General features: G+C 74.5%; 61 protein-coding genes (1 of these 61 only partly in view). 20 read left to right on the plus strand and 41 right to left on the minus strand.

Going from position 1 to position 56031, the window contains the following annotated elements:
• Positions 1–135 precede the first annotated feature (135 nt).
• The 5 genes from ACI79C_RS03595 (at position 136) to ACI79C_RS03615 (ending at position 5944) form a co-directional block, all read left to right on the plus strand.
• Entirely contained in the window at positions 136–924 is a 789-nt protein-coding gene (locus ACI79C_RS03595; protein ID WP_456944243.1) for a GolD/DthD family dehydrogenase, read from the plus strand.
• 316 nt (positions 925–1240) lie between these two features.
• Positions 1241–3238, plus strand: coding sequence for a thioredoxin domain-containing protein (locus ACI79C_RS03600; protein WP_456944244.1), 1998 nt, complete (start codon positions 1241–1243; stop codon positions 3236–3238).
• Between the two features lie 57 nt (positions 3239–3295).
• The gene (locus tag ACI79C_RS03605; RefSeq protein WP_456944245.1) at positions 3296–3922 is read left to right on the plus strand and encodes a hypothetical protein; all 627 of its coding nucleotides are present in this window, start codon (positions 3296–3298) and stop codon (positions 3920–3922) included.
• A 45-nt stretch (positions 3923–3967) separates the two neighbouring features.
• Entirely contained in the window at positions 3968–4633 is a 666-nt protein-coding gene (locus ACI79C_RS03610; RefSeq protein ID WP_456944246.1) for a maleylpyruvate isomerase N-terminal domain-containing protein, read from the plus strand.
• A gap of 63 nt (positions 4634–4696) precedes the next feature.
• A complete protein-coding gene (locus tag ACI79C_RS03615) occupies positions 4697–5944 on the plus strand; it encodes a geranylgeranyl reductase family protein (RefSeq protein WP_456944247.1) in 1248 nt (415 codons plus the stop codon).
• Between the two features lie 72 nt (positions 5945–6016).
• Here the strand turns inward: ACI79C_RS03615 and trhA are convergent, their stop codons facing one another.
• The gene (gene trhA / locus ACI79C_RS03620) at positions 6017–6829 is read right to left on the minus strand and encodes a PAQR family membrane homeostasis protein TrhA (RefSeq protein ID WP_456944248.1); all 813 of its coding nucleotides are present in this window, start codon (positions 6827–6829) and stop codon (positions 6017–6019) included.
• Positions 6830–6964: 135 nt separating this feature from the next.
• On the opposite strand from trhA, the gene ACI79C_RS03625 reads away from it, so the two are divergent.
• The 4 genes from ACI79C_RS03625 (at position 6965) to ACI79C_RS03640 (ending at position 10695) form a co-directional block, all read left to right on the plus strand.
• Positions 6965–7744: an isoprenyl transferase gene (locus tag ACI79C_RS03625; protein ID WP_456944249.1), complete on the plus strand. Its 780-nt coding sequence runs from the start codon at positions 6965–6967 to the stop codon at positions 7742–7744.
• A gap of 12 nt (positions 7745–7756) precedes the next feature.
• Positions 7757–8974 (plus strand): DUF885 domain-containing protein, encoded by a 1218-nt coding sequence (locus tag ACI79C_RS03630; RefSeq protein ID WP_456944250.1) that lies wholly within the window; start codon positions 7757–7759, stop codon positions 8972–8974.
• A gap of 4 nt (positions 8975–8978) precedes the next feature.
• The gene (locus ACI79C_RS03635; RefSeq protein WP_456944251.1) at positions 8979–9155 is read left to right on the plus strand and encodes a hypothetical protein; all 177 of its coding nucleotides are present in this window, start codon (positions 8979–8981) and stop codon (positions 9153–9155) included.
• Between the two features lie 244 nt (positions 9156–9399).
• Entirely contained in the window at positions 9400–10695 is a 1296-nt protein-coding gene (locus ACI79C_RS03640; protein WP_456944252.1) for a PhoH family protein, read from the plus strand.
• 93 nt (positions 10696–10788) lie between these two features.
• On the opposite strand, the gene ACI79C_RS03645 is transcribed toward ACI79C_RS03640, so the two are convergent.
• The 32 genes from ACI79C_RS03645 to ACI79C_RS03800 all read right to left on the minus strand — a co-directional run bounded on the left by ACI79C_RS03645 (position 10789) and on the right by ACI79C_RS03800 (position 38477).
• Positions 10789–11070, minus strand: coding sequence for a hypothetical protein (locus ACI79C_RS03645; RefSeq protein ID WP_456944253.1), 282 nt, complete (start codon positions 11068–11070; stop codon positions 10789–10791).
• Between the two features lie 283 nt (positions 11071–11353).
• Positions 11354–11716, minus strand: coding sequence for a type IV toxin-antitoxin system AbiEi family antitoxin domain-containing protein (locus ACI79C_RS03650; RefSeq protein WP_456944254.1), 363 nt, complete (start codon positions 11714–11716; stop codon positions 11354–11356).
• 145 nt (positions 11717–11861) lie between these two features.
• Positions 11862–12089 (minus strand): hypothetical protein, encoded by a 228-nt coding sequence (locus tag ACI79C_RS03655; protein ID WP_456944255.1) that lies wholly within the window; start codon positions 12087–12089, stop codon positions 11862–11864.
• Positions 12086–14428: a hypothetical protein gene (locus tag ACI79C_RS03660; protein WP_456944256.1), complete on the minus strand. Its 2343-nt coding sequence runs from the start codon at positions 14426–14428 to the stop codon at positions 12086–12088. Before ACI79C_RS03660 ends, ACI79C_RS03655 begins: the two co-directional genes overlap by 4 nt.
• Positions 14409–16448, minus strand: coding sequence for a flagellar biosynthesis protein FlhA (gene flhA, locus ACI79C_RS03665; RefSeq protein WP_456944257.1), 2040 nt, complete (start codon positions 16446–16448; stop codon positions 14409–14411). Before flhA ends, ACI79C_RS03660 begins: the two co-directional genes overlap by 20 nt.
• An 81-nt stretch (positions 16449–16529) precedes the next feature.
• The gene (locus ACI79C_RS03670) at positions 16530–17663 is read right to left on the minus strand and encodes an EscU/YscU/HrcU family type III secretion system export apparatus switch protein (RefSeq protein WP_456944258.1); all 1134 of its coding nucleotides are present in this window, start codon (positions 17661–17663) and stop codon (positions 16530–16532) included.
• Between the two features lie 26 nt (positions 17664–17689).
• Complete coding sequence (fliR, locus tag ACI79C_RS03675) at positions 17690–18454, minus strand: flagellar biosynthetic protein FliR (protein WP_456944259.1); 765 nt, start codon at positions 18452–18454, stop codon at positions 17690–17692.
• A gap of 5 nt (positions 18455–18459) precedes the next feature.
• A complete protein-coding gene (gene fliQ / locus ACI79C_RS03680; RefSeq protein ID WP_456944260.1) occupies positions 18460–18735 on the minus strand; it encodes a flagellar biosynthesis protein FliQ in 276 nt (91 codons plus the stop codon).
• 157 nt (positions 18736–18892) lie between these two features.
• The gene (gene fliP, locus ACI79C_RS03685) at positions 18893–19729 is read right to left on the minus strand and encodes a flagellar type III secretion system pore protein FliP (RefSeq protein WP_456944261.1); all 837 of its coding nucleotides are present in this window, start codon (positions 19727–19729) and stop codon (positions 18893–18895) included.
• On the minus strand, positions 19729–20124 hold the full coding sequence (locus tag ACI79C_RS03690; RefSeq protein WP_456944262.1) for a FliO/MopB family protein: 396 nt from the start codon (positions 20122–20124) through the stop codon (positions 19729–19731). Before ACI79C_RS03690 ends, fliP begins: the two co-directional genes overlap by 1 nt.
• Positions 20121–20855 carry a flagellar motor switch protein FliN gene (gene fliN / locus ACI79C_RS03695; RefSeq protein ID WP_456944263.1) on the minus strand — a complete coding sequence of 245 codons (735 nt, stop codon included), beginning with the start codon at positions 20853–20855 and terminating at the stop codon, positions 20121–20123. The genes ACI79C_RS03690 and fliN overlap by 4 nt, the downstream gene beginning before the upstream one ends.
• Complete coding sequence (locus tag ACI79C_RS03700) at positions 20852–21805, minus strand: flagellar motor switch protein FliM (protein WP_456944264.1); 954 nt, start codon at positions 21803–21805, stop codon at positions 20852–20854. The genes fliN and ACI79C_RS03700 overlap by 4 nt, the downstream gene beginning before the upstream one ends.
• A 112-nt stretch (positions 21806–21917) precedes the next feature.
• Positions 21918–22394, minus strand: a complete 477-nt coding sequence (locus ACI79C_RS03705; RefSeq protein ID WP_456944265.1) for a flagellar basal body-associated FliL family protein — start codon at positions 22392–22394, stop codon at positions 21918–21920.
• A complete protein-coding gene (locus ACI79C_RS03710) occupies positions 22387–23292 on the minus strand; it encodes a flagellar motor protein MotB (protein ID WP_456944266.1) in 906 nt (301 codons plus the stop codon). The genes ACI79C_RS03705 and ACI79C_RS03710 overlap by 8 nt, the downstream gene beginning before the upstream one ends.
• Before the next feature lie 31 nt (positions 23293–23323).
• The gene (locus tag ACI79C_RS03715; protein WP_456944267.1) at positions 23324–24094 is read right to left on the minus strand and encodes a flagellar motor protein; all 771 of its coding nucleotides are present in this window, start codon (positions 24092–24094) and stop codon (positions 23324–23326) included.
• 3 nt (positions 24095–24097) lie between these two features.
• Positions 24098–24382, minus strand: coding sequence for a flagellar FlbD family protein (locus ACI79C_RS03720; protein WP_456944268.1), 285 nt, complete (start codon positions 24380–24382; stop codon positions 24098–24100).
• Positions 24383–24688: 306 nt separating this feature from the next.
• Positions 24689–25924 (minus strand): flagellar hook protein FlgE, encoded by a 1236-nt coding sequence (locus ACI79C_RS03725; protein WP_456944269.1) that lies wholly within the window; start codon positions 25922–25924, stop codon positions 24689–24691.
• Positions 25925–26000: 76 nt separating this feature from the next.
• Entirely contained in the window at positions 26001–26426 is a 426-nt protein-coding gene (locus tag ACI79C_RS03730; protein ID WP_456944270.1) for a flagellar hook capping FlgD N-terminal domain-containing protein, read from the minus strand.
• Between the two features lie 16 nt (positions 26427–26442).
• Entirely contained in the window at positions 26443–27702 is a 1260-nt protein-coding gene (locus tag ACI79C_RS03735) for a flagellar hook-length control protein FliK (protein ID WP_456944271.1), read from the minus strand.
• On the minus strand, positions 27699–28646 hold the full coding sequence (locus ACI79C_RS03740; protein ID WP_456944272.1) for a transglycosylase SLT domain-containing protein: 948 nt from the start codon (positions 28644–28646) through the stop codon (positions 27699–27701). The genes ACI79C_RS03735 and ACI79C_RS03740 overlap by 4 nt, the downstream gene beginning before the upstream one ends.
• Complete coding sequence (locus tag ACI79C_RS03745; RefSeq protein WP_456944273.1) at positions 28634–29086, minus strand: flagellar export protein FliJ; 453 nt, start codon at positions 29084–29086, stop codon at positions 28634–28636. The genes ACI79C_RS03740 and ACI79C_RS03745 overlap by 13 nt, the downstream gene beginning before the upstream one ends.
• Before the next feature lie 22 nt (positions 29087–29108).
• Positions 29109–30413 carry a FliI/YscN family ATPase gene (locus ACI79C_RS03750; protein WP_456944274.1) on the minus strand — a complete coding sequence of 435 codons (1305 nt, stop codon included), beginning with the start codon at positions 30411–30413 and terminating at the stop codon, positions 29109–29111.
• Positions 30410–31189 (minus strand): FliH/SctL family protein, encoded by a 780-nt coding sequence (locus ACI79C_RS03755; RefSeq protein WP_456944275.1) that lies wholly within the window; start codon positions 31187–31189, stop codon positions 30410–30412. Before ACI79C_RS03755 ends, ACI79C_RS03750 begins: the two co-directional genes overlap by 4 nt.
• A 91-nt stretch (positions 31190–31280) precedes the next feature.
• On the minus strand, positions 31281–32366 hold the full coding sequence (gene fliG / locus ACI79C_RS03760; RefSeq protein ID WP_456944276.1) for a flagellar motor switch protein FliG: 1086 nt from the start codon (positions 32364–32366) through the stop codon (positions 31281–31283).
• Positions 32363–33949, minus strand: coding sequence for a flagellar basal-body MS-ring/collar protein FliF (gene fliF, locus ACI79C_RS03765; protein WP_456944277.1), 1587 nt, complete (start codon positions 33947–33949; stop codon positions 32363–32365). Before fliF ends, fliG begins: the two co-directional genes overlap by 4 nt.
• Positions 33949–34275: a flagellar hook-basal body complex protein FliE gene (gene fliE, locus ACI79C_RS03770; RefSeq protein ID WP_456944278.1), complete on the minus strand. Its 327-nt coding sequence runs from the start codon at positions 34273–34275 to the stop codon at positions 33949–33951. The genes fliF and fliE overlap by 1 nt, the downstream gene beginning before the upstream one ends.
• Positions 34272–34673 carry a flagellar basal body rod protein FlgC gene (flgC, locus tag ACI79C_RS03775; RefSeq protein WP_456944279.1) on the minus strand — a complete coding sequence of 134 codons (402 nt, stop codon included), beginning with the start codon at positions 34671–34673 and terminating at the stop codon, positions 34272–34274. Before flgC ends, fliE begins: the two co-directional genes overlap by 4 nt.
• A 4-nt stretch (positions 34674–34677) precedes the next feature.
• The gene (locus ACI79C_RS03780; RefSeq protein WP_456944280.1) at positions 34678–35025 is read right to left on the minus strand and encodes a flagellar basal body rod protein FlgB; all 348 of its coding nucleotides are present in this window, start codon (positions 35023–35025) and stop codon (positions 34678–34680) included.
• A 310-nt stretch (positions 35026–35335) separates the two neighbouring features.
• Positions 35336–35722, minus strand: coding sequence for a hypothetical protein (locus ACI79C_RS03785; protein ID WP_456944281.1), 387 nt, complete (start codon positions 35720–35722; stop codon positions 35336–35338).
• A complete protein-coding gene (fliS, locus tag ACI79C_RS03790) occupies positions 35719–36108 on the minus strand; it encodes a flagellar export chaperone FliS (RefSeq protein ID WP_456944282.1) in 390 nt (129 codons plus the stop codon). The genes ACI79C_RS03785 and fliS overlap by 4 nt, the downstream gene beginning before the upstream one ends.
• A 42-nt stretch (positions 36109–36150) precedes the next feature.
• Positions 36151–37545 carry a flagellar filament capping protein FliD gene (gene fliD, locus ACI79C_RS03795; RefSeq protein WP_456944283.1) on the minus strand — a complete coding sequence of 465 codons (1395 nt, stop codon included), beginning with the start codon at positions 37543–37545 and terminating at the stop codon, positions 36151–36153.
• Positions 37546–37640: 95 nt separating this feature from the next.
• Positions 37641–38477 (minus strand): flagellin N-terminal helical domain-containing protein, encoded by an 837-nt coding sequence (locus ACI79C_RS03800; protein ID WP_456944284.1) that lies wholly within the window; start codon positions 38475–38477, stop codon positions 37641–37643.
• A 344-nt stretch (positions 38478–38821) separates the two neighbouring features.
• On the opposite strand from ACI79C_RS03800, the gene ACI79C_RS03805 reads away from it, so the two are divergent.
• Positions 38822–39895, plus strand: coding sequence for a glycosyltransferase family protein (locus tag ACI79C_RS03805; RefSeq protein WP_456944285.1), 1074 nt, complete (start codon positions 38822–38824; stop codon positions 39893–39895).
• A gap of 106 nt (positions 39896–40001) precedes the next feature.
• Here the strand turns inward: ACI79C_RS03805 and ACI79C_RS03810 are convergent, their stop codons facing one another.
• The gene (locus tag ACI79C_RS03810) at positions 40002–41015 is read right to left on the minus strand and encodes a sigma-70 family RNA polymerase sigma factor (protein ID WP_456944286.1); all 1014 of its coding nucleotides are present in this window, start codon (positions 41013–41015) and stop codon (positions 40002–40004) included.
• Positions 41016–41191: 176 nt separating this feature from the next.
• Between ACI79C_RS03810 and ACI79C_RS03815 the strand changes: the two genes are divergently transcribed.
• The 9 genes from ACI79C_RS03815 to ACI79C_RS03855 all read left to right on the plus strand — a co-directional run bounded on the left by ACI79C_RS03815 (position 41192) and on the right by ACI79C_RS03855 (position 47939).
• Positions 41192–41677 carry a flagellar protein FlgN gene (locus tag ACI79C_RS03815; protein ID WP_456944287.1) on the plus strand — a complete coding sequence of 162 codons (486 nt, stop codon included), beginning with the start codon at positions 41192–41194 and terminating at the stop codon, positions 41675–41677.
• Positions 41674–43110, plus strand: coding sequence for a flagellar hook-associated protein FlgK (gene flgK, locus ACI79C_RS03820; RefSeq protein ID WP_456944288.1), 1437 nt, complete (start codon positions 41674–41676; stop codon positions 43108–43110). The genes ACI79C_RS03815 and flgK overlap by 4 nt, the downstream gene beginning before the upstream one ends.
• Before the next feature lie 4 nt (positions 43111–43114).
• Positions 43115–44020: a flagellar hook-associated protein FlgL gene (gene flgL, locus ACI79C_RS03825; protein WP_456944289.1), complete on the plus strand. Its 906-nt coding sequence runs from the start codon at positions 43115–43117 to the stop codon at positions 44018–44020.
• The gene (fliW, locus tag ACI79C_RS03830) at positions 44017–44421 is read left to right on the plus strand and encodes a flagellar assembly protein FliW (protein ID WP_456944290.1); all 405 of its coding nucleotides are present in this window, start codon (positions 44017–44019) and stop codon (positions 44419–44421) included. The genes flgL and fliW overlap by 4 nt, the downstream gene beginning before the upstream one ends.
• A gap of 69 nt (positions 44422–44490) precedes the next feature.
• A complete protein-coding gene (gene csrA / locus ACI79C_RS03835; protein WP_456944291.1) occupies positions 44491–44796 on the plus strand; it encodes a carbon storage regulator CsrA in 306 nt (101 codons plus the stop codon).
• A 202-nt stretch (positions 44797–44998) separates the two neighbouring features.
• On the plus strand, positions 44999–45466 hold the full coding sequence (locus tag ACI79C_RS03840; protein ID WP_456944292.1) for a hypothetical protein: 468 nt from the start codon (positions 44999–45001) through the stop codon (positions 45464–45466).
• 138 nt (positions 45467–45604) lie between these two features.
• Positions 45605–46708, plus strand: a complete 1104-nt coding sequence (locus ACI79C_RS03845; protein ID WP_456944293.1) for a flagellar biosynthesis protein FliA — start codon at positions 45605–45607, stop codon at positions 46706–46708.
• A gap of 158 nt (positions 46709–46866) precedes the next feature.
• A complete protein-coding gene (locus tag ACI79C_RS03850; RefSeq protein WP_456944294.1) occupies positions 46867–47184 on the plus strand; it encodes a hypothetical protein in 318 nt (105 codons plus the stop codon).
• Between the two features lie 53 nt (positions 47185–47237).
• Positions 47238–47939 (plus strand): hypothetical protein, encoded by a 702-nt coding sequence (locus ACI79C_RS03855; protein ID WP_456944295.1) that lies wholly within the window; start codon positions 47238–47240, stop codon positions 47937–47939.
• Positions 47940–48010: 71 nt separating this feature from the next.
• On the opposite strand, the gene ACI79C_RS03860 is transcribed toward ACI79C_RS03855, so the two are convergent.
• The 6 genes from ACI79C_RS03860 to ACI79C_RS03885 form a co-directional block, all read right to left on the minus strand.
• Positions 48011–50086, minus strand: a complete 2076-nt coding sequence (locus tag ACI79C_RS03860) for an NlpC/P60 family protein (RefSeq protein ID WP_456944296.1) — start codon at positions 50084–50086, stop codon at positions 48011–48013.
• 166 nt (positions 50087–50252) lie between these two features.
• Entirely contained in the window at positions 50253–50462 is a 210-nt protein-coding gene (locus tag ACI79C_RS03865) for a hypothetical protein (protein WP_456944297.1), read from the minus strand.
• A 139-nt stretch (positions 50463–50601) separates the two neighbouring features.
• Entirely contained in the window at positions 50602–51915 is a 1314-nt protein-coding gene (locus tag ACI79C_RS03870; RefSeq protein ID WP_456944298.1) for a citrate synthase, read from the minus strand.
• A 103-nt stretch (positions 51916–52018) separates the two neighbouring features.
• A complete protein-coding gene (locus tag ACI79C_RS03875; protein WP_456944299.1) occupies positions 52019–53335 on the minus strand; it encodes a glycosyltransferase family 2 protein in 1317 nt (438 codons plus the stop codon).
• Complete coding sequence (locus ACI79C_RS03880) at positions 53332–54453, minus strand: DegT/DnrJ/EryC1/StrS family aminotransferase (protein ID WP_456944300.1); 1122 nt, start codon at positions 54451–54453, stop codon at positions 53332–53334. The genes ACI79C_RS03875 and ACI79C_RS03880 overlap by 4 nt, the downstream gene beginning before the upstream one ends.
• On the minus strand, positions 54450–54959 hold the full coding sequence (locus ACI79C_RS03885) for a sugar 3,4-ketoisomerase (protein ID WP_456944301.1): 510 nt from the start codon (positions 54957–54959) through the stop codon (positions 54450–54452). The genes ACI79C_RS03880 and ACI79C_RS03885 overlap by 4 nt, the downstream gene beginning before the upstream one ends.
• Positions 54960–55025: 66 nt before the next feature.
• On the opposite strand from ACI79C_RS03885, the gene ACI79C_RS03890 reads away from it, so the two are divergent.
• Positions 55026–55466, plus strand: coding sequence for a VOC family protein (locus ACI79C_RS03890; protein WP_456944302.1), 441 nt, complete (start codon positions 55026–55028; stop codon positions 55464–55466).
• Positions 55467–55478: 12 nt separating this feature from the next.
• On the opposite strand, the gene ACI79C_RS03895 is transcribed toward ACI79C_RS03890, so the two are convergent.
• Positions 55479–56031, minus strand: partial view of a GNAT family N-acetyltransferase gene (locus ACI79C_RS03895; protein WP_456944303.1) — the 3' portion only. Its footprint extends 41 nt past the window's final position; 553 of the gene's 594 nt are visible here — the last part of the coding sequence; the start codon falls outside the window, past its right edge — the gene reads right to left on this strand; its stop codon occupies positions 55479–55481.

Genomic DNA, 56031 nt, shown 5'->3' on the forward strand with positions numbered 1-56031 from the left:
CCGGCCGCCCCCCCCCCCCGACCGCCGGCGCCCGCCGCCGCCCCCCCCCCCCCCCCCCCGGACCGGTCCCGACCGCCGTCACCGGCGGACCCAGTGCCCGACCGCACTCCCCACCCCGACCCGAGGAGAAGACCCGTGGCTGCCCCTGCTCCCCTGACCGACGAGGACGTGGACCTGTCCTTCCGCCTCGACGGGCGTGTCGCCCTGATCACCGGAGGCGCCTCGGGCATCGGCGGCGCCATCGCCGAGGTCTTCGCCGAACGGGGAGCCCGTCCGGTGGTGCTCGACCTGTCGCTGGACGGGGCCCGGCGACGCGTGGAGTCCCTGGACGCGACCGCCGACGCCCTCGCGCTGGCCGTCGACGTCACCGACGAGGCGTCCGTGGAGGCGGCGGTGGAGCAGGCGATGGCCGCGGCCGGCCGCATCGACGTCCTGGTGAACTCCGCGGGGATCGCGGACCTGGCTCCCGCCGAGGAGCTCAGCACGGCCACCTGGCAGCGCACCATGGCCGTGAACCTCACCGGCACCTTCCTGGTCAGCCGGGCCGTGGGCCGGCACATGCTGGCAGCCGGCCGCGGGAAGATCATCAACATGGCGTCCCAGGCGGCGTCCGTCGCGCTGCCCGAGCACGCTGCCTACTGTGCGTCCAAGGCGGGCGTGGTGGGGCTGACCAAGGTCCTGGCCATGGAGTGGGCCGGTCGGGGCGTCACGGTGAACACCATCTCCCCGACCGTGGTGCTCACCGACATGGGCCGCACCGTGTGGTCCGGCGAGAAGGGTGAAGCGGCCAAGCGGGAGATCCCGACGGGGCGGTTCGCCCTGCCCCGTGAGATCGCAGCAGCCGCCGTGTTCCTGGCCTCCGGCGCGTCGGACATGGTCAACGGCGCCGACCTGGTCGTCGACGGCGGCTACACGATCCGCTGAGTCCGCCCGCGCACCCGCCTCCCGGTCGGGGCGCCGGACCCCCACGCGTCATCGTCCCCGTGCCGCACCAGGTCCACCGGTGGGCCTGGTGCGGCACCGCCGGTCCCGCTCGCGCGGCTGACGGAGGAGCGGCGGTCGTGACCCGCTGCGCTGCCCGGAGGAAACGAGAGCCCGGTCCGGTGATGCGGCGAGCGCCCGCCGGGGTACCGCCAGGGCCAGGCCCCGCTGGACGACGAGCGGCCGGCGAGGTGTGACCCCCGGGGTCCAGCGGTAGCTGGCAGTGCGCACCCGGTCGACGTGAGAAGGAGGGCGGCCCGTGCCCAACCGCCTCGCCGGGGCCACGAGCCCGTACCTGCTGCAGCACGCCGACAACCCCGTCGACTGGCGGGAGTGGGGACCGGAGGCGTTCGCCGAGGCCCGCGAGCGCGACGTGCCGGTGCTGGTCTCCGTCGGCTACGCCGCGTGCCACTGGTGCCACGTCATGGCGCACGAGTCCTTCGAGGACGAGGCCACCGCCGCGCAGATGAACGCCGACTTCGTCTGCGTGAAGGTCGACCGCGAGGAGCGGCCGGACGTCGACAGCGTCTACATGACCGCCACCCAGGCGCTCACCGGCTCCGGCGGCTGGCCCATGACGGTGTTCACCACCCCGGACGGGCGGCCCTTCTACTGCGGCACCTACTACCCGCCACGGCCGGCGCGCGGCATGCCCGCGTTCCACCAGGTGCTCGCCGCGGTCACCGACGCCTGGCAGAACCGCCGGGAGGACCTGGAGTCGGCCAGCACCCGGATCGTGCAGGGGATCTCCGCCCGCCTGGAGCTCGGGCCGCCGACCCCGTTGTCGGCCGCCGACCTCGACGCCGCGGTCGCCGCCGTGGCCGGTACCTACGACGAGCGGTGGGGCGGCTTCGGCGGGGCACCGAAGTTCCCGCCGTCGATGCTGCTGGAGTTCCTGCTCCGCGCGCACGCCCGCACCGGGGACGCCGAGACGCTGCGCATGGCCCGGGGCACGCTGGAGGCGATGGCCCGCGGCGGCATCCACGACCAGCTCGCCGGCGGCTTCGCCCGGTACGCCGTCGACGGCCGGTGGGTGGTGCCGCACTTCGAGAAGATGCTCTACGACAACGCCCTGCTGCTGCGCGTCTACCTGCACCTGTGGCGGACGACGGGGGAGGGGTGGGCCCGCCGGGTCGCCGACGAGACCGCCGCCTTCCTCGTCCGGGACCTCGGCACGCCCGAGGGCGGCTTCGCCTCCGCCCTCGACGCGGACACCGAGGGCGAGGAGGGGCTCACGTACGTCTGGACGCAGGCGCAGCTGGTCGAGGTCCTCGGGGAGGACGACGGCCGGTGGGCCGCCGAGCTGTTCGGCGTGACCGAGCGCGGCACCTTCGAGCACGGGACCTCGACGCTGCAGCTGCTCGGCGTCCCCGACGACGCCGCGCGGTTCGCCTCGGTGCGGGAGCGGCTGGCCGCGGCCCGCGCCCGCCGCCCGCAGCCGGCCCGCGACGACAAGGTCGTGACCGCGTGGAACGGGCTGGCCGTGGCCGCGCTGGCCGAGCACGGCATCCTCACGGGGGACGGCGACTCGCTCGCGGCGGCCCGCCGGGCGGCCGCGCTGCTGGCCGACGTCCACTGGGTGGACGGGCGGCTGCGCCGCGCCTCGCGCGACGGCGTCGCCGGGGCACCGGCCGGGGTCCTCGAGGACTACGGCGACCTCGCCGAGGGGCTGCTCGCCCTGCACCAGGCCACGGCCGAGGGGCGGTGGCTGGAACTGGCCGGGGACCTGCTCGACGTCGTCGCCGAGCAGTTCATCGACGCCGACGGCTGGCACGACACCGCGGCCGACGCCGAGGCGCTGGTGCACCGCCCGTTCGACCCCACCGACGGTCCGACCCCCGCCGGGATCGCGGCGGCCGCGGGGGCCGCGGTCGCCTACGCGGCGCTGGCCGGGTCCCCGCGCCACCGGGAGCTCGGCGAGGCCGCCGTGGGCTCGCTGGCCCCGCTGGTGCGGCAGGCGCCGCGGGCGGCCGGGTGGGCCGCGGCCGTGGGGGAGGCGCTGCTGGCCGGGCCGCTGGAGGTCGCGGTGAGCGGCCCGGCCGGCCCCGGGCGCGACGACCTCGCGGCGGCCGCCCGGTCATCGACCAGCCCGGGGGCGGTGGTGGTGGCCGGGGAACCGGACGCCCCGGGGGTGCCGCTGCTGGCCGGACGGCCGCTGGTCGGCGGCGAGCCGGCGGCCTACGTCTGCCGGGGGTTCGTCTGCTCGGCCCCGGTGACCGACGTGTCCGCTCTGAGCGCAGCGATGGCCCCTTCCTGAGGAGCACGGTCGGACTTACCGTGTAAGCGTGTAATCACACGCTCTGAGGAGGCCGTCGTGCACGGACACCACCACCGTTTCTCCGACTCACCCTTCGGCGGCATGCGCGGCGGGTTCCGCGGAGCCGGCTTCCGCGGGCGCGGACCCGGCGGCCGCGGGCGCGGCCCCGAGGCACCGCCGCCCGTGGAACGCGCGGAGGTCGCCGGCTGGCTCTCCGGGCGGCTGCCCGACGGCTGGTTCACCGGGCCGGTGGAGCTGACCATCGACCGCGACGAGATCACCGTCGTCGGCGCGCTGCCCGAGCCGGCGGCGGGCGAGGGGGACCCGGCCGCCGCCCGTGCCGGGCGGATCGCCCGCTTCCGCGAGGAGACCCGCGAGCAGCGCATGGCGATCGCCGACGCCGCCCAGGAGCGCTACGGCCGCTCGGTCGCGTGGGGTGCGGCCTGCGGCGACGTCCGCGAGCTGTTCACCAACCTCTCGGTCCCGGTCATGACGCGGCTCCGGCAGCCGGAGCGGCTGGTGCTCGACACCCTCGTCGACGCCGGCGTGGCCCGGTCCCGGTCCGAGGCGCTGGTCTGGGCGGTCCGGCTGGTCGGGCAGCACGCCGAGGCGTGGCTGACCGAGCTGCGCGAGGCCATGGCCTCGGTCGAGGAGGTGCGCGGGCGAGGGCCGCAGGTGGGCTGACGCTCCGGGCTGACGAGGGAGGGCGGCGCCTGCCAGGCTGCGGTCGTGCCCGAGCCGCTGGACCTGCTGCGCACCGCCTACACCGACCTCGTCGAGACCCTCCAGGAGGTGACCGCGGCCGGTCGGGCGTGGGCGCCGACCGGGTGCACGGGGTGGACGGTCGTCGACCTCTCCTGGCACCTGATGGGTGACGCCCGCCGCGCGCTCGTCGCGCTCAACACCCCCGCTGCCGGGCCCGCCGACACCGACGCCGTCGACTACTGGCGGGCCTGGCGGCCGGCGGAGCCCGGGGACGACGAGGCGCTGCGGCGCACCCGCGCGGTCGCGAGCGTCGCCGCCGACCCGGCCGACCTCGCCGAGTGGTACGCCGAGACCAGCGCCGCGGTGCTCGTCGCGGCCGGGCGGGTGGACCCGCGCGACCTGGTGCGCACGCAGGGCCGGGTGCTCCCGGTGGCCGACCTGCTCTCGACGCTGGCGGTCGAGGCCGCCGTCCACCACCTGGACCTGGTCCGGTACCTGGACCGGCCGGGACCGTCCGCGGGGCCACTGGCCGAGGCGCGCCGCGTGCTCGAGGGCCTGCTCGGCGCTCCGCTGCCCGCGGGGTGGGACGACGCCACCGCGGCCCGGCGTGGCACCGGCCGGGAGCCGCTCGACGACGTCGACCGCGCGCTGCTGGGCCCGGCCGCGGAGCGGTTCCCCCTGTTCGGCTGAGTGCGGCCCCGCTGCTCCTGGGACCGGACCGCCGCGGGGCCGCCACCTGGGACACTCGTCGTCGTGCCGACCGACGCCGTCCCCGCCGCCACCGACGTCCTGGTCGTCGGCGCCGGCCCGGCCGGTGCGGCGGCCGCCGCCTGGGCCGCGCGCGCCGGGCACGACGTGGTGCTCGCCGACGCCGCCTCCTTCCCCCGGGACAAGGCCTGCGGCGACGGCCTGACCCCGCGGGCGGTCGCCGAGCTGGACCGGCTGGACCTGGGCGGCTGGGTGCGGGCGCGGGCCCGCAACCGGGGCCTGCGCGCCGCCGGGTTCGGGCGGGAGTGGCAGCTGCCCTGGCCCGGCGGCGAGTTCCCCGACCACGGCAGCGCCGTGCCGCGCACCGAGCTCGACGCCCGCATCCGCGAGGTGGCCCTCGCGGCCGGCGCCACGCCGCTGGAGGGTGCCCGGGCGGTCGACGTGGAGCGGGACGGCGACCGGGTGACCGGGGTCGTGTTCGAGGTCGGCGAGGAGACGGTCACCGTCGGGTGCCGGCGCCTGGTCGTGGCGGACGGTGCCCGCTCACCGCTCGGGCGGGTGCTCGGCCGCGAGTGGCACCGCGACACCGCCTACGGGGTCGCCGCCCGGGGGTACGTGCGCTCCGGCCGGGCGGACGACGAGTGGATCTCCTCGCACCTGGAGCTGCGCGGCGGGGAGGGCGAGCTGCTCTCCGGTTACGGGTGGGTGTTCCCGCTCGGCGCGGCGTCCGGGCAGGTGAACATCGGTGTCGGCACGCTGGCCACCGCCCGCCGTCCGGCCGGGGTGCAGCTCAAGGCGCTGCTGGAGACCTACGCCGACGCCCGCCGCGAGGACTGGCGGCTCGACGGGCCGGTGGAGGCGCCGGCCTCGGCGCTGCTGCCTATGGGCGGGGCGGTCTCCGGTGTGGCGGGCCGCAACTGGGCGCTGGTCGGCGATGCCGCGGCGTGCGTCAACCCGCTCAACGGAGAGGGCATCGACTACGGCCTGGAGACCGGCCGCACCGTCGTCGAGCTGTTCGCCGAGGACGACCTGACACACGCCTGGCCGGCCACCCTGCGGCGGCACTACGGGGAGGCGTTCTCCATCGCTCGCCGCCTGGCCGGACTGCTCACGGTGCCGCGGTTCCTGCCCGCGGCCGGCCCGGTCGGCATGCGCTCGCACGCGCTGATGACCGTCGCCCTGCGGGTGATGGGCAACCTGGTCACCGAGGAGGACCGCGACCTCGTCGGCCGCGCCTGGCGCGCGGCGGGGCGGCTGTCCGTGCGAGTGGACGACCGCCCGCCGTTCTCCTGACACCGGTCGGGGAGGGCTCAGCGCAGCAGGAGCACGGCACCTGGCCGCGGTGTCGGCCGGTAGGCCGACAGATCACACGAAGGGCGAGTTGTACATCGCGAAGTAGACGGCGATGTAGTGGCAGATCGCGGCCACGACGGTCAGGGCGTGGAAGACCTCGTGGTACCCGAAGACGCCGGGCACCGGGTTGGGCTTCTTCACGGCGTAGGCCACGCCGCCGAGGGTGTAGAGCACGCCGCCCACCGCGAGCAGCACCAGCGAGGTCACCCCCGCGATGTGCAGGATGTCGGTGAGGATGAAGACGGCGACCCAGCCCAGGCCGATGTAGAGCGGCACCCCGATCCAGCGCGGCGCGGTCGGCCAGGTGAGCTTGAGCGAGACGCCGGCCAGGGCACCGGCCCAGACGCCGCCCAGGACCCAGTAGCCCAACGGCTGGTCGACGGCCAGCAGCGAGAAGGGCGTGTACGTGCCGGCGATGAACAGGAAGATCATCGAGTGGTCGAGCCGCTTCATGATCTTCCAGCCGCGCGGTGACCACCGGCGCCGGTGGTAGAGCGCGCTGATGCCGAACAGGCCGCAGATGGTCACGCAGTAGACGGCCACCGAGAAGCCGGCGCGGGCACCCAGCACGGAGCCGAGCGGGATGAGCACGGCCCCGGCGACGATGGCGCCGAAGAACGCGAACAGGTGCAGCCAGCCGCGCAGCCGCGGCCGGGTGTCGGGGTGGTCCCAGTCGGCGTCGGCGAAGTCCTCGGCGGTCCAGGTCCGCTCGACCCGCTCGCCCTCCTCGAGGACGGTGGTGACCGCCTGAGTGCGAGGGGCTTCCAACTCGGCGTGGTCCGCCTCGACCCGCACGCGTTCACGGCCGTCGGGGGGAGGGTTCATGAACCGAGGTTACGAGGCCGGGGTTGGGGGCGCAGTGGCACGCAGCTGTGTGCTGCCTGTCATCGCAGGACGCCTTCGCGCAGGTCGGGAACGGGTACGCGGAGCCGCGCTGCGGGGGGCCTATGGTGACCCCCCGTGGGGGTTCGGCAGTGGGTCCGTGACGTCCTCACCGAGGTCTACGAGCGGCGTCTCGCCCGTGCCCTGGTGGGCGCCGACACCCCCTGCCACGTCGGGGTGATCGTCGACGGCAACCGTCGCTGGGCCCGCGCGATCGGGCTCGAGGACCCCAACGCCGGCCACCGCCGCGGCGCGGACAAGATCGCCGCCTTCCTGGGCTGGTGCGACGAGGCCGGGGTCGAGGTGGTCACCCTCTTCCTGCTCTCGACCGACAACCTGTCGCGGCCCGAGCCCGAGCTGGTCCCCCTGCTGCGGATCATCGAGGGCGTCGCGGAGGACCTCGCCGGACCCGGCCGCCGCTGGCAGCTGCGCCCCGTCGGTGCGCTGGAGCTGCTGCCGGCCGAGACGGTCGCCGTCCTCAAGTCCGCCGAGGAGACCACCCGCGACCGGCCCGGGGCGATGGTGAACCTGGCCGTCGGCTACGGCGGACGGCGGGAGATCGCCGACGCCGTCCGGTCGCTGCTGGCCGAGCACGCCGAGCGCGGGACGTCGCTCGACGAGCTGATCGGCCTGCTGGACGTCGAGCACATCGCCGAGCACCTCTACACCCGCGGGCAGCCCGACCCCGACCTGGTGATCCGCACCAGCGGCGAGCAGCGGCTGTCGGGGTTCCTGCTCTGGCAGACCGCGCACTCGGAGTTCCACTTCACCGACGTGTACTGGCCCGACTTCCGCCGCGTGGACTTCCTCCGCGCGCTGCGGGCCTACGCCGCCCGGCACCGTCGCTTCGGCAGCTGAGAAACTGCGGTCATGGCGGCCTCCTCCCTCGACGTCCCCCTGGAGTACGTGAAGCTGGGGCTGCGGTTCGACCGCCTGGAGTCCGGCTTCGTCGACGCCTACACCGGCGACAAGCGGATCCGCGCCGAGGTGGAGGCCGAGCCGGCGCCGACCCCGCAGCAGCTGCGTGACCAGGCCCGGGCCCTGCTGCGCGAGCTCGACGTCGCCGACCTGCCGGCAGACCGCGCCGAGTTCATCCGCGGTCAGCTCACCGGACTGGAGTGCAGCGCCCGGAAGATGAGCGGCGAGCCGGTGGCCTTCCTCGACGAGGTCTCCAGCTACTTCCAGGTCGACGTCGCCCTCGGCGACCCGGCCGCGTACGGCGCGGCCCACGCCGAGCTCGACGCACTGCTGCCCGGCAGCGGCCCGCTGGCCGAGCGGTACGCCGCCCACCGCCGCCGGGAGGAGTGCCCGCCGGGGCGCCTGGCCGAGGCGGTGCACGCGCTGTCCAGCGCGCTGCGGGACCGGGTCCGCGCCGAGTACGGGCTCCCCGAGGCCGAGACGGTGCACTACGAGGTGGTCACCGACCAGCCGTGGTCGGGCTTCAACTACTACGAGGGCGACTACCACTCCCGGGTCGCGATCAACGCCGACCTGCCGCACCGGCTCGGCCAGCTGCCGCACCTCGTGGCGCACGAGGCCTACCCCGGGCACCACACCGAGCACTGCCGCAAGGAGCTGGGCCTGGTCGAGCGGGCCGCGCGGCTCGAGCACACCGTCTTCCTGGTCAACACCCCCGAGTGCCTGATGGCCGAGGGGCTGGCCGACCTCGGCGTCCAGGCGGCGATCGGGCCCGGCTGGGGCCCCTGGGCGGCCGAGGTGCTCGGCGACCTGGGGCTGCACTTCGACGGCCACCTGGCCGAGCGGGTCGCGGCCGCGGCGGCGCCGCTCAACCGGGTCCGCCAGGACGCCGCCGTCCTGCTGCACGACCGGCGCGCGGACGCCGACGAGGTCGCGGCCTACGTGCAGCGGTGGTCGATGGTCAGCGCCGAGCGCGCCCGCCAGCAGCTGCGCTTCCTCACCCACCCGCTGTGGAGGGCCTACATCACCACCTACGTCGAGGGTCTCGACCTGCTGTCGGCCTGGCTGGACGCCCGGCCCGACGGCCAGCGCGTCGCCGACCGGTTCGTGCGGCTGCTGGACGAGCCGCTGACCCCGGCCGCCGTCACCCGCGAGCTGCGGCCCGCCTGACTCGATGGTGCAGCGCGACCCGGAGGAGGCCCGCGACCTGGGCCTGTGGACGGCGGGCTGGCTGGCCGTGCTCCTGGTCGGCGGCATCTGGTGGATCGGCGACCTCGCGCTGCAGTGGCCGGTGCTGCTCGTGCCGCTGGTGTGGGCGCTGGTCGCCGCCCGACCCCGGGGACGTGGCTGAGGCGGCTGGGACCAGTGGTGCCCCGACAGGGTGACACGCCGCCTCTCGGACATGTTCCTGTCACCTCCCGGGCCTACCGTCCGCGGTGGAGGACGAGCTCACCTCGCCCTCCACGGGAGGCCCGGTTGGTGCTGACGATCTCGTCGACCAGGGGGGCCGGCACCCGGCCCCTGCGCCGGGGCCCGGCCACCTTCGAGCCGGGGCGCGCCTTGTGCGCAGGGTGGCGCCCCACGGGAGTCGACTCGTGAACCCTCGTCGCACGTTCGTCCTCGACACCTCGGTCCTGCTCTCCGACCCCGCCGCGCTGCTGCGCCTGGGTGACAACGACGTGGTGCTCCCGCTCGTCGTGATCGGGGAGCTGGAGGACAAGCGCAACCACCCGGAGCTGGGCTGGTTCGCCCGCCAGGCGCTGCGCCTGCTCGACGACCTCCGGGTGCAGCACGGCCGGCTCGACGCGCCGGTGCCCGTGGGGGAGGACGGCGGCACCCTGCACGTCGAGCTCAACCACAGCGACCCCGCGGTGCTGCCGGCCGGGTTCCGCAACGACAGCAACGACAGCCGGATCATGGTGGTGGCGCTCAACCTGCGCGCCGAGGGCCGCGACGTCTGCCTGGTCACCAAGGACGTCCCGCTGCGGGTCAAGGCGGCGGCCGTGGGCCTGGACACCGACGAGTACCGGGCGCTGGACGCCGTCGACGCCGGCTGGACCGGGATGGCCGAGCTGTCGCTGGACGACGCGGAGCTCTCGGCGCTCTACGACGACGGCGAGGTGTACGTGCCGGCCGCGGCCGAACTCCCGCCGCACACCGGGCTGGTGCTGCTGTCCTCCCGCGGGTCGGCGCTGGGCCGGGTGACCCCCGACAAGCAGGTGCGGCTGGTGCGCGGTGACCGCGAGGCGTTCGGCCTGCACGGCCGGTCGGCCGAGCAGCGGGTGGCGCTGGACCTCCTCCTCGACCCCGAGATCGGGATCGTCTCGCTGGGCGGGCGGGCCGGCACGGGCAAGTCGGCGCTGGCGCTGTGCGCGGGCCTGGAGTCGGTGATGGAGCGCCGGGCGCACAAGAAGGTCGTGATCTTCCGCCCGCTGTACGCCGTCGGCGGCCAGGAGCTGGGCTACCTGCCCGGCAGCGAGGGCGAGAAGATGTCGCCCTGGGCGCAGGCCGTGTACGACACGCTCGGGGCGCTGGTGTCCACCGACGTGCTCGACGAGATCGCCTCCCGCGAGCTGATCGAGGTGCTGCCGCTGACCCACATCCGTGGGCGCTCGCTGCACGACTCGTTCGTGATCGTCGACGAGGCACAGTCGCTCGAGCGCGGGGTGCTGCTCACCGTGCTGTCGCGGCTGGGCTCGGGGTCGCGGGTGGTGCTGACCCACGACGTCGCCCAGCGGGACAACCTGCGGGTCGGCCGGCACGACGGCATCACCGCGGTGATCGAGGCGCTCAAGGGGCACCCGCTGTTCGCGCACGTGACCCTGACCCGCTCGGAGCGCTCGCCGATCGCGGCGCTGGTCACCGAGATGCTGGAGGACCTCCCGCTCTGACCCGCAGCGCCCGGCGCCGCCGCTCTTGCGGTGTCTCATCGGCTCCTGCGGTGGTGTACGGCCGCAGGACATGAGGAGACACCGCAAGAGCGGTCAGCGAGTTCGCCGTGCCCGGGTGAACGCACGACGAAGCCGGTCGCCGACGACCGCGGGTCGGCTCAGGTCGGCCCGGGTCCAGCGCGCCACCTGCCAGCCCAGGTCCCGCAGCGCGTCCTCGCGGAGCTCCTCCTCGATGACGACGTCCTCGGGGGAGCGGGCCCGACGGGCGTTGGCGCCGGACGTGACCCGACCATCGAACTCGCCGAGCGTGCCGTGTTCTTCCCAGGCGAAGTCGCAGCGGCCGACGAGACCGCCGTCGGTGCGTCGTCCTCGCACTTGGAGGTCAGGTCTGGGTGTCCCGAGCCGGGCCAGGAGCACGCGGCTACGGCTCTCGCCGACGGTCTCGCTGCGCCCGTCGGCGAAGGCCAACACCCGACCGGCTCACCGGACGCCCGGGACCGCACCCATGCCGGCCAGGCAGGCGGCCAGCGCTTCGGACGAGGTGGCCTGCGATGCCAGGGCGGCGTCCGCGGTCACCACGGCGCTCTCGACCCGACGGTGCGGGCCACGTCGACCACCGTCCGGGTCATGTCCGTGACCGGCAGCCCATCGACGACGGTCACCTGATCGTCCGGCAGCCGAGCGACGTGGAGGTGCACGCGCGCGCTGCCGCTGCCCGCCGCTGGGGGCGGCGCGTCACGTGCACGCGGTGCGGGGACGTTCCCCAGACAGGCAGGCCGTGCACCGGGGCAGCTGAGACGTGGCTGACCACAACCGGCCGTCGGAGGCCCGCCACGGTGGCGGACACGACGGCCCGGTGGAGGGCGACAGCCGTACCCGCCGGGAGGAACGCGCCCCGCTGGATGCGCTGCAGGTCGCCGCGGCGCACCATCCTCGACAGATCGGCGTCCGACAAGCCGGCGGCGGGGGCGTCGACTCGACGGATCACGTCGCCTGCGACACCGGAGGAGTCGTCGCTCATGGGTCGACCCTGTCCCGCCCGTGCTCGTCCTGCCCCGGGCGGACCGGAGCTGTGGACAGCCGGCGGGAGCAGGTGCGGTGTCCCCTCGACTCCTGCGTCCGTGCAAGACAGCGGAAGCTGATGGAACACCGCGAGAGTGGGCCGGTCAGGGGGCCGGGTCAGGGCCCTGGTCGGCAGGGGACTCGGGGCGCGAGGGACGGCGCGGGGTGCTGGCCCAGTGCAGCAGCGCCACGGCACCCCAGCCGGCCGCGAGGCACCACGGCAGCCGGATGGCCACCTCGTCCACCGTGAGGTCACCGCGCAGGCCGAGCGCGAGGACCGGCAGGGCGAGGACGAACCCCACTGCGAGGACCTCCCACCGCAGCGGGCTCATGTCCCGGAGTTCTCCAGCCGCTCGCACAGCAGGGAGGCCCACCGGTGCGCGGTCGCGCGGGAGCCGTCGAGGAGGGCCACGGGCGTGCGCGTGCGGCCCAGGACGGCGGCCGGGTCGGCGGTGAGGTCGGTGTCCTGCACCGCGAGCGCGTCGACCCGGGGCAGCCCGTCCAGCCAGGGGAGGACGTCCTCCGGCTTCCGGGTCGCCTCGACCACGGCCCACACCCCCGCGGGGGCGAACACCGCGATCACCTGCTCGAGCCAGGTGGCGCCGGCGGCGCGCAGCGGGGCGTCGACGGCGACGATGGTCAGCGTCCCCGACCGGTCGGCCTCCTGCTTGCGCTCGAGCGCGGCGTCGATGCTGCTGATCCGGTTGCCCTCCGGGGCGAGGGCGGCCAGGTCGCCGCGGGAGGCCCACTGCAGCCGTTCGGCGTCCAGCCTCAGGGATGCGGCCAGCGAGCGGGCCGCGGCGAGGGTCTCCACGCCCGGGCCCACCAGGAGCAGCACCTCACCGGGGCCGCTGGGCAGGCCGGGCGCCGTCGGGAGCCCGGCCGCCAGGGCGCGGGTGAGCGCCGCGTAGGTGCCGCGACGCGCGACCTCGAGGGCGAAGTCGTCGCCGAGCAGGTGGTCCGGCACGCCCAGGGCCAGCAACTGGCGGACGACGGCGTCCTCCGCCGGACCCGCGATCGGACCGCTCGGCGTGCTCGGCGCCGGGCGCTCACGCACCGACGTCACGACGACCGGGTTGCCGCGCCAGGCAGCAGCGCGCTTGTCCACGGGCAGGCGGGTGACCGTGGCCAGCCCGGCGGCACCGCGGGCACCGGTGGTCCGCGCCACCTGCTGACCCGGCGCGCCCGGACGGCGGATCGTCGGCGGGACCGGAGGCCGCGACAGCAGCGGCGGGATGGCCAGGTCGGTCCCGGGCGCGGGCGGGGGCAGCAGCGACAGCGGGGGGAGGACGGTCGTGGCGTCCAGCGGCAGGGGTGCGGGGTCGCTCGCGGTCGGGGCGAGCACCTCCTCGGTGATCTCCCACTCGTCGGCCTCCGCCGTGGCGTCGACCCACATCGGGATCTCGGCGGTGTGCGCCTCGGCGAACGCGGTCTCGGCGTCGAGGTCGTCGGCGGGCGCGTCGAACGGGTCGGCCTGGGAGGCCGAGCCCGCGAGCACGCCCCGCAGCAGCTGGGTCAGCGCCGCGTCGGACGTGTCGTGCGCGAGCGCGGCGCGCAGCACCTCGGCGATCGCCTCCTCGCGGGAGGTGATCGGGCCGGTGGAGAAGTCCGGCTCACTGGCCCAGGCGGGCATCGGTGCCGGCTCCAGCTCGGTGGCGAGCGGCACCGGCGGCGCGACCGGCACCGGCGGGACGGCCGGACCCGCCGCGACGGGAACCGCCGGGGGGACCGGCACGGTCGACGGGACGTCGACCATCGGCGGGGCGACGGGCGGGGGGACGGCGGCGGCCACCGGGGGAGCGACGGGCGGGGCCGGGGGGACCGCGGCGGCGACCGGCGGGGCGGCGGGCGCGGGTGCCGGGACGGCGGTGGTGACCGGCGGGACCGGGGGAGCCACCGGCGCCGGGGGGACCTCGGCCACCAGGGGAGCCACGGGCGGAGCCGGGGGGAGGTCGACCACGGGAGGAGCCGCCGCGACCACCGGCTGCTCCCACGCGGGAGCGGCAGCCGGAGCGGCGGAGGACGCCGCCGCAGCGGGAGCGGGAGAGGAGGACGCCGCCGCGGCGACGGCCTGGTCCACCGCGTCCCACACGTCGGCGTCGCCGGCCACCATCGCGGCCAGCGCCGCGGTGAACGGCGACGGCGCCAGCGGGGCGTCGTCCACCACCGGAGCCGGAGCGGCAGCAGGAGCAGGGGCGGGAGCCGCCGCCGCGGCCGCCGGAGGACGACCGGCAGAGGGAGCCGTCACCGGACGAGCGGCAGCCGCGGTCGCCGCCGGACGGCCGGCAGCCGCACCGGCGCGCGCGGCACGGCCGGCGGCCGGGCGGGCCGCCGTCGCGGAGGTGCGCGAGTACAGGTCGACGCCGGGGGAGTCGTTGTCCGCCAGCAGCCCGGCGACCTCGTCGACCGGGTCGGGCAGCACCGGGGCGCGGCGCAGCGCGGCCTCGATGCGGGCGGCGGACTCCGCGCGCGAGGCCGGCCGGCGCTCGACGGGGGACGGCGCGGCGACCTCCTCCACCTCGGCGACGAAGCGCTCGGTGGTGAAGAAGCCCATCACCCCGCCGGTGCGGACGCGGCGGATCCCGACGATCCGGACCGACGAGCCGTACTTCTCCCGCGCCGCGGCGATCGCGCCCTCGCGCGTGGCGGCCTCAACGGATGGCAACGGCACCGTTCACCACTCCCAGTGACTCGATCTGGGCCGTCCGGGAGACCTCCGTGTAGGAGATCACCGGCAGGCGGGGGAGGATCTGACGCATCAGGCGGGACAGGGCGGCCCGGACCTGCGGGGAACACACGAGCACCGGCGAGAGCCCCAGCCGCTCGGCGTCGCCGAGCAGGCCGGTACAGCCGTTGACCAGCGCGTCGACCGTGCCGGCGTCCAGCGCCAGCACCTGGTGGCCGTCGCTGTGCCGCACCGCCTCCAGCAGCCGCTGCTCGAAGGCGGGGTCGAGGGTGAGCACGTGCAGGCGCTCGTCCTCGCTGACATAGGGCTGGCTGATCGCCGAGCCCAGCGCCGAGCGGGCCGCCTCGACCAGGCCGTCGACGTCGGTGGAGACCTTCGCCCGGACCGAGAGCGCCTCGAAGATGCGCACCAGGTCGCGGATGGAGACGTTCTCCTCCAGCAGCCCGTGCAGCACCCGCTGGACCTCGCCCAGCGTGAGCAGCGTCGGGGTGAGCTCCTCCACCACGACCGGGTGGGTGCGGCGGACCATCTCCACCAGCAGTCGCACGTCCTCCCGGCCGAGCAGCTGCGCGGCGTTCTGCCGCACCACCTCGGCCAGGTGCGTGGTGATGACCGAGGAGCGGTCGACGACGGTGGCGCCGGCCATCTCCGCCTGCCGCTGCAGCTCGGCCGGCACCCACTTGGCCGGGAGCCCGAACACCGGCTCGCGGGTGGCCTTGCCGGGCAGCCCGTCGAGCGCGTCGCCGATGGCCAGCACGGTCCCGGCCGGCGAGATCCCCTTGGCCGCGGGGACGCCGTTGAGCCAGATCACGTACTGCGACGAGGGCAGGTCCAGGTTGTCGCGGGTGCGCACCAGCGGGATCACCAGGCCGGTGTCCATGGCGACCTTCCGGCGCAGCGCCTTGACCCGGTCGAGCAGGTCGCCGCCGCGAGCGGAGTCGACCAGGTCGACGAGGTCGAACGCCACCTCGAGCTCGAGCGGGTCGACCCGCATCTTCTCGGCGATCGCCTCGGGGGAGTCGGGCTTGGGCTCGTCGTCGGCGGCGGCCGGCGCGGCCGACGGGTCCTCGTCCGGGGCCTCGGTCATGCGCGCGGCCATGAGCAGGAACAGGCCGCCGATGAGGAGGAACGGCAGCTTGGGCAGCCCGGGGATCAGGCACAGCGCGAGGGCGGCGCCGCCGGCGATGCGCACCGGCTGCTTGAACCGGCCCAGCTGGGCGAGCAGGTCGCTGCCCATGTCCCCGTCGGAGGCCGAGCGGGTGACGATGATGCCGGTCGCGGTCGACAGCAGCAGTGCCGGGATCATCGAGACCAGGCCGTCGCCGACGGTCAGCAGCGAGAAGGTCGACACGGCCTCGGCGGGGGCCATGCCGCGCTGCATGACGCCGACGGCGAACCCGCCGATCAGGTTGACCAGCGTGATGATGATGCCGGCGATGGCGTCGCCCTTGACGAACTTCGAGGCACCGTCCATCGAGCCGTAGAAGTCGGCCTCGGCGGTGACCTCGGTGCGCCGCTTGCGGGCCGTGGCCTCGTCGATCAGCCCGGCGTTGAGGTCGGCGTCGATCGCCATCTGCTTGCCGGGCATCGCGTCGAGGGTGAACCGGGCACCGACCTCGGCCACGCGGCCGGCACCGTTGGTGATCACCACGAACTGGACGATGGTCAGGATCACGAAGACCACGAGGCCGACGACCAGCGAGCCGCCGATCACGAAGTGCCCGAACGCCTCGATGACCTTGCCGGCGTAGCCGTCGGTGAGCACCAGCCGCGTCGAGGAGACGTTGAGCGCGAGGCGGAACAGCGTCGCGATGAGGAGCAGCGACGGGAAGACGGCGAAGTCCAGCGGCCGCCTGATCTGCATGGACACCAGCAGGATCAGCAGCGCCGCGGTGATGTTGAAGCCCAGCAGCAGGTCCAGCACCGCCGCGGGCAGCGGGACGACCAGCATGAGGACGATGGCCACCACGCCGATCGGGACGGCAGCCTTCGTCAGCTTCTGCACGAGGGGACTCATCGGCAGTCCGGTTCGAGCGGGATACCGGCGCGGACGCCGTCCGCCCCACCCGTCACACGCGCCCCGGGCTCAGCGCCGGCGGCCGGCCCTCGGCAGCCCCTCGACGTCCGGTGCCTCGAACCCGGGACGGTGCAGGCCGCCCCGGACGCCCCGGGCCGACAGTTGCATGACGAAGGCGAGCACGCGCGCGACCGCCGTGAACAGCTGCGCGGGCACCTCCTGGCCGAGCTCGCAGGAGGCGTGCAGCGCCCGGGCGAGCGGGATGTCCTGCACCATCGGCACCCGCGCCTCCTCGGCGCGCTCCCGGAGCTTGGCGGCGAGCTCGTCGGCGCCCTTGGCGACCACCCGCGGGGCACCGCGCTCCGGCTCGTACTTGAGGGCGACCGCGACGTGCGTCGGGTTGACCAGCAGGACGTCGGCGGTGGCGACCTCGCTCATCATGCGGTTGCGCGACATGGCCAGCTGCGCCGACCGGCGCTGGCCCTTGAGGTGCGGGTCTCCCTCGGACTGCTTGTGCTCCTGCTGGACCTCGTACTTGCTCATCTTGAGCTTCTTCATGATCTGCTTGCGCACGACGATGTAGTCGGCGACGGCGATCGCCAGCCCGCTGACCGCCACCACCCGGAACATGAGGACGGCGGACTCGCTGAACGTCGCCGTGACCGACGACAGCGGCAGTGCCCCGGCCGACGACACCAGTTCGGTGGCCCGGTCGCTGGTGACGATGACGACGGTGGCCAGCGCCGCGGTCTTGATCAGCGCCTTCGCGGCCTCCCACCACCCGTGGGTGCCGAACATCCGCTTCATCCCGGGGAACGGGTTGAGCTTCTTCAGCGTCGGCTTCATCGGCTTGGCCGACACCGCGACCCCGCCCTGCGCGGCGGTCGCGAGGACGCCGACGGCCATGAGGGCCAGGGCCATCGGCAGCAGTGTCGTCAGGAAGGCGGTCAGCGCCTGCCCCAGCAGCGCGGACACCGCCTCCGCCTCGGGGTGGGTGGCCACCGACCGCACCTGGACGAACAGCCTGCCGACCGCGTCGTAGGCGTTGCCCACCAGCATCGGCAGCAGCACGCTGGCCGCCGCCGCCCCCGTCCAGGTGCCCAGCTCCTGGGTCCGCGGGATCTGCCCCTCCTTGCGCGCCTCCTTCAGGCGCTTGGGAGTCGGGGCCTCTGTCTTCTCACCACCCGGGCCGTCCTGGGCCATCAGGCCACCACCAGCTCAGCCACGGGTCACCCGCTCCGCAGGGAGACCATCGCCCGCGCGGCGTGGTCCATCAGCGCGTCGAGGGCCGGCGGCAGCAGGGGGAAGGTCAGGCCCAGCAGGGCGAGGGTCAGCATGATCTTGACGGGGAACCCCATCGCGAAGATGTTCAGCTGAGGCGCGGCGCGGCTCAGCAGGGCCAGGGCGACGTCGGCGAGCAGCAGCACCGCCACCATCGGCCCGGCGATCTGCAGCGCGGCCAGGAACATCATCGAGAAGGCGGTCACCAGCACGTGCCCGAGCTGCTCGGTGGGCACGCTGCCTCCGACCGGCAGCCCCTCGTAGGACGTCGCGAAGCCACGCACGATGAGCAGGTGGCCGCCGCTGGTGAACAGCAGGGTCGTCGCCAGCAGGGAGTGCAGCCGGCCGATCGACGAGCTGGTCGCCATCGACAGCGGGTCGTACGCCGGCTGCAGGGAGAACCCGCCGGTGAGGTCGATCAGGTCGCCGGCGTACTGGACGGCGGCGAACAGCACCTGGACGACGAAGCCGAGGGCGGCGCCGATGACGACCTCGGTGACCGCGCCGACGATCAGGAAGCCCGCGGTGGGGTCGGGCAACTCCGGGGCGATCCGGGCCAGCAGCGCCACCGACAGCGCCATGGCGAGGGCGCCCTTGACCGGGGCCGGGATGGTGCGGGTGTTGAACGGCGGGGACAGCAGGACGAAGCCGGTCGCCCGGGCGGTGCCGAGCAGCAGCGCCGCCAGCGTGCTCCCCGGGACCTCGAGGTCCACGGGCGCTACGTCCGGTCGAGCAGCCGGGGCAGCGAGTCGAACAGGCCGTGCGTGAAGCTGACCAGCTCGGAGAGCACCCAGTTGCCCGTGACCAGCAGGGCGATCGCGACGGCGATCATCTTCGGCACGAAGGACAGGGTCGGTTCCTGGATCTGGGTCGCCGCCTGGAACAGCGAGATGAGGAAGCCGACGAGCAGGGCGGTCAGCAGGACCGGGGCGGCCACCTTGGCGCCCAGCATCATCGTCCGGATCGCGATCTCGGTGACGTCGGCGTCTGTCATGACTCGACTCCGCGCTCGTCCCGCTCCTCGGTCGACGACATGGGTCGCCTCCGCGGTCGCTCCGCTCCTCGCTCGCCGGCGCTCGCTGCGATGCTCGCGACCTGTCGGCTCCGCGGCGCCCACAGCGATGCTCGCCCGCGCGTCGTCGTCGGGGCGGTCATGCGTAGGACCCCACCAACGCCGTCGTGATCAGCGCCCAGCCGTCGACCACCACGAACAGCAGCAGCTTGAACGGCAGGGACACGATCGCCGGCGGCACCATCATCATGCCCATCGCCATGAGCGCCGCGCTGACCAGCATGTCCAGCACCAGGAACGGGATGAACACGACCAGCCCGATGATGAACGCGCTCTTGAGCTCGGAGAGGACGAAGGCCGGCACCAGCGTCGTCATGCTGACCGCCTCCCGGGCGGCCGGCGCCTCCTCGCCGGAGAGGCCGACCATCAGCTCCAGCTCGTCCTCGCGGGTGTTGTCGAGCAGGAACTCCTTGAGCGGGACGACGCCGACGTCGTAGGCCTGGGAGACCGTCATCTGCCCGTCGAGGTAGGGCTGCACCGCGGACTCGTTGATGTCGCCGAAGACCGGGCCCATCACGAACAGGGTGAGGAACAGCGCGATGCCGGTGATGACCGTGTTCGGCGGGGCGGCCTGCATGCCCAGCGCGTTGCGGGTCAGCGACAGCACCACGACGATCTTGGTGAACGAGGTGGTGAGCAGCAGCACCGCCGGGGCCACCGACAGCACGGTGATCGCGAGGATCAGCGTCACCGAGGTGCTCGGGCTGCCGCCACCCACGGAGATGTCCACGCCGCCGTCCACGGCGGGCACGACCGGCGCGGTGGGGTCGGTCGGGGGCGTCGGCGCGGTCGGCGCCGCCGAGGCGGGGTCGGCCAGCAGCGTGAGGACGACGCCGATGACGGCCACCAGCAGCAGGACCAGGCCCGCGCGACGCGCGAACGGCGCGCCCCGGGCGGGCGCGGGGGATGCGGTCATCAGCGGCGGACCGTCCGCTCGCGCAGCTGCTGCACGAACGTCGTCCAGCCGCCGCGGTCGAACACCGAGCCGGCCAGCGCGCCGGAGGCGACCGGGGCGGGGGTCCGGGCCGCCGCGGTCGCCGCCTGCCGCTCCTGCAGGGTCTCCTCGACCAGGTCGCCGTCGACCTCGGCGAGCAGCGTCACCTGTTCCTCGGTCGCGCCCACGACGAGGACGCGGCCGGCGATCCGCACCACGTTGACGGTGCTGGCGCGGCCCATCCGCTGGCGGGCGACGACCTCGATGAGGCCGTTGCCCTGACCGAGGCCGCGCTTCTTGGCCAGCCGTGCGGCGAACCAGAGGACGCCGCCGACGAAGGCCAGGGACAGCAGCAACCGGATGACCATCCAGGTCATGGGGCCACCTCGCTGGCGTCGGTGACGATCTCGCTGATCCGCAGACCGAAGTCCTCGTCGACCACGACCACCTCGCCGCGGGCGATCAGGGTGCCGTTGACCAGCAGGTCGGCCGGCGCGCTGGCCGCGCGGTCGAGCTCGACGACCTCGCCGGGGTGCAGCGAGAGCAGCTCGCCGACGGTCATCCGGGTGCGGCCGATCTCGACGGTGACCTCCATGGCCACGTGCCGCAGCAGGTCGAGGCTGCCGCGCTGGGTGCGCGGCTGGGGGAGGGTCACCTGCAGGGCGAGGGTGGCCTCCACGGTGGCGCCACCGGCCAGCAGCGGGACGGCGACGAACATCCCCTTGTCGCGCAGCCCGTCCATCGCGGTGTCGGGGTCCTCGGTGCGCTCGGAGTCCACGCGCACCCGGCCCAGCGTCGCGGCCGCTGCCTCCAGGGCGGGCCGCAGCGCGGCAGCGACGTCCATGGCACCCACGGGCGAGTTGGTCAGGGCGTCGGCGATCTCCGCGGAGACCACCAGGACGACGTCCCCGCTGACCTCGCCGGAGAGGCGGGCCATGACCGCGGTCGCGGCCTCGGCAGGGAGGAGGACGGCATCCGGGTCGTTGACCGGGGTGCCCGGCACCAGCTCGGCCGCGGCCGGGACCAGCCCCGCCGCGGCGCGCGCGGCGGAGGCCACCACGGCGATCACGGTCTCGGAGGCCTGCGAGTGCTCCACGGAGGCGGTCATGCGGTGTCCTTCTGGGCTGGGGCCCGGCCGGAGGCCGGGGTGGGGACGATGGCGGCGGCGAGCCGGCGGCGGTGGTTGCTCGCGATCGCGTAGGCGAACGTCACGTCGTTGGTCGTGACCTCGAGCGGCGCGTCCTGCGGGTGGCGCAGCAGCAGGACGTCACCGACGGCGAGGGAGAGGAGGTCGTCGGAGGAGACCTCCAGCGGCGTGAACCGGACGCCGACCTCGACCGGCACCATGGTCAGCCGCTCGGTCAGCGCCTCGAATGCCCGGCGGCGCTTGGCCTGGGCCGACTCCGACAGGTGCGGCGAGGCCGCGTTGTTCAGGGCGGTCTGGAACGCGGAGAAGGGCAGCACCAGCGTGGCCTCGCCGGCGCGGCTGCCGACGCCCAGCGTGAAGGTGGCCACCATGACGGTGTCCGAGCCGGCCGCGGCCTGCGCCAGCTGCGGGTTGTACTCCACCTCGCTGAGCTCGGGCTGGAGGTCGACGATGTGCGCGAAGGCCGCGGTGAACTCCTGCAGCAGCCGGGTCAGCAGGTGGTTGGTGATGGTCGTCTCCATCACCGTCATCGGCCGGTCGGGCTGGTCGGCCGACCCCGAGCCGCCGAGCATGTGGTCGACGCTGGCCATCGCGATCTCCAGCGGATAGGCCAGGACCCCCTTGCCGGCCAGCGGCTCGAGGGTGAACGTCACCACGAAGTGCGGGTTGGGCAGCGTCGCGACGTAGTCGTCGTAGGAGTGCTGCTCGATCCCCAGCAGCTCCATGCGCGCCCCCGTGCGCAGCATGGTGGTGAGCACGGTCGTCGCCTGCCGGGCGAAGGCCTCCTGGGCGATCTGCAGGACGCGGACGTGCTCGCGGGAGAGCTTGGTGGGCCGGCGGAAGTCGTAGGTGCGGGGTTCGCCGCGCCGGCTGCGCCCGGTGGGGGCGGTTCCGTTCTCGGGGCGGGTCACCCTCCCTTCATCGGCCGGGGAAGACGCAGCCCTGACCGGCGCGCGAGGCGCGGCCGGTCAGGGCGGACGGGTGGGACTGCTGTGACGGCTGGGGCGGGGGCGGCCCCCGGCCTCACTGGGTGACGTACTCGGTCAGGTAGATGCCCATGACCATCTCGTGGCCGTCCTCGGCGTAGGCCTCGACGATCTTGTGCTCGAGGGCCTCCTTGAGCGCGTCCCGGGCACCGGTCACGTCGGCGGGCTGGGCCTGCGAGAAGGTGGCGATCACCAGGTCGAGGGCCTTGGAGCCGTCGACGCTCGCGCCTCCGTGGCCACCGCTCGCGGCGGCCTCGGTGAGCTGCAGCGCGATGCCGACCTTGAGGTACCCGCCGCCGGCGAGGTTGACCGCGATGGGGTCCAGCGGGAGGACCTCCCCGGCCACCGGCTCCTCGGCCGCGGCCTCCCCGCTGCTGGCGAAGAGGAAGAAGTACGCCGCGCCGGCGAGGGCGAGGACCGCCACCAGCCCGATGATCAGCAGCTTCTTCTTGCCACCGCCCGTGGCCTCGCCGTCCTCGGGCGTCTCCTCGGTCTTCTTGGTCTTCTCAGCCATGGCTCTCCTCCTGGGCTCCGGCGTCCAGGCCGGGCAGCAACTCGTTGGCCTCCGCGGAGGCGTCGGACAGGACCACCACGTCCACGCGGCGGTTCACGGTGACCGCGTCCGGGTCGGTGTCGGGCACCAGCGGCCGGGTGTCGGAGTAGCCGTTGGCGGCCATCCGCTCCTGCGGGACGCCGTCCCCGGCCAGGTACCGGACGACGGTGGTCGCGCGGTAGGCCGACAGCTCCCAGTTCGACGGCCACGGGCCGCCGGGGGTGACCGGCAGGTGGTTCGCGTGGCCCTCGACGCCGAGGTCGTTGGGCAGGGCGCGCAGGGTGGGGGCGATCGCGTCGAGGACCGTCCGCCCCTCCGGCCGGAGCACGGCCTCCTCGGCGTCGAAGAGGACCTGGTCGGCGACGATGTGCACCACCAGGCCGCGCTCGTCGATCTCGAAACGGGCCGCGCCCTCGTGACCGGCCATCCGCAGCGCCGACTCGATCCGGTCGCGGGCGGCGGCCAGCTCGTCGTACTCGGCCTGCGCCTCGCCCGCGACGCGCTGGGACTCGGCGAGGGCGGCCTGCGCGGCGGCGGCGTCGACCTCGGCCTGCTCGACGGTCCGGTCCGGGGCGATCGCCGAGGCGATGTCCACCGCGCCGGGCAGGCCGTCGAGCACCGACCCCTCCGGCGTCGGCCCGGGCTGCACGGCGATCGGGCCGCCGAGGCTCTCGGACAGGCCCTTGGCGAGGGCGGCGAACTTGTCCTTGTCCACCTGGCTCATCGCGAAGAGCACCACGAACAGCACGAAGAGCAGCGTCAGCATGTCGGCGTAGGACACCATCCACCGCTCGTGGTTCTCGTGCTCCTCCTCCTCGTGCTTCTTGCCGCGACGGCGGCCGTGGCCGCCGGAGCTCACAGCTCCTCCCGGGATGAGCCCGCGAGCCCGCTCACGCTGCCTCCTTGGCCTGCTCGCTCGGCGGCACGAGGGAGATCAGCTTCTGGCGGACCGCGCGCGGGCTGGTGCCGGCCTGGATCTCGGCGATGCCCTCGACGAGCATCTCCATCTGTGCGGCCTGCAGCTCGCTGACCCGGAGGATCTTGGCGCCCATCGGCAGGAACCAGAAGTTCGCGGCCATGACGCCCCAGAGCGTGGCGACGAACGCCGAGGCGATCATCGGGCCGAGGGACGAGGGGTCGTCGAGGTTGGCCATGACGTTCATCAGGCCGACGATGCAGCCGACGATGCCGATGGTCGGCGCGTAGCCGCCCATCGCGTTCATGAACTTGGCGGCGACCTTGTCCTCGGCCTTCTTGGCCGCGATCTCGCTCTCCAGGACGCCGCGCAGCTGCTCGGGGTCGGTGCCGTCGATGCCCATCTGGAGGCCGCGCTTGAGGAACGGGTCCTCGATCGCCTTGACCTGCGCCTCGAGCGCGAGCAGGCCCTCCTTGCGGGCCTTCTCGGCGAGGCTGACCAGCGTCTGGATCTGCTCGGTGGCCGGCGGCACCTTGGCCGGCATCACCGCCATCTTGAACCAGCCCGGCATCTTCTTGAGGTCGCCCATCGTCTGGCTGGACATCGCCGCACCGAACGTGGCCACGATGACCAGGACGATCGCGGGGAGGAACAGCAGCGAGGTCGGGTCGGAACCCTCCAGGACCATGAAGACCAGGAGGGCGACGAGCGAGACGACGAAGCCGATGAGAGTGGCCGGATCCACGGGTCAGCGCTCCTCGCGGGCAGGGAAGGGGACGACGGAGGCGCTGGCGTCGCCGTCCGCCGGACGGGACGAGGAGCGGTAGGTGCCGCGGTCCATCTCGTAGGCGGTGGCGAGGATGCTCGCCCGGTACTCGCGGATCTCGTCGAGGACGTCGTCGACGCTCTCCGCCACGACGTACCTCGTCCCGTCGACGAGGAAGACGACGGTGTCGGGGTGGCCCTCGACCCTCTCGACGAGGTCGGGGTTGAGCGCGAACCGCTCTCCGTTCAGGCGCGTCACACGGATCACGGGGTGGTCCTCACGGATCGGGGAGGGGAGGGCGGCCGCACGCGGCGTCGCTGCCCGGCTGTGTGTTGTCATCGGCGTGGCGGCGACCCGGCTTGAGTCGAACGGGGCGCCTCACCCCCGGGGGTGAGCTGCGGGAACGGTGTGACGCGCGAGGCGGGCGACGCCGCCGCACGCACGACGGCCCGGCCCCTCCGGGGAGGGACCGGGCCGCCGGGTGACCTGCTGGGACGTCTCCCTCCAGGGCCCCGGCCCCGTCCCGGGCACCGCCCCGAGCAGGCGAGGGGTGGGGAGGACGGGGTCCTTCTACTAGCGCTTGAGGTTGACCAGGTCCTGCAGCACCTCGTCGGAGCTGGTGATGACGCGGCTGTTCGCCTGGAAGCCACGCTGGGCGACGATCAGCCCGGTGAACTCCTCGGCCAGGTCGACGTTGGACATCTCCAGCGCGCCCGCGGTGAGCGTGCCCGCGCCGCCGGCTCCGGCGCGGCCGACGACGGCGGTCCCGGAGTTGTTGCCCACCCGGAAGGAGGAGTTGCCGGCCTTCTCCAGGCCGGCGGGGTTGGCGAAGGTGGCCAGGGCCAGCTGGCCGATGTTCTGGCGCAGGCTGTTGGAGTAGACGCCGACGATGCTGCCGTCGGCGCTCAGCGAGAACGACTGCAGGGTGCCGGGGGCGTAGCCGTCCTGCTCGGTGGGGACCAGGGAGCTGGCCGAGCCGAACTGGCTGACGTCGCTGATGTCCACGGTGACCGGGCCGGGCCAGCTGGCCACCATCGAGGCGCTCGGCGTGAAGGTGAGGCTGTTCAGGCTCGGGGCACCGGTGGTCGCGTTGAAGTTGATGACCGGGGCCGCCGGCGTGGTGACGAGGGTGGCGCCGGTCTCGTCGGCCAGGGACACCGACCAGCGGTTGGCGACCGTCGTGTCCTTGGTGAACGTCGCGCTGATCTGGTGGGCCTTGCCCAGGGCGTCGTACATGGTGATCTGCGACTGGACGGCCGTCCCGCCCGCCGCGCCGCTGGACAGGTTGCCCCGGATGCCGCCCTCCCGCGAGGCCTTCGGCGGCATGACCTGGCCGTAGGGCACCGACAGGTCGCCGATGGCGCCGTTGGTGTCGACCGTGCCGTCGGCCCGGGCCATCCAGCCCTGCAGCACCGCGCCGTCCGGCGTGACCAGCTTGCCGCTGCCGTCGAAGCTGAACGAACCGGCCCGGGTGTAGGTCTGCTCGTTGCCGGCCGACGTCACGAAGAACCCGTCGCCGCTGATGAGGAAGTCGGTGGAGCGCCCGGTGTTCTGGGTCGAGCCCTGCCCGAAGTTGGTCGTGATGCCGGCGACCTTCACGCCGAGACCGACCTGGGCGGGGTTGGTGCCGCCGCGCTCGGCGGTCGGGGCGCCGCCGTTGCTCAGCACCTGGGACAGGGTGTCCTCGAAGACGGTCTGGCTGCCCTTGAAGCCCACCGTGTTGACGTTGGCGATGTTGTTGCCGGTCACGTCGAGCTTGGTCTGGTGGGCGCGCAGGCCCGAGATCGCGGAGAACATGGAACGCAGCACGGGAGGGGCTCCTCGGGGTGGGGTCGGTCCTCGCGGGGACCGGCGGCAGGGGGAGGTCGGTCGGGGTCGGTCGGGGTCAGTCGGAGGAGGGCAGGGCGACCTCGGTCAGCCGGCCGAGCGGCACGGTGACCCCGCCCACGACGGCCGCGGGCTCCTCGTCGCCGGCGAAGCGCACCGAGCTCACCGTGCCGGTCACCGTGGTGCCGTCCTCGGCGGTGTAGCTGACCGCGTGGCCGACGAGTGCTCCGGCGCTCAGCGAGCGCTGCAGGCTCAGCAGTTCGGCGTTCTGGGTGGCCAGTTGCTCCAGCTTCTCGACCTGGCTGAACGTCGCCGTCTGCGCCATGAACTCGGTCGTGCTGCTGGGGTTGCTGGGGTCCTGGTAGCGCATCTGCGCCACCAGGAGCTTCAGGAACACGTCCTTGTCCATCTGGTCGGTGCGGGTCACCGACGTGGTCGCGGGCGTGGTGGGGATGCTCCCCGTACCGCCGACGGGATCGGGCATGGTCGTTCGACTCCTCTCAGACCCGGACGTCCAGGCCGGACGCGGTGGTGGTGGCAGGGGGACCGGCGACGGGCCGGCCGTCGCCCTCGGGGGTGCGCAGCCACGGGCGGCCGCGGCCGTCGGGCGAGCCCTGCTGGCCGGCCCGGTCGCCGCCGGGCTGCTGCTGGCCGGGAGTCCAGGCGGTGCCGGGGTCCCGGTCGACCGAGGCGTTGGTGCAGCTGAGGCCGGCGCTCTGCAGGTCGCGGCGCAGGTCGGGCAGGGCGTCGAGCAGGGCGGCCCGGGCGGCCTCGGTCGCGCCGCGGAGGGTCAGGTCGACAGAGCCGTGGGTGAGGGTGACCTGCACCTCGACGGTGCCGAGGGTCTCCGGGGTGAGGACGACGGTCATCGTGTGCACGCCGTCGGGTCCGTTGCGGAGGACGGCGACGTGCGAGGCGACCTGCGTGCCCACCGGCGGCGAGCCGGCGTCGGCCGCAGGGCCCGCGATCGGTGCGGTCGCAGTGACCGGGGCGGGCGCGGGCGCCGCGACGGCGACCGGTGCGGCCGCCGGGGCGTCCGCCCCGACGGGCGAGGTGGGCGCCGCGGGGGTCGGGGCCGGCGCAGCCGGAGCCTCGGCCGGCGCAGCCGCGGGAGCGGGCGGCACGGGGAGGGGCTCGGCGCCGGCGTCGGGCCCGGCCGCGGCGACGACCACGAGGCCGGGAACCGGGAGGGCCCCGACACCGGCGGCGCCGGCCGGCAGGACGTCCGCCGCCGCGGGGAGTCCCGCGGCGGGCACGGCGGTCGGCGTCCCCGCCACGCCGGGGAGCGCTGCGGCCGTCGGGACACCGGGCAGCACGGCGGCGTCGAGGGCGGCACCCGGGAGGGTGGCGCCTCCCGGGACCGAGCCCGCCGGGACGCCGCCGGGACCGGCTCCCGCACCGGCGGTCGCGACCGCGCCCGCGACCTCCGCCACCCCGGAGGCCGGGGCCGCCTGCGTGGCAGCCGCGGCCGGTGCAGCGGGGCCCAGACCGGTCAGCAGCGCCCACAGCCCGGGCGGCATGCCGGCGGGGACCACCGGGGGCTCGGCCGGTGCCGGGTCGTCGGGAGCGGCGGTCTCCGCCCCCGTCTCCGCCGGTGCGGCATCCGGCTCACCGGCCGCGTCGTGCCCGCCGGCGCGGCCCTGGCCACCGGCGACCGCGTCGTCCAGGGCGGAGGCGAACCGCTCGCCCCCGCCCGGGGACGCCGCCGGTGCGGCGGCCGGGGCCGCGGGCGGGGGAGCCGCCATCACGGGTGAGGTCATCGGTAGGCCTCCGCCTTGCTCGTCACGGAACGGACGTAGTCCTGGGTCTCGGCGTAGGGCGGGATGCCGCCGTAGCGGCGCACCGTGCCCGGTCCGGCGTTGTAGGCGGCCAGGGCCAGGTCGGTGGAGCCGAACTGGTCGGTGAGCTGGCTCAGGTAGCGGGCGGCGCCGTCGACGGCCGACGCCGGGTCGAACGCGTCGACGCCGAGCCCCTGCGCGGTCGCCGGCATGAACTGCATCAGCCCCTGGGCACCGGCGGGGGAGACCGCCGAGGCGTCGAAGCCGGACTCCTGCGACGCGACCGCCGCCAGCAGCGCGGGGTCGACGCCGTGTCGGGCGCCGGCCGCGGAGAACAGGTTCGCGTAGGGGACCCCGGCCAGCGAGGCGCTCGACGCGGTCGCGGCCGCCGTGGCCTGCGCGGGGAGCACGCGGCGGATGACCGCCGGGTCGCCGACGGACTGCACCTTCACCGTCTCGCCCTCCTGGGGCGCGGCGATCATCTTCCCGTCGCCGATGTAGATGCCGACGTGGTCGATGCCGGGCCGGGAGGAGTGGTCGAAGAAGACCAGGTCGCCGGGGCGGGCGTCGGCCAGCGAGGCGACCGCGGTGCCGGTGGTGGCCTGCTGCGCGGAGGTCCGGGGCAGGTCGACGCCGAGGTCGCCGTAGACGCGCTGGACCAGCCCGGAGCAGTCCAGGCCCTTCGCCGGGTCGGTCCCGCCCCACAGGTAGGGGACGCCGAGGTGCTTCCGCGCCTCGGCGACGACGGCCTGCTCGGAGGCCGCTGACGCGGTGCCGGGAGTGGCCGACGCCGTCGCCGCGGTGCCGGTGAGGCCGGCGGCGGTGGCGGCCGTCGTCCAGGCGGTGCTGGTCGACGTGCGGACGGGCAACGTGAAGCGGGCCTGGATCTCGCTGATCCGGGCCTGCACCTGGGTCAGTCCGTCCACGGCCCCTCCTCGGCGGGGCTGCGGCGGCCGGAGCGGCCGGTGACGAGGTCGTCCACGGTCCTCTCCTCGGCAGCCTGCTCGGCCAGTCGCACCGTCTGCAGGTGCCGTTCGCGCAACCGCTCCAGGCCCTTGGTCCGCTGGGCGGCCGCCGTCCAGGCGGCGCGCACCAGGTCGGCCTGCTCGGCAGAGGCGGTGGCCAGGGCGCGGGCGGACGCCGCGTCCTCCGCCGCCACCCGCGCCAGCACCATCGCGGCGCGGAACGCGCCGGGGGTGGTGGGACCCGCGGGCACGGCGGAGGACAGCGCCGCCTCGGCCTCGGTGGCCCGGCGATCGGCCTCGGCCGCCGCGCGCGCCGCCTCGGCGGCCGCCAGGGCGGCGGTGCGCTCCTCGGTGCGGCGCAACTCCAGGACCGGCTGCAGCCGGAACGCCGCCCGCTTCACGCCGGGCTCCCGGTCGTGCCGCTCACGCCGACCGGATGATGCGGTTCAGCCACGACCAGGCGTCGGCCGCCGGGGTCAGTTCGCCCGTGGACTGCTGGAGGAAGGACTCGATCGCCGGGGCCAGCTGCCGGGCCCGGTCGACGAGCGGGTCCGAGCCGGCCTGGTAGGCGCCGATCTCGATGAGCTCCTTGACGTCGCGCAGGGCACCCATCAGCCGCCGGATCTCGCGGGCGTCGGCCATCTGCGCCGGCGGGACCACCGCGCCGGCGACCCGCGAGATCGACTCGAGGACGTCGATCGCCGGGAAGTGCCCCGCGGTGGCCAGCTTGCGGGTGAGCACGACGTGCCCGTCGAGGATGGAGCGGGCGGTGTCGGCGATCGGCTCGTTGTGGTCGTCGCCGTCGACGAGGACGGTGTAGAGCCCGGTGATCGACCCGGTGGCGGCCGTGCCGGCCTTCTCCAGCAGCCGCGGCATCATCGCGAACACGCTCGGCGGGTAGCCCCGGGTCGCCGGGGGCTCCCCGGCGGAGAGCCCGACCTCGCGCTGGGCCATCGCCGTCCGGGTGATGGAGTCCATGAGCAGCAGGACGTCGCGGCCCTGGTCGCGGAACCCCTCGGCGATGCGGGTGGCGACGAACGCGGCCTTGAGCCGCACCAGCGGGGGCTCGTCGGAGGTGGCGACCACGACGACGGTGCGCGCCATCCCCTCGGGCCCGAGGTTCTCCTCGAGGAACTCCTTGACCTCGCGGCCACGCTCGCCGATCAGGCCGATGACCCGCACGTCGGCGTCGGTGCCGCGGGTGATCTGGGCCAGCAGCGTGGACTTGCCCACGCCGGAGCCGGCGAAGATGCCCAGCCGCTGCCCCTTGCCGATCGGCACCATCGTGTCGAGGACCCGGACGCCGGAGGTCAGCGGCTCGGCCACCCGGCTGCGCGCGAGCGGGTGCGGGGTCTCGCTGGACAGGTCGACGAACTCCAGCCCGGCGTCCAGCGGCGGGCCGCCGTCCACCGGCCGGCCGAGGCCGTCGAGGACGCGGCCCAGCAGCGCCTCGCCGACCGGCACCTGCAGCGGCATGCCGGTGGCGCGCACCGGGGCGCCGGAGTGCACGCCCGACAGCTCGCCGAGCGGCATGCAGGTCAGCCGGTCCCGGGTGACCGCGACGACCTCGCCGAGCAGCCCCCGGGGGCCGGGGTCGACCTCCACCAGGTCGCCGACGGCGGCGACGATGCCCTCCACCGCGAGGGTCAGTCCCATGGCGCCGACGACCTGACCGGTGAGCTCCGGGCGGGCGGCCGCCCGCGCGCGGTCGAGCAGTCCGACACTCACGGGGCGAGCACCGCCCGGACCCGCTGCAGCGCGGTGCCGAGCTGGGCGTCGACGCGGGAGGGGCCGGTCTCGGCGATGGCACCGGCCCGCTCCACCGCGACGTCGGCGACGACCCGGACGGTGTCGGGCAGCTCGGCCAGCGCCTCGGCGGGGATCTCCCGGAGGTCGTCGGGGTGCAGCCGGACGACGGTCGGCGCGTCGGCCGGGCACAGGGTCAGCGCCCGCCGGACGGCGTCGAGCGCGGGCGAGTCGGCGATCGCGAGCTCCCGGCAGAGGAGGTCCTCGACCAGGGTGAGCACGATGGAGATGACCGAGTCGCGGACGTCCTCGGCCACCGGCAGCGCGGCCTCCTCGAGCTGGGTGACCGCCGCGCCCAGTGCCGCGGTGGCCGAGACCAGCCGCCGCTCCCACCGGGCCTGCACCTCTGCCAGCCGCTCCTCGGCGGCGCTCTCGGCCTCGGCGACGACGCTCTCGGCGGCCAGCACGCCCTCCGCGTGCCCGGCGGCGAAGCCCTCCCGGCGGGCGTGCTCGCGCAGCCGGGCCAGCTCCTCGGCGTAGACGTCCCCGAGCCGGAACGAGCTCCGGTTGGCCGGCACCGGCATGTCCGCGGCCCGGCGGATCGTGGTCCGCCGCTCGCCGGTCGGCTGCACCGGGACCGCGCGCGTGTAGGGCGCCGGCTGGGCCGCCGTGTCCCCGCGCAGGAGCGCCGACTCCCGAGGCTGCCGGCGCCCCGGCGCCGCAGGGACACCGGGGGCCGCGGCCTCAGGCCGTGTCATCTGTCGTGTCCCCCGCAAGCGGGAGGTGCCCCCATCCGCGCCGCGGTCCGCTCCTCGCTCGTTCCTCGCTGCGATGCTCCCGCGGCTGTCGTCACGAGACGAAGTCATCGTCGCCACCGCGCGAGATCGTGAGGGCGCCCTGCTCCTCGAGGGTCCGGATGACGCCGACGACCTTGGCCTGGGCCTCCTCGACCGTCCGCGTGCGGACCGGGCCGAGCAGCTCGATCTCCTCCGCGAGGTTCTCCGCGGCGCGCTCGGAGAGGTTGCGGACGACCTTGTCCCGCACGTCGGGGCGCACGCCCTTGAGCGCGGTGGCCAGGTCGTTGGCCTCGACCTCGCGGAGCACCAGCTGCAGCGAGCGGTCGTCGATGGTCACGATGTCCTCGAACACGAACATCTGGGCCCGGACCTGCTCGGCGAGCTCGGGGTCGGTGCTGTCCAGCCACTCGAGGATCGACCGCTCGGTCGGTCGGGGCGAGCGGTTGATGATCTCCACGAGGGTCTCGACACCGCCGACCGTGCTCATGTCCTGGTGCGCCAGCAGCGAGCCCATGCGCCGGCCGAGCTCCTCCTCGACCAGCCGGACCATCTCCGGCGAGGTCCGGTCCATCGTCGCGATCCGGTGGGCCACCGCGGCCTGCTGCTCGGGGGCGAACCCGGAGAGCACCTCGGCGGACTGCGCCGCCGTCAGGTGGGCCAGCACCAGGGCGATGGTCTGCGGGTGCTCGTCCTTGAGGAAGGTGACCAGCTGGCGCACGTCGACGTTGCGCAGCGAGGCGAAGGGCACCTCGGTGTAGACGACGTTGAGCCGGGACAGGATGCCGTCGGCCTTCTCCTCGCCCAGGCCCGCGGCGAGGATCTCGCGGGCGAAGTCCACGCCGCCGCGCCCCACGAACCGCTGCGCGCTCATGAGCTGGTGGAACTCCTCGAGGACGCCGTCGACGTCGTCGGCCCCCACCGTGCCCAGCTTCATCAGCTCGCGGGTGATCACCTCCACCTCCCGCGGGCGCATCTTGGCCAGCAGCGCGCCGGCCTCGTCCTTGGTGAGCTGCGCGATGAAGACGGCGGCCTTGCGGACGCCGGGCATCTCCGGGCGCTGCCGGACGGCCGGCAGGACGGCGGTCCGGTCGGCGGCCGGCGCCATGCCGACCATCTGCTCCACGCTGGCCAGCGTCATGCCTTGCTCCCACTCTCACTGAGCCATCCGCGGAGCATGGCCGCGACCTCGTCGGGCTTCTCGCTCACCATCGTCGCGATCTCCCCGCGCACCCGGGCCCGTTCGGCCGCCTCGAGCTCGGCCTGCGCGTTGTCGACCGGGATCTCGCGGGTGCTCTCGATGCGGATCCGGTCCAGCTCGGCCATCACGTCGTCGGGGAGCTCCAGCGGCTCGTAGTCCTCCTCGGCGTCCTGCCGGCGGCGCGAGCGCAGCCAGACGACGAGCACCAGCAGGGCGATGCCCAGGGCGATGCCACCGGTCTTGATCATCGACCAGATCTGCGCCTGCCGCTCGGCCTCCTGCGCCGCCTCGAGCTCGGCCGCGGCCTGGTCGGCGGCGGTCGTGTCGAAGGCCATGGCGGCGACAGTGATGTCGTCACCACGCGCCGGGTCGAGACCGACGGCGTTGCCGATCAGGTCCTGGACCTGGTTCTGGTTGAGGTTCCCGGCGACCGCCTGGTCCATGACGACCGAGACCGTGAGCCGGTTGATGGCCCCCGGTGCGCCGGTGACCGTCTCGACGGTCTCCCCGACGGCGTTGTTCGAGGTGGTCGACTCCTTGTTGTAGGCCGAGTCGCCGTCACCGCCGGCGTCCGCGGTGTTCTCCGGGCCCAGCACGCCGCCGACGGCGGCGCCGTTGCCCGTGTACTCCTCGGTCGTCGTGCTCTCCGAGATCGGCGGGGTGCCGTCCTCGTAGGTGTAGGTCTTGGAGGTGGTGTCCCGCTGGTTCAGGTCGAGGTCGGCGCGCACCGACACCTGGGCGTTGCCCGGGCCGAGGACGCGGTCGAGGATCGTCTGCGCGTTGCCGGCCAGCCGTGCCTCGTACTCCTGCTCGAGCTGGGACCGGGCGTCGCCGGCGGCGGCCGTCACTCCCTGGCCCGGAGCCGAGAGCACCGCACCGGTCGAGTCGGCGACGGTGACCTGGTCGGCCTCCATGCCCTCGATGCTGGAGGAGACCAGGTTGGTCACCGCCTGGATCTGCTCGCCACTGAGGGTGGTGCCGGGCGCGAGGTCGAGCAGCACCGAGGCGGTGGGCTCCTTCTCGTCGGAGACGAAGACCTCGTCCTCGGGCAGCGCCACGTGCACCACCGCGGACCGGACGCCCTCCAGCGCCTCCAGGGTCTTGGCCAGCTCGCCCTCCAGGGCACGCTGGTAGGAGACCTGCTGCTGGAACTCGCTGGTGGTGATGCCCTGCTCCTCGAGCAGCGCGTAGCCGGTGTCGGAGCCGGCGGGCAGGCCCTTGCCGCTCATCGACAGCCGCAGGTCGTAGACCTGGTCGTTGGGGACCATGATCGTCCCGCCGCCGTCGGCGAGCTCGTAGGCGACGCCCGAGGCGTTGAGCTCGTCGACGATCGCCGAGGCGTCGGTCGAGGCCAGGTTGGAGAACAGTGGCGCCATCGTCGGTGCAGTGCTCCACCGGACGAAGAAGAACCCGCCGAGGAGCAGCCCGACGACCAGGAGGCCGATGACGACCTTCTGGCCGAGGCTGATCGTGGACAGCGTGGAGCGGATCCGCTCCAGCGGCCCGGCGAGGGCGGCAGGCATCAGACCGGCATCCTCATGATCTCGGTGAAGGCCTCAACCGCCTTGTTCTTGATGGTCACGACCATCTCGGTGGCGAGCTTCGCCTCGTTGGCGGCGATCATGTAGTCGTGCACGTCGCGCAGGTCGCCGGTGGCGGCCTGGACGGCGAGGTCGTTCGACGCGGACTGCGCCGAGGCGACCTGGTCCAGCGCCGAGGTGAGGACGTCGGCGAAGCCGGAGCCGGAGACCGCGGACGTGCCGGTGGTCGGCTCGGAGATCGCGGCGACGTCGCCGATGGCCGGGGTCGGCACGGTGGGGAACGAGATGCCCCCGATGGGCGCGGTCATGAGCCCTTCCCGAGCTGCAGGGCGGCCTGGTAGGCGTTCGTCGCCCGCTCCATGGTCGCGAGGTTCGCCTGGTAGCCGCGCTGGGCCATGATCAGGTTGGTCATCTGCTCGCCGAGGTCGATGTCGGGGTACTTGACGTAGCCCTCGGCGTCGGCCAGCGGGTTGTCCGGTTCGTACACCAGCCGGCCCTCGGCACTGCCGAACTCGGCCCGGGCCACGCGCACGCCGCCCTCGCCGGAGCCGTAGTCGACGGCCTGCGCGACGATGAACCGCTCCTGGAAGGCGTCCTCGTCGGCGCTGGTCACCGTGTTGATGTTGGAGATGTTGTCCGAGACGGCGTCCAGCCACTTGCGGTGGGCGAGCAGGCCGGACCCGGCGACGTTGAGGCTGTCGAACACCGCGTCACGCCGTCCGCAGGGCCGTGCGCAGGACGCTGTACTTGCCGTCGAGCGCGTTGAGGGCCAGCTGGTAGCGCAGGCCGGTCTCCGTGGCGATGACCGTCTCGCTGTCGAGGTTCACGTTGTTGCCGTTCGTGTTCGTCGGCTCCAGCGAGCGGGCCACGGTGCCGCCCCCGACCGTCGGGGCCTGCCCGCTGCCGAGCTGGCTCTTCAGGTTGGACTCGAAGTCGACGCGGCCGGCCAGGAAGCCCGGGGTGTTGACGTTCGCGATGTTGTCCGCGGTGACGCGCTGCCGCTGGGTCAGCCCGCTCAGGGCGGCGTGCAGCGTCGTCATGGTGACGTCGCCGATCATCGGGCGACCACCACGTGGGCAGGGCAGCAGGACACGATCGGCCTCCGGGTACGTCAGGAGACACTCGCGAGCGAGTGAGGGGGCCGCCGATCCGTGGCGATGGTGGTGCTGTCCGTGCCCTCCCGTCATCGGCGTCCCCGGTGGCCGCCGTGACCGAGCGGCGACGACGCGAGTGACCGGAGTGGACGGACGGGGTGGACGGGGTGGATGTGACGACCGGGAGTGCGCGGCCCGGTACCCCGCAGGACGACCGAGCCCCCCGTCGCGCCGGGTGGCGCCACGGGGGGCTCGGGGGAGTGCGGTCTCCGGGCTACAGGGCCCGGTCGATGAAGGAGGCCACGGGCCGGGGCGGCCCGTAGGACATGCGCGCGGCGACGTCGCGCTGCCGGCGGGACTGGATGATCCGCTCGACGAGCTCCTCGGCCACGGCCAGCTGGTGCTGGAGCAGGCGCGCGGCGCGCTCGCGCAGGTCCTCGGGAACGGGCCCCAGCCCGGAGGGCGGCACCCAGTCCTGCACCCGCCGGGCCCGCGCCGCGGCCGCTGCGACGCCGTCCTCGGACGGCTCGGCGGAGGCCGGGTCGCCGGAGGCCAGCGTGGCCTCGGCGGCGAGGACCTCGCCCTCGATCTCGTCCAGGACGGTGGCCCAGTCCGACGGCTGCCCGTCCCGGCCGGCGGCCGAGGGGTGCGGGGTCGTCACGCCGGGGTCGCGGCCAGGGTCGCGGCGGCCTGCCGCCACGCGTCCCGGAGCGGCTCGACGACCTGCCGGCAGGACGCGACCCGGTTGCGGTCGCCCTTGACGGAGGCCTGCAGCATCTCGGTGATCAGCCACGTGTAGAGCGCCGCCAGGCGCGGTCCGCCCTCCCAGGCCTCGACGCGCAGGCTGCTGCGCAGCTCGAAGACGACGTCCTGTGCGTGCTTGAGCTGCTCGCCGGCCTCCTGGCGGTCGCCGGCGGCCAGGGAGCCCTCCGCCCGCTCGAGGTCGAGGGCCAGCCGGTCGTAGAGCATGACCAGCAGCTGCTGGGGGGAGGCGGTGGCGACGGAGTCACCCATGTACCGGGCGCGCAGCGCAGCGGCAGTGCTCATCAGTTCTCTCCTCGGGCTCGCGCGAGCGTCAGGTGGTCAGGGTCAGGACGACGAGCTGCTCGGCAGGGAACCGAGCTGCGCGGACAGCCAGCTCCCCTGGCTCTTGAGCGTGGCCAGCGCCGTCTCCATGGCGGTGAACTGGGCGGTGAGGCTCGCACGGCGGATCTCCAGCCGGCGGTCCCAGGCCTCGACCTGGTCCTCGAGGTCGCCGGCCAGGGTGTCCTTGCTCTTGGCGAGCATGACCAGGGTGCCGGTGGTCGTGTCGGAGGCGGACTTGGCCAGCGCGGCCAGCTTGGCCGCCACACCGACCGGGGACGTGACGTTGTCCGCGGTGGTGGCCAGGTCGAGGTCCGGTCCGGCCGTCGTCGTGGTGGAGGTGAACATCCGCTGCACCACGGCGGGGTCGGCCGAGAGCTTGGCGACGAACGCCGTCTTGTCGAAGCTGTAGCGGCCGTCCCGGGTCAGCTGGAGGCCGACCTGCGCGGCCGACCCGTCCCCGCCGACGGCGTAGGACAGGACGTCGAGGACCTGGGTGGCCAGCTGCCGGAGAGCGCTGTCGCCCTTGAGGATCGCGGACTTGCTGTCGGCGTCGGAGTAGGACGAGATGGCGCTGAGCAGGTCGTTGGCCGAGTTCACCAGCGTCTGGACCTTGGCGGCGACCGCGTCGGGGTCCTTGGTGACGTTGAGGGTGACGCCGGTCTCCGGCTTGGTGACCGTGATGGCCGTGCCGTCCACCAGGCCGGTGAAGCTGTTGGTCGCCGACGTCATGGTGTAGCCGGCGCCGGTGTCACCGACGGAGATCTGGGCATCCGAGGCCTGCGTGACCGTCGAGAAGCCGGTGCCGGAGAACTGCGAGGCAGCGCCGGTCTTGGTCGCGGAGATCTGGAGGCGGTACTCGGTGGGGGAGGTGCGCACGGCCGTCGCGGCGAGCCCGAGGGTGGTGTCCGCGTTGATGGCGGCGGCGGCCTCGGCGAGGGTCGCGGTCCCGTTCCCGTCGCGGTCGAGGGAGATGGTCTTCGCCGCTCCGCCGACGGTGAGGGTGAGGGTGTTGGTGCCGTAGGCGACGTCCGACGCGCTCTTGTCGGCCGCGACCGTCCACTTCTGGTCGCTGATCACCGCGTGGGCCTTGGCCACCTTGTCGACGGTGAAGGTCACCGAACCGGTGGCCGCGGTGCTCGAGGTGACCGCGGAGACGGTGGAGGAGGAGGTGGTGGCCTTGGCGGCGGTCCAGGCGGTGTCCTTGGTGAGCGCCTCGGCGGCCGTGCGGAGGGCGTCGAACCGGGTGTTGACCGCGCGGTAGGCGGTCGCCTGGGACTGCGTGCTCGACAGGCGCTGCTGGAGCAGGGTCTGCGGGTTGGCCTCGACCTGCATCAGCTGGTCGATGATCGAGGCGGTGTCCAGGCTGGACACCAGACCGCTGATGCTGATGCCTGCCAAGCCGGCTCCTGGGGGGTCTCGTCGGGGAGGTGGGGGAGACGCGATGAGGGGGGAGGCCGGGGCCTCCCCCCTCACCGGGTGGTGCTAGCCGGGGATCAGCCCAGCAGTCGCAGGATGTTCTGCGACGCCGCGTTCGCCTGGGCCAGCATGGCGGTGCCGGCCTGGCTCAGGATCTGGGTCCGGGAGAAGTTGGTCATCTCCTGGGCCATGTCCGTGTCGCGGATCCGGGACTCCGACGCGGTCAGGTTCTCGGCCGTGACGCTGAGGTTCTTCACGGTGTGCTCGAACCGGTTCTGCAGCGCACCGAGGTCGGCGCGAGCAGTCGACACCTCCTTGATGGCGGCGTCGATGGTGCCGATGGCACCGGAGGCCCCCGAGGCGGAGGTCAGGTCGACACCGCTGACGCCGAGGTGGTTCTGACCGAAGCCCTGGTTGGCCGTGCCCGACTTGATGCTCACCGAGATGGTGTCACCGGAGGCGTAGCCGACCTGGAAGGCCTTGCTGGAGAACGAACCGTCGAGCAGGTTGACGTTGTTGAACGTCGTCTTGTTCGCGATCCGGTCCAGCTCCTCGCGCAGCGCGTCGGACTCCGCGTCCAGCGCCTTGCGGGAGTCGTCGTCGTTGCTGCCGTTGGCCGACTGGACGGCCAGGTCGCGCATGCGCTGCAGGATGGCGTGCGTCTCGGTGAGAGCACCCTCAGCGGTCTGCACGACGGAGATGCCGTCCTGCGTGTTGCGGATGGCGACCTTGAGGCCACCGATCTGCGAACGCAGGCCCTCGGAGATCGCCAGCCCGGCCGCGTCGTCGGCGGCACGGTTGATGCGGTAACCGGAGGACAGCTTCTCCAGGGACTTGCCCATCTGGTTGTCCGTGACGGACAGGTTGCGGTAGGCGTTGAGCGCCGCGATGTTGGTGTTGACGCTGAGACCCATGGTGTTCCTCCTTGGACGGTGGGTCGTACTGGTCCCGCTGGCATCCGTGCTGGCGGGTGGTGCGTCTGGGGTAACGGCGGCCCCCGGGGACTCCTTGAGCCGAAACCGTGGACTTTTCCCCGCGGCTCCCCCGGAGGGGGTCCCGCGCCCGGGGAACGGCGGCCGGACCTGCGGGGACGCGGCCGGCGTGCCGACACCTGCCGAACCCCGGCGACGACCTTTGGGTGACACGTGGACGGCGCGGGTGCGCGGAAGTCACCGGGGGGTCACCTAGCGTGGCCGGTTGCTCCGCCCGGCCCCTCCGACGCCGCGGCGTACCGCCACCCCGGAAGGGACTCCCGACCATGAAGGTCCTGATCTCCTCGACCCACTTCGCCGGGTCGCTGTACTACCGCGCCACCGCGCCGGCCGAGGCCGTCAACGCCGCCGGTCTCGGCGTGGACGTCGAGGTCAGCTACGGCCTCGCCACCACGATGGACGGGCCGCCGGACGACCCGGACTCCTCGGTGGTGGCGGTCGACGCGCAGGGGGCCGACGTCGTCGTCCTGCAGCTGCCCAAGACCAAGGCGGCGCTGGAGATGCTGCGCCTGCTGCAGGCCCAGGGCGTCGCCGTCGTCGTCGAGATGGACGACCTGTTCACCGCCATCTCCTACGGCCACATGGGCTACGACGTCCTGATCCGCCACAACGTCGCCAAGTGGGCCGCCCTCTGCGCCCGCGAGGCCGACCTGGTCACCGTGACCAGCCCGGCGCTGCTGGAGGAGTACGCGGCGCACGGCCGCGGCGCGGTGGTCCCCAACGCCGTCCCGCGCCGGCTCGCCGAGCTGCCGCCAACCTACGAGCGCGAGCCGGAGGTGGTCACCGTCGGCTGGACCGGCTCGGTGGCCAGCCACCCCTACGACCTGCAGGTCATGGAGTCCGGGCTGCAGCAGGGCCTGGACCGCACCCGGGGGCGCAGCCGGTTCATGGTCCTCGGCCAGGCGCTGGACGCGCAGAAGCGGCTGCACCTGCCCGAGCCGCCGCTCGAGGTCGAGTGGAAGCGCGAGGTCGAGGACTACGTCCAGGCCGTGGGTGAGCTGTTCGACGTGGGCCTCGCGCCGCTGCGGCTGGACCGCTTCAACGAGTGCAAGAGCTGGCTGAAGGTCATGGAGTACTCGGCCCGCGGGGTCTTCTCCATCCGGTCGCTCACGGCGGAGTACGAGCGGCTCGGCCTCGGCATGCGCGCCAAGCGACCCCGCGACTGGGCCGGCCACATCGCCCGAGCCGTCGAGGACGCCGACTTCCGGCGCGAGACCGCCGCGGCGGCCCGCGAGCGCGTCCTCGCCGGCCACCTGACCGAGCACACCGCCGAGCGGTGGGTGGCGGCGTGGCAGCGCGCGGCGGACAACCGGGCCCGGGCCGGGCGGCTGAGCGCCTGATCCCGAGCCGCCGGAGCCGGCACCCCCGGCTCCGGCGGCCGGCCACAGAGACCGAACCGCCCGCGTCCTCCTCGAGGACGCGGGCGGTTCGGTGTCTGCCCGGCCCTCAGGCGGGGCGGGCGGCGTCGCGGGCCACCGCTACCCAGGGGTTGCGGTGGGCGGCTGCGTGCCCGCTGTGGCGTGCGGGGACCGCGGCGGCCGCGTGCGACGCGGGCACGGGGGTCGCCGGCCGCGGGGAGGGGAGCGGGGGAGCGTTGCGGCCGGCCACCCGGTCGACGTACGAGCGCTGCTGGTTGCGGGCGCGCACGCCTCCGCCGGCGGCCACCGGGGTGCCCTCCCAGAGCTCGCTCATCGCGGCGTGCAGCAGGGTCAGCGCGCGGGCGCGCATCTGCGAGACGCGGGAGAGGGTCACCCCCAGGTCGGTGGCGATGTCGGTGAGCGACTCCCCACCGAAGAAGTTCCGCTCGACCACCTCGTCGAGGCGATCGGGCAGGGCGCGGATCGCCTCGTGCAGGTAGCGGGTCCGCTCGCCCCTCAGGACGGCGCGCTCCGGTGACTCGCCGGCGTCGGGCAGGTCGAGCGAGGACCCGTCCGGACCGGTGTCGGCGTCGATGCTGACCATGACCGCCCGGTGGACGTCGACCTGCAGGGACTCCAGCTCGCTGGTCGCCATGCCCAGGCTCGCGGCGAGCTCCTCGCGCGTCGGGGGGCGCCCCAGCTGCATGGCGAGGGCGTCGGCCGCGGCGTCCGTGCGACGGGCCGCGGCGCGCACCGAGCGGCTGGCCCAGTCGCCCGAGCGCAGCTCGTCGAGGACGGCGCCCTGCAGCCGGGCCAGGGCGTAGGTCGCGAAGGACGCACCCGCCGACGGGTCGAACCGGCGCGCCACCTCGACCAGCGCCACCTTCGCGCAGGAGAGCAGGTCCTCCCGGCTGACGTGGCCCGGCAGCGAGATCCGGGACGCGACCGCGTTGACGGCGAACGCGGCGAGCGGCAGGTGCTCGGTCACGAGGGCGTCGACGTCCCGGGCGGGAACGTCGCGAGCCGGGAGGTCCCGGTCGGGGGCGGCGAGGGGCCGCGGGGCGGGGGGCCGCTCGACCGCCGGGGCGCGCGATGCTCTCACGTCCCCTTCCTCGGCAGCCCCGGGCGCGAGTGGGACCCCTTGTCGGCACAGAATCCGTCCCGACTTGAGGACCTCGGCTTGAGGGGTCCCCCGGACGTGCCGATGGCAGTTCCTGAGAACCCGCTGGCAGCACCTGGGATCAGCCGGGCGGGGACCGATCGGGAAGGCGGTGAGGCGTGGACCACCAGCACCTGTCGACGCTGCTCTGGCGGGAGCAGGAACTGCTCGACCTGCTGCTGTTCAAGGCGGAGGAGAAGCAGTACCTCATCGTCACGGGCAAGACCCGCTGGCTGGCGCGCATCGCCCACGAGATCGAGGTCGTCCTCGACCAGTTGCGCACCCTCGAGGTGGAGCGCGCTGCGACCACCGAGGTGCTCGCCGAGCGTCTCGGGGTGGGGGGCAATCCGTCACTGCGGAAGCTGGCCGAGTCGGCGCCGGCGCCGTGGAACGACCTGTACGCCAAGCACCACGAGGCGCTGCTGGTTCTCGTCACCGAGCTGCGGGGCCTCTCCGACGCCAACCGCGAGCTGATCGAGGGCGGCCTGGCCGCGATCGGCGACGCGCTGCTGTCGGTCAAGGCCCCCTCGGCGGGGACCTACGGGGCCACGGGGCGCAGCGACGCGCGGGCGCACCGCGCGGTGACGCTGGACGGTGCCCTGTGAGTACTTTCAGCGGGCTCAACACGGCGACGACCGCGCTCTGGGCGGCCCAGCGCGGCCTGGACGTCACCGGTCAGAACATCGCCAACGTCAACACCGAGGGCTACTCGCGCCAGCGGGTGACGCTGCAGGCGATGGGCGGCACCGCCGTCCCGGCGATCCACTCGGTGGCCGGCCAGGTCGGCTCGGGCGTGAGCTCCGACGAGATCATCCGCATCCGGGACGCGTTCCTCGAGGGCCGGGCGCAGGTCGAGTCCTCGCGCACCGCTCGGCTCACGGTGTCCAGCGACAGCCTCGCGCAGATCGAGGCGGCGTTCCGCGAGCCCGGGACCAGCGGCATCCAGAGCATGCTCGCCGACGTCTGGTCCGGGTTCAGCGACCTGGCGAACAAGCCGACCGAGCCGGCGGCGCGCAGCCAGGTCCTGGAGCGGCTCGACATCCTGGCCCGGGGCATCCGCACCACCAGCGCGACGCTCGACCAGCAGTGGACGCAGACCCGCGACAACCTGCAGGCCCTGGTGACCGAGGTGAACGCCACGTCCCGGTCGATCGCGGACCTGAACTCGGCCATCCGGTCGGCGAGCCAGGCGGGCCTGCCGGTGAACGAGCTCTCCGACCGGCGGGACCTGCTCGTGCAGTCCCTGGCCAAGCAGGTCGGCGGCACCTCGATCCCCGGCAAGGACGGGATGGTGGACGTCGTCGTCGGCGGCACCACGCTGGTCTCCGGGACCGACGTGCTCGGGATGGAGCTGGTCGGGGCGGACGAGCCCGGCGCCGTCGGGACGGACGGCGAGCCACGGGTGCGGACCGTGCCCGGCGGGACCACCCTGACCCTCGGCGGCACCGGCGGGGGGCAGGTCCAGGCGCTGACCACCACCATCCCGAAGTACCGCGGGCAGCTGGACGCGGTCGCGCAGCACCTGGCGAGCAGCCTCAACGGGGTGCAGACCACCGGCTACGACGCCGGGGGGGCACTCGGGGAGCCACTGCTCGGGAACGGCCCCGGGACGGGCGCGGTCGACGCCAGCCTGGTGACCGCGGCCAACATCACCCTCCGCATCACGGCGCCCGCCAAGCTGGCCGCCGCCGCGACGTCACCCACGGACCTGGGCGGTGCGGTGTCCGCCGACGGCATCAACGCCGACCGGTTCTTCCAGCTCAGCCGGCAGCCCGACGGCGTGGACGCGGGCTACCGCGCGCTGGTCGTGGCGCTCGGTGTCGAGTCCGCCGTTGCCGAGCGGGACCTCACGGTCCAGTCGGTGATCTCCACGCAGGTGGACGCCTCCCGCGAGTCGGTGTCGGGGGTCAACCTCGACGAGGAGATGACGAACATGCTCTCGTTCCAGCACGCCTACAGCGCCGCCGCCCGGATGGTGACGGCCATCGACGAGGCGCTGGACAAGCTCATCAACGGCACCGGCGTCGTGGGGCGGTGACCTGATGCGCATCACCCATCGCGCCGTCACGCAGACCGCGCTGCTCGGCCTCAACAGCAACCTCTCCGCGGTCGCCAAGCTGCAGCAGCAGCTGACCTCCGGCAAGCAGATCAGTGCGCCGTCGGACTCGCCGACGGGGACCAACAAGGCGATGCAGGTCCGCCAGGACCAGAGCGCCGCACTGCAGCACGCCCGCAACATCTCCGACGGGCGGACCCGGCTCGACGCGACCGACACGGCGCTGACCTCGGTCATCAGCCAGGTGCAGCGGGTGCGCAACCTCACCGTGCAGGGCATGAACACCGGCAACCTGTCGGAGACCTCCCGGGAGGCGATCAGCGTCGAGGTGGCGGCCCTGCGGGAGAGCCTGCTGGGCCTGGCCAACCAGACGATCGCCGGTCAGCCCATCTTCGGCGGCGTGACGACCGGGACCACCGCCTACGACGCGGACACCGGTGCCTACGTCGGCGTCGGCGGCGCCAACGGCGTCCCGGTGGTCGAGACGCGCCGGCGGGTCTCCAACACCGAGGACGTCCGGATCGACGTGACCGGTCCCGAGGCCTTCGGCGACCCGGACGACGGTGACCTCTTCGCGCTGGTCAAGGACATCGCCGACCACGTCGTGGACGACCCGGCCGCGCTGACGGCCGACCTGGGCAGGCTCGACGACGCGCTCACCCGCCTCTACAGCGCCACCTCCGCGGTCGGTGCCCGGTCGGCGCGCCTGGAAGCCGCCACCCAGGTCAACGCCGACCTGCAGCTCACGCTCAAGTCGCAGCTCACCGAGGTCGAGGACATCGACATGGCGAAGACGATCATGGAGCTGAGCCAGCAGCAGGTCGGGTACCAGGCGGCGCTGCAGGCCACCGCCAAGGTCATCCAGCCCACGCTCGTGGACTTCCTGCGATGACACTGTCGGCCGTCGCGACGCTGCCGCTGCTGTCGCTCACCGAGGCGCTGCCCGGGTTCCCCGGCCACCGGGACTACGTGCTCGTCACCGCCGACGGCGACGGCCGGCTCTTCTGGCTCCAGTCCATGGCGCCCGAGGGGCCGCGGTTCCTGGCGGTGGACCCGGGCCGGTACTTCCCGGACTACGCACCGGTGCTGCCGCGCCCGGTCTGCGCCGACCTGGAGCTCGACGAGCCCACGGAGGCGCGGGTGTACTGCCTGCTCACCGTGCCGCCGGAGGGCCCGGCCGCGGCGACGGCGAACCTGCGCGCGCCGATCGTGGTCAACCCGGCGAACTGGCGGGCCGCCCAGGTCGTCCTCCCGGACCCCGCGCATCCCATCCGGCGTCCCCTGCGCCGATAACTGAACAGGGCGGCTCCTCGCGAGCCGCTCAGCCACGGACGGCCACACCACACCCACGGAGGGGTACAGATGCTCACTCTCACCCGCAGCGTCGGCGAGACCATCCGCATCGGCGACGACATCGAGGTCCACGTCGTCGAGGTCCGGGGCGGCACCGTGCGGCTGGGCTTCAAGGCCCCCCGCGAGGTGACCATCCACCGCGAGGAGGTCTACCGGCAGATCGCCGAGGCCAACCTCCTCGCGGCGCAGGTCACCGCCGACACCCTGGGCGCGCTGGCCGCCTTCGCCCCCGCGGCGGCCCCCGCACGGGAGCCGGCCCCGGCGGGCGAGGGACCCGCAGGTCACGAGCCGGTCACGGAGGACGCCGCCGGCTGAGCAGAACTGACCGGGATCCGCCCCCTCGTGCTTGGCGGTTCCTGCCGACGACCTCACCCGCACTCCTGAGCGCGGCCACGACACGGGCAAGACCTGCCGAAGAGATGCCCGGACAACTGCGTACGGCACAGCGAGTGTTGTGCCGTTCCCGCGTGCTCGATGCGCGAGAGTTGCCCCAAGCACGTCACAGGGGGCAATCACCATGCAACAGAGCGCAGTCAACGGGTCCGACGCCGACGTCGCGATGCCGGAGGGCCTCGGCCTCGAGGCCGACACCGTGGTCGTGCACGTCCAGCTGCGGCCGCGGCGCGGTTCGACGCGGCGCTGCCTGGCCGCGCTGGCCGAGCTGGCCGGCGAGCACCCTTCGGTGTCGTTCTCGCTGACCGGGCTGAGCAAGGACGACCGGGTCGTGCGGGTGACCGTCGGCGTGGAGCTCGGCCCGCGGGTCGCGGTCGCCCGGTTCTCCCCGCAGGCGCAGGCCGCCTATGCCTTCGTCAGCGCGCTGTTCACGACGCTGTACGACCACATGCCGGTCTACACCGTCGAGCCCGGCGAGGCCGAGCGCGTCGCTGCGGCCGACCTCATGGCGCGACTGGACGCGGGCGCTGCCGGGGGCTCCGTCGTCCCCGTGCCCCGGCAGTCGTCCCCGGTCGAGCAGATCCCCGCCTGAGAGAGGCCCCCTGCCTCCCGCCACTCGCACGCTCGCGGCGGGACCTGCAGGGGGCCGCCCGTCCCCCTCGCCGGAGGACGGGGCCGGGCCCCGCACGGGGCCGCCGTCTGTCTTCCCCGCAGCCGCCCAGGAGTCCCGGTGAACCACCGCAGCACCCCCATCGACGTCCCCGCCGACCCGAGCGGCGCGCGGAACCGCGCCCCGCTGGTGTTCGGCGGCATCCCCGAGGCCGAGGGCTGGGCCCTCGCGCCGATCACCCCCCGCGACCGGGTGCACTTCCGGGTCGACCGGGAGCTGCCCCTCGACGACTTCCGCCGCGAGCTCCCCGACGGCGTGACGGTCAGCTACGACGAGGGCGAGGGCCTGTACCGGGTGGACGGCGCCTGCGGAACGGCGCAGGTGCTGGCCGACTGGGTGCGCGCCTGGTGCGCCGGTCGCGGGTGCACCACGGTGGGGCTGCGCGCGGAGACCGACGTCCGCCGGCGGGCGCCGCGGGACCTGCCGCCGGTCTACCTCGACGCGCTGTGCCGGCACTACCTGCCGGTCAGCCTCAAGCGGCTGCAGCGCAACATGAGCACGATCCGGCTGCACCTGCCCGACCCCGACGACCTCACCCAGCAGGTGAGCGAGTGGATCCTCAAGGCGGTCGGGCAGTACGACGAGACCAAGGGCGTCCCCTTCGGCGCGTTCCTGGCCACCCAGCTGTCCAAGTGGGTGCACGACCTGGGCCGCAACGCCCACGGCCGGACCGCCGCGGACACGGAGAACAAGCAGCAGAAGGCGATCGCGGCCTTCGTCAACGCGCACCAGCGCAAGCCCACCGAGAAGGAACTGGCCGCCTACATGGGCCAGAGCGTCGCCACGCTGCGGCGCAACTCCCAGACGGTGGCGACGCTCAACGGGCTGCGCAACCTGCAGTCCCTCGACGGCGGCCCGGACGCCACGGAGATCATGCTGCCGGACACCGCCGAGGCGCCCGACGAGATCATGGGGGAGGCGGAGCAGACGCTGCTGTCGCACGCGCTGACCGCCGCTTGCGCGCCGGACCCCACCGCGCGGCCCGACCAGCGGGCGGGCCAACCCAACGTGCTGGGGTGGGCGACGTGGTACCTGACCACGTGGGGTGGCCGCACGAAGACGCAGCTGTCGGCCGACCTCGGGACCTCGGTGCGCAACATGAACGTGCACGCCGACCGGGTGGAGAAGGCGCTCAAGCAGCGGTTGGCCGAGCTCGCGGACTGACTCGTTCCGACAGCCGGAAATGGCCGGGACACGGGTCGATTGCGGGTCAGGCCTGCCGATATCTCCTCCGTGAGCAACCGCACGGGGAACCGCCGCAGCAGCGGGACCGTGCCGGGTCGGGACGGCGCCCGGTGAGCGCCCTCGCCGCTGGGGAGCCGATGCCCGACGTCCTCGTGCCGCACTGGCTGACCGGCGCAGACCGGGAGCAGCTCGCCGAGGTCGTGCGCGGGGCGCTGGCGGACGCCGGCGTGCACCCGGTGGCCGCGATCCACCTGTCCGACGTGCTCACCGAGCTGCACGTCGCCGCCGCGCGGGACGCGGTGTGGCCGGCTCCGGCCGCCCGCGTGCGCCGGATCACCGGCTGGGCCGCCGACGTGCTGCCCGTGCGGCTGTCGGCGCAGGAGCTGGCCAGCGTGGTCGAGCTGCCGCGGCTCCCCGCGCGGCTGCGGAACGCCCTCGACCGGGGGCGCGCGTGACGCCCCGCTCCACGGGTCGGTCCGGGCTGCTGTCTCGACTGCGGCCGGCACCGGTGACCGTCCGGGACCTGCGCCGGGCCGCCGACGAGGTGATCCCGTCGCTGGCCAGCGCATCCCTCCACCTGGCCCTCGTCGAGGACCGCGTCGACGGGCCGCTGCTCGTGGTCGAGGAGGCCGAGCGGCGGCTGCGCGTGCCGCTGCGGGACCTCGCCGAGGACCTGACCGACGCCCGCGTCGGGAGCGGGCCCGAGGCGGTCGCCGCCGCACTGGTCGCCTGGGTCGACGCCCGCCCGGTGCCCGACGCCCTCGCCGCGGAGGCGGGGGTCGCCGTCCTGGACTGGACCGACTCCAGGCAGTCCGCGGTCGGCTGGTGCGTCGTCGTCCGGCGCGGCCGGTCGGCGCTGCCCTGGGCGCCCTCGCCCGGTGCCGACCGCCGCACCGTCGAGGCCGTGCGCCACGCGGCGGCCGGCCGCGCCGCGGCCGTCGAGGGTGTGCTGCGGGTGGAGGGCCCGGTGGCGCTGTGGTCGCACCCCGAGGTGCCGCTGCTCGCCTCCGCCGTCCTGGGGACGCCGGAGCGCCTGCTGGACCGCATCGCGGCGGCGGGCCTCGCGGTGGACGACGTCCACGTCGTCGTGACGCCCGGGTCGCCGGTCGCCTGTGCCGGGGCCGGCGTCGCCGCCCGGCTGGCCGGGGAGACCGGCGAGGCGTGCGTGCGGCTGCCCTGGCGGCAGCTCGCCCACCTGCGCTGGACCTGAGCGAGACTCCTGCGGCTCCCGCCCGGGGTGCCGGCACCCCTGATCCCCGACCGGCGAGCGATGGGCTGCGCTCAGGCGAGGTCGCCGAACTCCCAGTGCCAGGGCTCGGGCTTCTCGCCGCCCGGCCGCGCCCAGTCCGGCTGCACGAAGCCGAAGCGGCCGGCGTGCGCGGCCATCCACGCCGACTGGGGCGTCCCGGCGACGTTGATGCCGCCGCACAGGTCGACCGCCAGGGCCCAGCCGTGGTTGGACGTCCCGGGCACCGCCGCCAGCTGTGGCTTGGCCCGGAACGCGGTCACCTGGCTGGCGAAGGAGCGGTAGCTGTCGGTGATGCACAGTGGGCGGTCGAAGGCGGCCGCGAAGGCCTCGGCCATCGCCGCGTAGCCGGCGGCGGCGTCGCAGCGGAGCGCGTGGCCCCGGGCGATGGAGCACAGCGCGCCCGACGGGATGCCCCCGTTGGTCCAGCCGCCCCACGCCGGGCTCACCCCGCCCACCGCCGCGGGAGCGCCGCAGGCGGCGCGCCCCGCGGTGCCGGGAGGCAGGAGGCCGTTGGGCTCGGCGGGCGCGGGGAGGGTCACCCGCACGGCGCCCGTCGCGTCGGACATCGTCCGGACGGCGACCTGGTAGCCGGCCCCCGAGGCCGCGACGACCTGGCCCTCGCCGAGGGAGATCCCGACGTCGGTGCCGCCGTCGGCGAAGACGAGGTCGCCCACCTGCAGCTGCGACAGCGGCACGGCCGCGCCCCCGGCCCACTGGTCGGCGGGCCAGGCCGGCAGTGCGTACCCGGCCAGCAGCCAGGCGCCGGAGGCCAGCCCGCCGCAGTCGTAGGCGTCGGGACCGCTGCGTCCGGGCACGTAGGGCTTGCCGACCTGGGCCAGCGCGCCGCTGACCGCCGCGATCGTCTCCGCCGGCAGCACGGTCACGGGCCGGTTGCCGACGACCGCCCAGGCGACCCCGGGGACCACCTGGCCGGAGCCGTCCCGGGAGGGGGAGAGCCCCGCCGGCAACGCCGCCGGGTCGGCGAGCGCGGCCGCGGAGGGCGGCTCGATCCCGGCGCCGGACAGCTGCGCGAGGTAGTCCTGCCACCGCTGCAGCGCCTTCCGGTTGGTCTCCTGCTGCGCCGCGACCGCCGGTCCGGCGCCCAGGCCGGCCAGCTGGGCGGCCACGTCGGTGCGCAGTCCGGCCGCGGAGGCCCGGACCTCGTCGAGGACGGCAGCGGCCTGCCGGGAGACGGCGGCGACGGCGGCCTCCGCGGTGGCCACCCGGTCCGCGGCGACGGCGACGTCGGCCGCGGCGCGGTCGGCCCGTGCCACGGTGGTCTCCAGGTCCCGCTGCCCGAGCTCGGCCAGGCCCTGCGCGTACAGCACGTCCGAGGTGGTCGAGGCCTCCTGCACGCTCAGCTCGAGCAGCGGGGCCCGCTCCTCGGCCGTCGTCCGGTAGAGCGCGGCGGCGCGTCCGCCGACCGCCTCCCGGGCCGCGGTGAGGCGCTCTCCGGCGGCGCGCTCGGCCTCCCGCGCGCGCTGCAGGTCGGCCCGCCGGTCGGCCAGGGCCTGCTCCAGGCCCCGGTAGCGGGCGGCGCTGTCGAGCATCGAGCTCTGCGCGGCCAGCGCGAGGCCCGCGGCGTCGGTCGGTTCGGCCGCGGTGCCGGCCTGCCGGGCGCCCGGTGCGAGGACGCCGGCCAGCACGGGCAGGACGAGCCCGAGGGCGGTGAGGGACAGGCGCACCGACCAGCGCCGCCGGTCGGTGCGCCTGGGAAGGGGGCGGCGGGCCTCCCTGCCGGCCGGCGTCCGGCGGCGCGGCTGTGTGCCCGGACGCCGACGCGCGGGACGGGGCCCGGGGGTGGCCGTCCCGGGACCGGTGCCGGCGGCGCGCGCGGCGAGCACCGCCCGCAGCGCGGCGGCCTCCTGGGCGGTCAGCGGGGGCCGGGTCGCCGTGCCGGACGGGGGTGCGGACCGGCGGGAGGCCGTGGTCCGGGACCGGGCGGTGCCCTGGCCTCGGGCGGCGGTGGTCCGGGCGCGGGCGGCGGACGGGGGAGGGGCCACGGCCGCGGACGCCTGCCGGAGCGCGGCCTGGCGCAGGGCGGCCTGGCGGAGCGCGGCCTCGCGGGTCGTGCCCGCCCGGGGCGCCGTCGTGCGTGGTGCAGGCACTGCGGGTCCCCCGGCGGTCTCGTCGTACGTGGCCACGACCTCCGCGGAGTGCGGAGCTCGTGGCCCTCGTATCGACGGGCCGGGCGGGCAGCCGGAGGGGGCCGGGGGATGGCGTCACCCCTCCGGGGGAGGGTGGACCGCGGGTGGCACCCGATCGGTGGACGGGTCAGCGGTCGCCGGCGGGGCGGTCTCCCGGGGGCCACCACGCCCCGTGGCGGTGCTCGAGGGGGATCCGCAGCTGCCCGCCGTCCTCGGTGGAGACCACGAGCTCGACCGAGGCCACCCGGCGGTCGGTGCCGTCGACGTGCACCACCGCACCGGTCGCCAACGGCACGGGCGGGAGGACCAGGTCGTCGTCGGACGAGGACTCGGCCATCGATCTCCTTCCCGGGAGGGCGACGGGCCGCCGGGGCGGTCCGGGGTGGGACGGCGCCGCCCATGCTGGCAGAGCGCCGCCGACAGACGCCGAGGTCCCGCCGTCCGGGCGGACGACGGGACCTCGGCGGGGTCCTCGCTCAGCGGTCGGTGATCTCCACGAACGCCCGCTCCTTCTCCCCGGTGTAGACCTGCCGGGGCCGGCCGATCTTGGTCGCCGGGTCGGCGATCATCTCGCGCCACTGGGCGATCCAGCCGGGCAGCCGGCCCAGCGCGAACAGCACGGTGAACATCCGGGTGGGGAAGCCCATCGCCCGGTAGATCAGCCCGGTGTAGAAGTCGACGTTCGGGTAGAGCTTGCGCTGGATGAAGTAGTCGTCGCTGAGCGCGATCTCCTCCAGCCGCCCGGCCAGGTCGAGCAGCTCGTTGTTCCCACCGAGCTTGGCCAGCACGGTGTCGGCGGTCTTCTTGATGATCGCCGCGCGCGGGTCGTAGTTCTTGTAGACGCGGTGCCCGAAGCCCATGAGCTTGACGCCGGGCTCCTTGTCCTTGACCCGCGCGACGAAGCGGTCCACGTCCCCGCCGTCGCGCTGGATGGCCTCGAGCATCTCCAGCACCGACTGGTTGGCGCCGCCGTGCAGCGGGCCGAACAGGGCGTTGATGCCGGCCGACACCGACGCGAACAGGTTGGCCTGCGAGGAGCCGACCAGCCGGACGGTCGAGGTGGAGCAGTTCTGCTCGTGGTCGGCGTGCAGGACGAAGAGCATGTCCAGCGCCGCGGCGATCTCCGGGTCGACCTCGTAGGGCTCCGCAGGGAACCCGAAGGTCATCCGGAGGAAGTTCTCCACCAGGCCCAGGGAGTTGTCCGGGTAGAGGAACGGCTGGCCGACCGACTTCTTGTACGCGTACGCGGCGATCGTCGGCAGCTTGGCCAGCAGGCGCAGCGTGGAGATCTCGACCTGCTCGGCGTCGAACGGGTCCAGCGAGTCCTGGTAGAAGGTCGACAGGGCGCTGACCGCCGAGGAGAGCACCGGCATCGGGTGCGCGTCCCGCGGGAACCCCTTGAAGAACTGCTTGAGGTCCTCGTGCAGCAGCGTGTGCCGCCGCAGCCGCGAGTCGAAGTCGGCCAGCTGGTCGGCCGTGGGCAGCTCGCCGTAGATCAGCAGGTAGCTGACCTCGACGAAGCTCGCCTTCTCGGCGAGCTGGTCGATCGGGTACCCGCGGTAGCGCAGGATGCCGGCGTCGCCGTCGATGTAGGTGATGGCCGACGTGCAGGACGCGGTGTTGACGAAGCCGATGTCGAGGGCGACCGTGCCGGTCGTCGACAGCAGCTTGCCTGTGTCGATGCCATCGGCCCCCTCCGTGGCCGGGACCACGTGCAGGGGCAGTTCTCCACCGGGATAGCGCAGGGATACGTCGGCGGTGCCGGCGGGTGCGCTCGCTGTCTCGCTCATCAACCCCGGACGCTACTCAGCTTCCGGGCCGGAGGCGCGCCGACCCCTCCCCGGAGGGAGGGAGCGGGTGTGCCGACCGGCGTCGGCCCGTCCCTCCGAGGGGTCATCCGGCCGGGACGTCGAAGGTCCACACCGCGTCGGCGCGGCCGCGGTGCCAGGAGCTGCCGCGCGGGGTGACGGCCAGCCACGGGGCGGAGAGCAGCCCGGCGGCGTCGTCGGCCGGCACCAGCTCGAGGTCGATGTCCAGGCCCGCGGTGAGGGCGTCCTCGACGAGGGGCACCACCGCCGCGACGTCGTCCGGCCGCGCCGCCACGACCAGGCGCTGCGCCACCCCGGCGTCGGACACCTCCCGCAGGGCCGCGACGGTCGCGGCCACCTCGGTGGCGTCCGGCGTCAGCGTCGCCAGCGCGAGCGGACGCGGTCGTGACCAGACGTCGAGCTCCTGGGTGAACCGGGCCAGGACGGCGGCCCCGTGGGCACGGGTCGACAGCGGCTCGGTGGTGCCGGCCGTCGACGTCGTCCGCAGCTCGACCAGGCGCGCGGTCGACAGGAACACCGCCTCGAGCAGCTCGCCGCTGTGCGGGCCCTCGTGCAGCGAGGCGTGCACGCCCGCAGCGGTGGCCAGCGCCCGCGTGTGGGCCCGTGCCTCGGCGGCCGGGTCGGGCAGGAACCCCTGGCGCCGGCCCCAGTCGATCAGCAGCGGCCAGTCCCGGGCCCCGCCGGCCACCACCCGCGGGTTCTGGGTCTGCTGCCCGCCGTGGAGACGGAAGGAGCTCAGGGTCTGCGGCGTGTAGTACGCGTCCCCGCGGGAGAGCAGGTCCAGCCACAGGGCGATGTCGCCGTTGGCCGTCATCAGCCGGCCGTCGACCCGCCAGAGGTCCCCCGGGTCGACGTCCCGGCGCCGGAACAGGACCGTGGTCACCTCGCCGATGACGTTCGCGGTGTTCTCGAGGACGAGGCCGCCCAGGTACCGGCCGTCGACGACCCCGGCCCGCTCCGAGAGCTGTCCCACCTGCCGGCCGGGGACCGGCCGGCCCTCCTCGTCGACCATCGCCCGGTGCGAGAAGGCAAGGGTGACGCCCGGGGACGCGCGGAGGCCCTCCAGCAGCACCTCGACGCAGGTGGGGGCGAGCACGTCGTCGTGCAGGAGGAACTTCACGTACTCGCCGCGGGCCTCGCGCAGCAGGGCGACCGGGTTGTCCCAGGGCCCCAGGTTCTGCTCGTGGCGCAGCACGCGGACCCGGGGGTCGGCGGCGGCGAACGCGGCGAGGATCTCGGGAGTGCGGTCGGTGGAGGCGTCGTCGCCGACGACGACCTCGAGCTCCCGGTGGGTCTGGGCGAGTGCCGACAGCAGCGCTTCCTCCAGGAAGCGCTCGCCGTTGTAGGTCGGGACCAGGATGCTGACGAGCGGGCCGCTCACGCCACGCACCTCCGGACGGCGTCGATCACGTGCGCCTGGTCCTGCTCGGACAGGTGCGGGCCCATGGGCAGGCTCAGCACCTCGCGCGCGAGCGCGTCGGCGGCCGGGAGGGCGGCGCGGGCCAGCGGGGTGCCGGCGAAGGCCGGCTGCCGGTGCGGGGGCACCGGGTAGTGGACGCCGGCCTCGATCCCGGCGCCGGCGAGGGCGGCGCGCAGCGCGTCGCGCTCCGGCGTCCGGACGACGTAGAGGTGCCAGACGGGTGAGGCCCAGGCGGCCGTCGAGGGCAGCACGAGGTCCAGTCCGGCCAGTCCCTCGGCGTACCGGCGGGCCACCTCCGCCCGGCGGGCGTTGAACTCCTCCAGCCGGCGCAGCTTCACCGACAGCAGGGCGGCCTGCAGCTCGTCGAGCCGGCTGTTCCAGCCGACCTCGTCGTGGACGTACTTCTCCGTCGACCCGTAGTTGCGCAGCGACCGCAGCCGCCGGGCGACCTCCGGGTCCGGTGTCGTCACCGCACCGCCGTCGCCGAGCGCGCCGAGGTTCTTGCCGGGGTAGAAGCTCCACGCGGTGGCGGAGGTCAGCGCGCCGACGTGCCGGCCCCGGTAGCGGGCGCCGTGGGCCTGGGCGGCGTCGTCGAGCACGGCCAGGCCGTGCCGTGCGGCCACGGCCAGCAGCGGGTCGAGGTCCACCGGGTGCCCGTAGAGGTGCACCGGGAGCAGTGCCCGGGTCCGGCCGCCGACGGCGGCCTCGACCGCGTCGGCCTCCCACGCGCCGGTCACCGGGGAGACGTCCACCGGGACGGGCTGCGCCCCGGCGTGGACGACGGCGAGCCACGTGGCGACGAACGTGTGCGAGGGGACCAGCACCTCGTCGCCGGGGCCCACGCCGAGCGCGCGGAGGCCGAGGGTCAGCGCGTCCAGGCCGCTGCCCACCCCCACGGCGTGCGCAGCGCCGACGTGGTCGGCCCACCGCTGCTCGAAGGCCGCCAGCTCCGGGCCCAGGAGCACCCGGTCGCTGCGGAGCACGCGCAGCGCCGCGTCGTCCAGGTCGGCCTGCAGCTCGGCGTGCGCGGCGCGCAGGTCCAGGAAGGGGACCTCCCGCCGGGCGAGGACCCGGGTCACCGCGCGACCCCGTCGGCGAGGCGCCGGGCGGCCAGGAACTCGTCGTAGTCGCGGTAGTAGTCGTCCTCGCTGTACCGCTGGGAGGCGAGCACGAGGCAGACGCTGCCGCTGGAGAAGTTGCCCAGCTCCCGCCAGGTCAGGCGCGGCACGTAGAGGCCGTAGTAGGACCGGTTGAGGTGGAAGCGCGCCGTCTCGGTGCCGTCGTCGACGACGACGTCGAAGCTGCCGGCCGCCGCGACGATCAGCTGCTGGAGCTCCCGGTGGGCGTGGCCGCCGCGCGACTCCCCGCCCGGGACGTCGTACAGGTAGTAGACGCGGGCGATGTCGAAGGGGACCTGGTGCCCGCTCTCGAGGAAGGTCAGGTTGCCGCGGGGGTCGGTGACCCGCGGCAGGTCGACGATCCGGCAGCCGGCCCCGTTGCCCTCGGGCGGCGGGTTCCAGTCGGTCGCCCGGCGGCCCGGGAGGGCCGAGCGCCGGTCGGTGCGGGTGTCGAACAGGGACGTCACAGCTTCTCCATCGGCAGGGGGGAGGATGACCGGCACGGACGAGGGCGGACGGGACGGGAGGCGCAGGTGGGGGACGGGGCGCGGGAGGCCGGGCCGGCGGGCGCGGTGCCCCTGGCCGGGTTGTCGTTCCACCACGTCGGGCTGGCCTGCCGGGACCTCGCGGCCGAGGCCGACGCCCACGCGCTGCTCGGCTACCTCCCCGAGGGGCCGGTGTTCGAGGACCCGCACCAGCGGGTCCGGGGCTCCTTCCAGGTGCTCGGGCCGTTCCGGGTGGAGCTGCTGGAGCCCCTCGACGAGCAGTCGCCGCTCACCGGCTGGCTGGAGCGCGGCGTGCGGATGTACCACGTCTGCTACGAGACCGACGACCTCGACGACGCCCTGGCCCGGCTCCGGGGCGCGGGCCACCGGGTGGTCTCCCCGCCGGCGCCCGCGGTCGCCTTCGGTGGCCGGCCGGTGGCCTTCGTCATGCTGCGCAGCCGGAGCCTGGTCGAGCTGCTCCAGCGCTGAGCTCCCGGCGGCTCACCGCGGGACGGGAGCCCTCCGGCGCAGCAGGCCCGCGGCCCGCTCCGCCATGGCCAGCAGGCGGGGACCGGCCGTCGTCCACAGCTCCGGGGTCATCCGCGCCTCGACCGCGTCGTGCAGGACGCCCCCGATGCGCGCGTGGCCGGGGACGGTGCGCAGCACCTCGGCGCCGTATCGGCTGTGGAACGCCACGACCGGGCGGTTGTCCACCAGGGTGCGGGTGAGCATCGACCGCAGGCCCAGCACCGTGAAGCCCACCTCGTGCACCAGCCAGGCGCTCTCCGGCGCGGCGAGGGAGCCCGGCCGCAGCACCCAGCGACCCCACTCGGCCGTGGTGCCCTCGACGTCGTAGATCCCGACGAAGCCCTCGACGGGGCCACCGTCGCGGCGCTCGAGCGCCCAGTAGTGGTCGCCGTCGCGCTCGGCGTAGGCGTCCAGCCACCGTTCCTGCGCCTCGACGGAGGGAGCGGTGGCGTGGATGAAGCGGGAACGCTCCGGGTCGCTGCGCAGTCGCAGGATCTCCGCGGCGTCGCCCCGCTCGACCGGCCTC

The sequence above is a fragment of the Geodermatophilus sp. SYSU D00697 genome (assembly GCF_054050175.1).

Excerpts from the sequence above, each read along its gene's own strand:
- trhA (WP_456944248.1), bottom strand. The coding sequence starts at position 6,829 with ATGAACCCTCCCCCCGACGGCCGTGAACGCGTGCGGGTCGAGGCGGAC.
- ACI79C_RS03630 (WP_456944250.1), top strand. The coding sequence starts at position 7,757 with ATGGCGGCCTCCTCCCTCGACGTCCCCCTGGAGTACGTGAAGCTGGGG.
- ACI79C_RS03635 (WP_456944251.1), top strand. The coding sequence starts at position 8,979 with ATGGTGCAGCGCGACCCGGAGGAGGCCCGCGACCTGGGCCTGTGGACG.
- ACI79C_RS03650 (WP_456944254.1), bottom strand. The coding sequence starts at position 11,716 with ATGAGCGACGACTCCTCCGGTGTCGCAGGCGACGTGATCCGTCGAGTC.
- ACI79C_RS03655 (WP_456944255.1), bottom strand. The coding sequence starts at position 12,089 with ATGAGCCCGCTGCGGTGGGAGGTCCTCGCAGTGGGGTTCGTCCTCGCC.
- ACI79C_RS03670 (WP_456944258.1), bottom strand. The coding sequence starts at position 17,663 with ATGGCCCAGGACGGCCCGGGTGGTGAGAAGACAGAGGCCCCGACTCCC.
- fliQ (WP_456944260.1), bottom strand. The coding sequence starts at position 18,735 with ATGACAGACGCCGACGTCACCGAGATCGCGATCCGGACGATGATGCTG.
- fliP (WP_456944261.1), bottom strand. The coding sequence starts at position 19,729 with ATGACCGCATCCCCCGCGCCCGCCCGGGGCGCGCCGTTCGCGCGTCGC.
- ACI79C_RS03690 (WP_456944262.1), bottom strand. The coding sequence starts at position 20,124 with ATGACCTGGATGGTCATCCGGTTGCTGCTGTCCCTGGCCTTCGTCGGC.
- fliN (WP_456944263.1), bottom strand. The coding sequence starts at position 20,855 with ATGACCGCCTCCGTGGAGCACTCGCAGGCCTCCGAGACCGTGATCGCC.
- ACI79C_RS03705 (WP_456944265.1), bottom strand. The coding sequence starts at position 22,394 with ATGGCTGAGAAGACCAAGAAGACCGAGGAGACGCCCGAGGACGGCGAG.
- ACI79C_RS03730 (WP_456944270.1), bottom strand. The coding sequence starts at position 26,426 with ATGCCCGATCCCGTCGGCGGTACGGGGAGCATCCCCACCACGCCCGCG.
- ACI79C_RS03735 (WP_456944271.1), bottom strand. The coding sequence starts at position 27,702 with ATGACCTCACCCGTGATGGCGGCTCCCCCGCCCGCGGCCCCGGCCGCC.
- ACI79C_RS03755 (WP_456944275.1), bottom strand. The coding sequence starts at position 31,189 with ATGACACGGCCTGAGGCCGCGGCCCCCGGTGTCCCTGCGGCGCCGGGG.
- fliG (WP_456944276.1), bottom strand. The coding sequence starts at position 32,366 with ATGACGCTGGCCAGCGTGGAGCAGATGGTCGGCATGGCGCCGGCCGCC.
- fliF (WP_456944277.1), bottom strand. The coding sequence starts at position 33,949 with ATGCCTGCCGCCCTCGCCGGGCCGCTGGAGCGGATCCGCTCCACGCTG.
- fliE (WP_456944278.1), bottom strand. The coding sequence starts at position 34,275 with ATGACCGCGCCCATCGGGGGCATCTCGTTCCCCACCGTGCCGACCCCG.
- ACI79C_RS03780 (WP_456944280.1), bottom strand. The coding sequence starts at position 35,025 with ATGATCGGCGACGTCACCATGACGACGCTGCACGCCGCCCTGAGCGGG.
- fliS (WP_456944282.1), bottom strand. The coding sequence starts at position 36,108 with ATGAGCACTGCCGCTGCGCTGCGCGCCCGGTACATGGGTGACTCCGTC.
- ACI79C_RS03800 (WP_456944284.1), bottom strand. The coding sequence starts at position 38,477 with ATGGGTCTCAGCGTCAACACCAACATCGCGGCGCTCAACGCCTACCGC.
- ACI79C_RS03805 (WP_456944285.1), top strand. The coding sequence starts at position 38,822 with ATGAAGGTCCTGATCTCCTCGACCCACTTCGCCGGGTCGCTGTACTAC.
- flgL (WP_456944289.1), top strand. The coding sequence starts at position 43,115 with ATGCGCATCACCCATCGCGCCGTCACGCAGACCGCGCTGCTCGGCCTC.
- fliW (WP_456944290.1), top strand. The coding sequence starts at position 44,017 with ATGACACTGTCGGCCGTCGCGACGCTGCCGCTGCTGTCGCTCACCGAG.
- csrA (WP_456944291.1), top strand. The coding sequence starts at position 44,491 with ATGCTCACTCTCACCCGCAGCGTCGGCGAGACCATCCGCATCGGCGAC.
- ACI79C_RS03840 (WP_456944292.1), top strand. The coding sequence starts at position 44,999 with ATGCAACAGAGCGCAGTCAACGGGTCCGACGCCGACGTCGCGATGCCG.
- ACI79C_RS03850 (WP_456944294.1), top strand. The coding sequence starts at position 46,867 with ATGCCCGACGTCCTCGTGCCGCACTGGCTGACCGGCGCAGACCGGGAG.
- ACI79C_RS03865 (WP_456944297.1), bottom strand. The coding sequence starts at position 50,462 with ATGGCCGAGTCCTCGTCCGACGACGACCTGGTCCTCCCGCCCGTGCCG.
- ACI79C_RS03870 (WP_456944298.1), bottom strand. The coding sequence starts at position 51,915 with ATGAGCGAGACAGCGAGCGCACCCGCCGGCACCGCCGACGTATCCCTG.